At 61.9% G+C, this 55,039-nt stretch carries 58 protein-coding genes and 2 pseudogenes; 28 read left to right on the top strand and 32 right to left on the bottom strand.

Annotation, left to right across the window (positions count from 1 at the left end):
- Positions 1 to 370 precede the first annotated feature (370 nt).
- The 6 genes and pseudogenes from P0D80_RS38985 to P0D80_RS39010 form a co-directional block, all read left to right on the top strand.
- Positions 371 to 658, top strand: coding sequence for a DUF3303 domain-containing protein (locus P0D80_RS38985; protein WP_132378894.1), 288 nt, complete (start codon positions 371 to 373; stop codon positions 656 to 658).
- Between the two features lie 7 nt (positions 659 to 665).
- Positions 666 to 2,303, top strand: a complete 1,638-nt coding sequence (locus tag P0D80_RS38990) for an MFS transporter (RefSeq protein ID WP_408291727.1) — start codon at positions 666 to 668, stop codon at positions 2,301 to 2,303.
- 118 nt (positions 2,304 to 2,421) lie between these two features.
- Positions 2,422 to 3,036: a TetR/AcrR family transcriptional regulator gene (locus P0D80_RS38995; protein WP_408177289.1), complete on the top strand. Its 615-nt coding sequence runs from the start codon at positions 2,422 to 2,424 to the stop codon at positions 3,034 to 3,036.
- A gap of 93 nt (positions 3,037 to 3,129) precedes the next feature.
- Positions 3,130 to 4,356 carry a YbfB/YjiJ family MFS transporter gene (locus P0D80_RS39000; protein ID WP_408291729.1) on the top strand — a complete coding sequence of 409 codons (1,227 nt, stop codon included), beginning with the start codon at positions 3,130 to 3,132 and terminating at the stop codon, positions 4,354 to 4,356.
- Positions 4,357 to 4,510: 154 nt separating this feature from the next.
- On the top strand, positions 4,511 to 4,666 hold the full coding sequence (locus P0D80_RS39005; RefSeq protein WP_012429014.1) for a DUF3309 family protein: 156 nt from the start codon (positions 4,511 to 4,513) through the stop codon (positions 4,664 to 4,666).
- Between the two features lie 150 nt (positions 4,667 to 4,816).
- Positions 4,817 to 4,921 (top strand): annotated as a pseudogene (locus P0D80_RS39010) (sugar dehydrogenase); the annotation flags it as partial.
- Here the strand turns inward: P0D80_RS39010 and P0D80_RS39015 are convergent.
- The 5 genes from P0D80_RS39015 to P0D80_RS39035 form a co-directional block, all read right to left on the bottom strand.
- Positions 4,917 to 6,263, bottom strand: a complete 1,347-nt coding sequence (locus P0D80_RS39015; RefSeq protein ID WP_408291731.1) for a four-carbon acid sugar kinase family protein — start codon at positions 6,261 to 6,263, stop codon at positions 4,917 to 4,919. The pseudogene P0D80_RS39010 and the gene P0D80_RS39015 sit on opposite strands and share 5 nt — an antisense overlap.
- A 26-nt stretch (positions 6,264 to 6,289) precedes the next feature.
- Positions 6,290 to 7,588 carry a ribulose-bisphosphate carboxylase large subunit family protein gene (locus P0D80_RS39020; RefSeq protein WP_408177293.1) on the bottom strand — a complete coding sequence of 433 codons (1,299 nt, stop codon included), beginning with the start codon at positions 7,586 to 7,588 and terminating at the stop codon, positions 6,290 to 6,292.
- Positions 7,585 to 8,124, bottom strand: a complete 540-nt coding sequence (locus P0D80_RS39025; protein ID WP_408177294.1) for a VOC family protein — start codon at positions 8,122 to 8,124, stop codon at positions 7,585 to 7,587. The genes P0D80_RS39020 and P0D80_RS39025 overlap by 4 nt, the downstream gene beginning before the upstream one ends.
- 103 nt (positions 8,125 to 8,227) lie before the next feature.
- A complete protein-coding gene (locus P0D80_RS39030; protein WP_408177295.1) occupies positions 8,228 to 10,114 on the bottom strand; it encodes a TRAP transporter large permease in 1,887 nt (628 codons plus the stop codon).
- Positions 10,115 to 10,176: 62 nt separating this feature from the next.
- Positions 10,177 to 11,202 (bottom strand): TRAP transporter substrate-binding protein, encoded by a 1,026-nt coding sequence (locus P0D80_RS39035; RefSeq protein WP_408291734.1) that lies wholly within the window; start codon positions 11,200 to 11,202, stop codon positions 10,177 to 10,179.
- Between the two features lie 198 nt (positions 11,203 to 11,400).
- Between P0D80_RS39035 and P0D80_RS39040 the strand changes: the two genes are divergently transcribed.
- Positions 11,401 to 12,456 (top strand): LacI family DNA-binding transcriptional regulator, encoded by a 1,056-nt coding sequence (locus P0D80_RS39040; RefSeq protein ID WP_132378910.1) that lies wholly within the window; start codon positions 11,401 to 11,403, stop codon positions 12,454 to 12,456.
- Positions 12,457 to 12,956: 500 nt separating this feature from the next.
- Positions 12,957 to 13,325 carry a hypothetical protein gene (locus P0D80_RS39045; protein WP_408291737.1) on the top strand — a complete coding sequence of 123 codons (369 nt, stop codon included), beginning with the start codon at positions 12,957 to 12,959 and terminating at the stop codon, positions 13,323 to 13,325.
- Positions 13,326 to 13,402: 77 nt separating this feature from the next.
- Here the strand turns inward: P0D80_RS39045 and P0D80_RS39050 are convergent.
- Positions 13,403 to 14,022, bottom strand: a pseudogene (locus P0D80_RS39050) (LysE family translocator).
- A 393-nt stretch (positions 14,023 to 14,415) separates the two neighbouring features.
- Here P0D80_RS39050 and P0D80_RS39055 point away from each other — a divergent pair.
- Positions 14,416 to 14,889 (top strand): Lrp/AsnC family transcriptional regulator, encoded by a 474-nt coding sequence (locus P0D80_RS39055; protein WP_408177297.1) that lies wholly within the window; start codon positions 14,416 to 14,418, stop codon positions 14,887 to 14,889.
- Positions 14,890 to 14,929: 40 nt separating this feature from the next.
- On the opposite strand, the gene P0D80_RS39060 is transcribed toward P0D80_RS39055, so the two are convergent.
- The gene (locus P0D80_RS39060; RefSeq protein WP_408177298.1) at positions 14,930 to 16,159 is read right to left on the bottom strand and encodes a YbfB/YjiJ family MFS transporter; all 1,230 of its coding nucleotides are present in this window, start codon (positions 16,157 to 16,159) and stop codon (positions 14,930 to 14,932) included.
- A 272-nt stretch (positions 16,160 to 16,431) separates the two neighbouring features.
- Between P0D80_RS39060 and P0D80_RS39065 the strand changes: the two genes are divergently transcribed.
- The 3 genes from P0D80_RS39065 to P0D80_RS39075 all read left to right on the top strand — a co-directional run bounded on the left by P0D80_RS39065 (position 16,432) and on the right by P0D80_RS39075 (position 18,594).
- Entirely contained in the window at positions 16,432 to 17,097 is a 666-nt protein-coding gene (locus P0D80_RS39065; protein ID WP_408291739.1) for a nitroreductase family protein, read from the top strand.
- 153 nt (positions 17,098 to 17,250) lie between these two features.
- The gene (locus P0D80_RS39070) at positions 17,251 to 17,730 is read left to right on the top strand and encodes a hypothetical protein (RefSeq protein ID WP_132378920.1); all 480 of its coding nucleotides are present in this window, start codon (positions 17,251 to 17,253) and stop codon (positions 17,728 to 17,730) included.
- Positions 17,731 to 17,742: 12 nt separating this feature from the next.
- A complete protein-coding gene (locus tag P0D80_RS39075) occupies positions 17,743 to 18,594 on the top strand; it encodes a 4'-phosphopantetheinyl transferase family protein (RefSeq protein WP_408177300.1) in 852 nt (283 codons plus the stop codon).
- Between the two features lie 20 nt (positions 18,595 to 18,614).
- On the opposite strand, the gene P0D80_RS39080 is transcribed toward P0D80_RS39075, so the two are convergent.
- The 5 genes from P0D80_RS39080 to P0D80_RS39100 all read right to left on the bottom strand — a co-directional run bounded on the left by P0D80_RS39080 (position 18,615) and on the right by P0D80_RS39100 (position 23,250).
- Positions 18,615 to 19,310 carry a 4'-phosphopantetheinyl transferase family protein gene (locus P0D80_RS39080; RefSeq protein ID WP_408291742.1) on the bottom strand — a complete coding sequence of 232 codons (696 nt, stop codon included), beginning with the start codon at positions 19,308 to 19,310 and terminating at the stop codon, positions 18,615 to 18,617.
- Positions 19,311 to 19,401: 91 nt separating this feature from the next.
- On the bottom strand, positions 19,402 to 19,878 hold the full coding sequence (locus tag P0D80_RS39085; RefSeq protein ID WP_408177302.1) for a hypothetical protein: 477 nt from the start codon (positions 19,876 to 19,878) through the stop codon (positions 19,402 to 19,404).
- Between the two features lie 319 nt (positions 19,879 to 20,197).
- The gene (locus P0D80_RS39090; protein ID WP_408177303.1) at positions 20,198 to 20,434 is read right to left on the bottom strand and encodes a DUF2783 domain-containing protein; all 237 of its coding nucleotides are present in this window, start codon (positions 20,432 to 20,434) and stop codon (positions 20,198 to 20,200) included.
- Between the two features lie 92 nt (positions 20,435 to 20,526).
- Positions 20,527 to 22,236, bottom strand: coding sequence for an FAD-dependent oxidoreductase (locus tag P0D80_RS39095; protein WP_408291744.1), 1,710 nt, complete (start codon positions 22,234 to 22,236; stop codon positions 20,527 to 20,529).
- 54 nt (positions 22,237 to 22,290) lie between these two features.
- Entirely contained in the window at positions 22,291 to 23,250 is a 960-nt protein-coding gene (locus P0D80_RS39100) for an MBL fold metallo-hydrolase (RefSeq protein ID WP_007178302.1), read from the bottom strand.
- 238 nt (positions 23,251 to 23,488) lie between these two features.
- On the opposite strand from P0D80_RS39100, the gene P0D80_RS39105 reads away from it, so the two are divergent.
- Positions 23,489 to 24,376, top strand: coding sequence for an IclR family transcriptional regulator (locus P0D80_RS39105; RefSeq protein WP_408291746.1), 888 nt, complete (start codon positions 23,489 to 23,491; stop codon positions 24,374 to 24,376).
- Positions 24,373 to 25,251 carry an IclR family transcriptional regulator gene (locus P0D80_RS39110; protein WP_408291748.1) on the top strand — a complete coding sequence of 293 codons (879 nt, stop codon included), beginning with the start codon at positions 24,373 to 24,375 and terminating at the stop codon, positions 25,249 to 25,251. The genes P0D80_RS39105 and P0D80_RS39110 overlap by 4 nt, the downstream gene beginning before the upstream one ends.
- Positions 25,252 to 25,291: 40 nt before the next feature.
- Here P0D80_RS39110 and P0D80_RS39115 read toward each other — a convergent pair whose 3' ends face one another.
- From P0D80_RS39115 to P0D80_RS39125, 3 genes are all read right to left on the bottom strand, one after another.
- Positions 25,292 to 26,155, bottom strand: a complete 864-nt coding sequence (locus P0D80_RS39115; protein ID WP_408177307.1) for a MurR/RpiR family transcriptional regulator — start codon at positions 26,153 to 26,155, stop codon at positions 25,292 to 25,294.
- 170 nt (positions 26,156 to 26,325) lie between these two features.
- Complete coding sequence (locus tag P0D80_RS39120; protein WP_408177308.1) at positions 26,326 to 27,408, bottom strand: ABC transporter ATP-binding protein; 1,083 nt, start codon at positions 27,406 to 27,408, stop codon at positions 26,326 to 26,328.
- Between the two features lie 65 nt (positions 27,409 to 27,473).
- Positions 27,474 to 28,247: an SDR family oxidoreductase gene (locus P0D80_RS39125; RefSeq protein WP_408291750.1), complete on the bottom strand. Its 774-nt coding sequence runs from the start codon at positions 28,245 to 28,247 to the stop codon at positions 27,474 to 27,476.
- Positions 28,248 to 28,526: 279 nt separating this feature from the next.
- Between P0D80_RS39125 and P0D80_RS39130 the strand changes: the two genes are divergently transcribed.
- The 3 genes from P0D80_RS39130 to P0D80_RS39140 all read left to right on the top strand — a co-directional run bounded on the left by P0D80_RS39130 (position 28,527) and on the right by P0D80_RS39140 (position 31,655).
- Positions 28,527 to 29,759: an ABC transporter substrate-binding protein gene (locus P0D80_RS39130; protein WP_132378942.1), complete on the top strand. Its 1,233-nt coding sequence runs from the start codon at positions 28,527 to 28,529 to the stop codon at positions 29,757 to 29,759.
- A gap of 157 nt (positions 29,760 to 29,916) precedes the next feature.
- Positions 29,917 to 30,807, top strand: a complete 891-nt coding sequence (locus tag P0D80_RS39135; RefSeq protein WP_132378944.1) for a carbohydrate ABC transporter permease — start codon at positions 29,917 to 29,919, stop codon at positions 30,805 to 30,807.
- Positions 30,804 to 31,655 (top strand): carbohydrate ABC transporter permease, encoded by an 852-nt coding sequence (locus P0D80_RS39140; protein WP_408291753.1) that lies wholly within the window; start codon positions 30,804 to 30,806, stop codon positions 31,653 to 31,655. Before P0D80_RS39135 ends, P0D80_RS39140 begins: the two co-directional genes overlap by 4 nt.
- A 112-nt stretch (positions 31,656 to 31,767) precedes the next feature.
- Here P0D80_RS39140 and P0D80_RS39145 read toward each other — a convergent pair whose 3' ends face one another.
- The gene (locus P0D80_RS39145) at positions 31,768 to 32,061 is read right to left on the bottom strand and encodes a DUF1330 domain-containing protein (RefSeq protein WP_408177310.1); all 294 of its coding nucleotides are present in this window, start codon (positions 32,059 to 32,061) and stop codon (positions 31,768 to 31,770) included.
- 256 nt (positions 32,062 to 32,317) lie between these two features.
- Between P0D80_RS39145 and P0D80_RS39150 the strand changes: the two genes are divergently transcribed.
- Positions 32,318 to 32,989, top strand: a complete 672-nt coding sequence (locus P0D80_RS39150) for a DsbA family oxidoreductase (RefSeq protein WP_408177311.1) — start codon at positions 32,318 to 32,320, stop codon at positions 32,987 to 32,989.
- 149 nt (positions 32,990 to 33,138) lie between these two features.
- On the opposite strand, the gene P0D80_RS39155 is transcribed toward P0D80_RS39150, so the two are convergent.
- Positions 33,139 to 33,459, bottom strand: coding sequence for a hypothetical protein (locus P0D80_RS39155; protein ID WP_408177312.1), 321 nt, complete (start codon positions 33,457 to 33,459; stop codon positions 33,139 to 33,141).
- A 283-nt stretch (positions 33,460 to 33,742) separates the two neighbouring features.
- On the opposite strand from P0D80_RS39155, the gene P0D80_RS39160 reads away from it, so the two are divergent.
- The gene (locus P0D80_RS39160) at positions 33,743 to 34,150 is read left to right on the top strand and encodes an MOSC domain-containing protein (RefSeq protein WP_408177313.1); all 408 of its coding nucleotides are present in this window, start codon (positions 33,743 to 33,745) and stop codon (positions 34,148 to 34,150) included.
- 86 nt (positions 34,151 to 34,236) lie between these two features.
- Here P0D80_RS39160 and P0D80_RS39165 read toward each other — a convergent pair whose 3' ends face one another.
- A complete protein-coding gene (locus P0D80_RS39165) occupies positions 34,237 to 35,397 on the bottom strand; it encodes a porin (protein ID WP_408177314.1) in 1,161 nt (386 codons plus the stop codon).
- Between the two features lie 624 nt (positions 35,398 to 36,021).
- Here P0D80_RS39165 and P0D80_RS39170 point away from each other — a divergent pair.
- Entirely contained in the window at positions 36,022 to 36,465 is a 444-nt protein-coding gene (locus P0D80_RS39170; protein ID WP_408177315.1) for a Fur family transcriptional regulator, read from the top strand.
- Positions 36,466 to 36,489: 24 nt separating this feature from the next.
- On the opposite strand, the gene P0D80_RS39175 is transcribed toward P0D80_RS39170, so the two are convergent.
- The gene (locus P0D80_RS39175) at positions 36,490 to 36,969 is read right to left on the bottom strand and encodes a hypothetical protein (RefSeq protein WP_408291757.1); all 480 of its coding nucleotides are present in this window, start codon (positions 36,967 to 36,969) and stop codon (positions 36,490 to 36,492) included.
- Between the two features lie 351 nt (positions 36,970 to 37,320).
- On the opposite strand from P0D80_RS39175, the gene P0D80_RS39180 reads away from it, so the two are divergent.
- Complete coding sequence (locus P0D80_RS39180; RefSeq protein WP_408291759.1) at positions 37,321 to 37,647, top strand: hypothetical protein; 327 nt, start codon at positions 37,321 to 37,323, stop codon at positions 37,645 to 37,647.
- Complete coding sequence (locus P0D80_RS39185; RefSeq protein ID WP_408291761.1) at positions 37,644 to 39,716, top strand: tetratricopeptide repeat protein; 2,073 nt, start codon at positions 37,644 to 37,646, stop codon at positions 39,714 to 39,716. Before P0D80_RS39180 ends, P0D80_RS39185 begins: the two co-directional genes overlap by 4 nt.
- 26 nt (positions 39,717 to 39,742) lie before the next feature.
- Here the strand turns inward: P0D80_RS39185 and P0D80_RS39190 are convergent, their stop codons facing one another.
- The 4 genes from P0D80_RS39190 to P0D80_RS39205 form a co-directional block, all read right to left on the bottom strand.
- A complete protein-coding gene (locus P0D80_RS39190) occupies positions 39,743 to 40,327 on the bottom strand; it encodes a nucleoside 2-deoxyribosyltransferase (RefSeq protein ID WP_408291763.1) in 585 nt (194 codons plus the stop codon).
- Between the two features lie 197 nt (positions 40,328 to 40,524).
- Positions 40,525 to 40,965 carry a hypothetical protein gene (locus P0D80_RS39195; protein ID WP_408291765.1) on the bottom strand — a complete coding sequence of 147 codons (441 nt, stop codon included), beginning with the start codon at positions 40,963 to 40,965 and terminating at the stop codon, positions 40,525 to 40,527.
- 206 nt (positions 40,966 to 41,171) lie between these two features.
- On the bottom strand, positions 41,172 to 41,276 hold the full coding sequence (locus P0D80_RS39200) for a hypothetical protein (protein ID WP_408291784.1): 105 nt from the start codon (positions 41,274 to 41,276) through the stop codon (positions 41,172 to 41,174).
- Entirely contained in the window at positions 41,234 to 42,925 is a 1,692-nt protein-coding gene (locus P0D80_RS39205; RefSeq protein ID WP_408291767.1) for a purple acid phosphatase family protein, read from the bottom strand. Before P0D80_RS39205 ends, P0D80_RS39200 begins: the two co-directional genes overlap by 43 nt.
- Positions 42,926 to 43,450: 525 nt before the next feature.
- Here P0D80_RS39205 and P0D80_RS39210 point away from each other — a divergent pair.
- Positions 43,451 to 43,978 carry a hypothetical protein gene (locus tag P0D80_RS39210; RefSeq protein ID WP_408177322.1) on the top strand — a complete coding sequence of 176 codons (528 nt, stop codon included), beginning with the start codon at positions 43,451 to 43,453 and terminating at the stop codon, positions 43,976 to 43,978.
- Positions 43,979 to 44,065: 87 nt separating this feature from the next.
- Here P0D80_RS39210 and P0D80_RS39215 read toward each other — a convergent pair whose 3' ends face one another.
- From P0D80_RS39215 to P0D80_RS39230, 4 genes are all read right to left on the bottom strand, one after another.
- Complete coding sequence (locus P0D80_RS39215) at positions 44,066 to 44,290, bottom strand: hypothetical protein (RefSeq protein ID WP_132378974.1); 225 nt, start codon at positions 44,288 to 44,290, stop codon at positions 44,066 to 44,068.
- A 136-nt stretch (positions 44,291 to 44,426) separates the two neighbouring features.
- On the bottom strand, positions 44,427 to 44,846 hold the full coding sequence (locus P0D80_RS39220; RefSeq protein ID WP_408291786.1) for a hypothetical protein: 420 nt from the start codon (positions 44,844 to 44,846) through the stop codon (positions 44,427 to 44,429).
- 30 nt (positions 44,847 to 44,876) lie between these two features.
- Positions 44,877 to 46,811, bottom strand: a complete 1,935-nt coding sequence (locus tag P0D80_RS39225) for a putative bifunctional diguanylate cyclase/phosphodiesterase (protein ID WP_408291770.1) — start codon at positions 46,809 to 46,811, stop codon at positions 44,877 to 44,879.
- A 232-nt stretch (positions 46,812 to 47,043) separates the two neighbouring features.
- The gene (locus P0D80_RS39230; protein WP_408177326.1) at positions 47,044 to 47,982 is read right to left on the bottom strand and encodes a LysR family transcriptional regulator; all 939 of its coding nucleotides are present in this window, start codon (positions 47,980 to 47,982) and stop codon (positions 47,044 to 47,046) included.
- Positions 47,983 to 48,081: 99 nt separating this feature from the next.
- On the opposite strand from P0D80_RS39230, the gene P0D80_RS39235 reads away from it, so the two are divergent.
- From P0D80_RS39235 to P0D80_RS39250, 4 genes are all read left to right on the top strand, one after another.
- Positions 48,082 to 49,503 carry an aldehyde dehydrogenase family protein gene (locus tag P0D80_RS39235; RefSeq protein ID WP_408177327.1) on the top strand — a complete coding sequence of 474 codons (1,422 nt, stop codon included), beginning with the start codon at positions 48,082 to 48,084 and terminating at the stop codon, positions 49,501 to 49,503.
- A gap of 121 nt (positions 49,504 to 49,624) precedes the next feature.
- Entirely contained in the window at positions 49,625 to 49,963 is a 339-nt protein-coding gene (locus P0D80_RS39240; RefSeq protein WP_408177328.1) for a hypothetical protein, read from the top strand.
- A 297-nt stretch (positions 49,964 to 50,260) separates the two neighbouring features.
- A complete protein-coding gene (gene trpS / locus P0D80_RS39245) occupies positions 50,261 to 51,289 on the top strand; it encodes a tryptophan--tRNA ligase (protein ID WP_408291773.1) in 1,029 nt (342 codons plus the stop codon).
- A gap of 182 nt (positions 51,290 to 51,471) precedes the next feature.
- The gene (locus P0D80_RS39250; protein ID WP_408291775.1) at positions 51,472 to 51,852 is read left to right on the top strand and encodes a nuclear transport factor 2 family protein; all 381 of its coding nucleotides are present in this window, start codon (positions 51,472 to 51,474) and stop codon (positions 51,850 to 51,852) included.
- Positions 51,853 to 51,953: 101 nt separating this feature from the next.
- Here the strand turns inward: P0D80_RS39250 and P0D80_RS39255 are convergent, their stop codons facing one another.
- From P0D80_RS39255 to P0D80_RS39265, 3 genes are all read right to left on the bottom strand, one after another.
- The gene (locus P0D80_RS39255; RefSeq protein WP_132378986.1) at positions 51,954 to 52,265 is read right to left on the bottom strand and encodes a hypothetical protein; all 312 of its coding nucleotides are present in this window, start codon (positions 52,263 to 52,265) and stop codon (positions 51,954 to 51,956) included.
- A gap of 211 nt (positions 52,266 to 52,476) precedes the next feature.
- A complete protein-coding gene (locus P0D80_RS39260) occupies positions 52,477 to 52,914 on the bottom strand; it encodes a DUF1801 domain-containing protein (RefSeq protein WP_408177332.1) in 438 nt (145 codons plus the stop codon).
- 206 nt (positions 52,915 to 53,120) lie between these two features.
- The gene (locus P0D80_RS39265) at positions 53,121 to 53,582 is read right to left on the bottom strand and encodes a cupin domain-containing protein (protein ID WP_408291778.1); all 462 of its coding nucleotides are present in this window, start codon (positions 53,580 to 53,582) and stop codon (positions 53,121 to 53,123) included.
- A 177-nt stretch (positions 53,583 to 53,759) separates the two neighbouring features.
- Here P0D80_RS39265 and P0D80_RS39270 point away from each other — a divergent pair, with 177 nt between their 5' ends.
- Entirely contained in the window at positions 53,760 to 54,011 is a 252-nt protein-coding gene (locus P0D80_RS39270) for a hypothetical protein (protein WP_408291780.1), read from the top strand.
- 12 nt (positions 54,012 to 54,023) lie between these two features.
- Here the strand turns inward: P0D80_RS39270 and P0D80_RS39275 are convergent, their stop codons facing one another.
- Complete coding sequence (locus P0D80_RS39275) at positions 54,024 to 54,713, bottom strand: substrate-binding domain-containing protein (protein WP_408291782.1); 690 nt, start codon at positions 54,711 to 54,713, stop codon at positions 54,024 to 54,026.
- Between the two features lie 14 nt (positions 54,714 to 54,727).
- Positions 54,728 to 55,039 (bottom strand): RraA family protein (locus tag P0D80_RS39280; RefSeq protein ID WP_459252770.1); only part of this gene is annotated, 312 nt, incomplete at its 5' end.

The raw sequence follows: 55,039 nt of genomic DNA on the forward strand, positions 1-55,039 counted from the left end.
AGCAACGGCACGCGTCACCCACGCGTGCCGTTTGCTTTTGTTGCCGGCGCCCCGCAATAGTTAACGTGAACAACCCACGAGATATTCCCAGCTGGCAATAGCCCTCTTCGCTTTTTCGCCACGAAAGAGCGCTTGTTCAATTAGCCTGGTGAATGTCCGCACGCGGCGACGCCGCCCGCGCTACGCTCACCTATGATGCTTAGGACGCCACGTGGTTTTCTGATCGCTGTCCGCCAATAGCACGCACTATTCGGACAGCTTGCGGGCGCAGAGTGAACACGGCGCACCGCAACCGCGACGCGCCGTACCCATAAGCGACGATGGCAGCGCGCCACGAGCCGGCATCGCCAATTCGGATTGGAGACGCGCAATGAAATTTATCGTCCTATGGAATGGTCTGCCGACCGCCGAGAGTTCCGTCATCGAACGTTTCATGAAGACCGGCGGCCGGGTGCCGGAGGGAGTCAAATTGCTGGGACGCTGGCACGCTATCGGCGGCTTGCATGGCGTTGCGATCGTCGAGTCTGACGACACGGGCGCGATGGCGGCGCTGGCGCTCGAATGGGGCGACCTGCTCACGATGAACATCTCCCCGGCCTTGACCGACGAAGAACTGGGCGGCGCCCTCGGCAAATATGCCGCAGCGGGTAACAAGTAAGCACGCCATGAACGCCGGGCTCGCCGCGCCGCTTCCGAGCGGGCAACTGCTGCCGTTCCGCGAATCGCTGCTTGCGATGCTCGGCATCGCCTTCGTCGCGATGCTGGTGGCGCTGGATCAAACCATCGTCGGTACGGCGCTGCCGCGTATCGTCGCCGAACTGAAGGGCTTCGACCTGTACGCGTGGGTCGCGACGTCGTACATGCTGGCCTCGGTCATCACGATTCCCATCTTCGGACGGCTGGGCGATCTATTCGGCCGCAAGCGGTTTTTGATCGCCGCGATCCTGTTGTTCACCGGCGCCTCGGTATTGTGCGGGCTCGCCAACAGCATGTTGTTGCTGGTGATTTCGCGCGGCCTGCAAGGGATCGGTGGCGGCATTCTGATCGGCACGGTGTTCGCCACCGTCGCTGATCTGTTTCCCAATCCGAAACTGCGGCTGCGCTGGCTGGTGTTCGTCACCTCCGCCTTCGGCGTGTCGAACATGATCGGACCGACCCTCGGCGGAATGCTGACGCAGTACGGCGGCTGGCGGCTGGTGTTTTTCGTCAACGTGCCGGTCGGGATCTTATCGCTGCTGTTCGTGCAACGCTTTCTGCCGCCGCTGCTTCACCTGCGGCACAAGGGGCCCGTGCGACTCGACTGGCTCGGCGCGTTCGTGCTCGCGGTCACGTTCGGCTCGCTTCAAGTGCTGATCGAACTGTTTCCGAGACGCGGTTTCGACACCACGACAGTCGTGCTAACCATCGTAGCGGCGACTTGCGGGCTGATTCTCTGGCTATGGGAGCGGCGCATCGGCTATCCGATCGTGCCCGTTGACATGCTCATGGACCGCAAGCTCTCCGCGCTCTTCGCGATGTCGGTGCTCGGCGGCTTCGCGCTCTTTTCGCTGGTGTTCTACGTACCGCTGCTGTTTCAAGGCGGCTACGCGATGTCGGCGCATGACTCCGGCATGCTGATCACGCCGCTGCTGCTCGGCACGACCGTAGGCAGCGTGCTCAACAATCGTATCGTCACACGGATCCGCCGCGCGAACGGCATCATGTATGCCGGTTTTGCGCTGTCCGCGCTCGCCTGTCTCAGCGTGGTCGTACTACGGGGCACGGAACCGCATCTCGTGTGGGCGTCGTGCATGGGAATCAGCGGGCTCGGCCTCGGTCTGGTGGCAACCAGCCTGACAGTCTGTTCGCAGCAGATCGTCGCGCGAGATCATGTCGGCGCAGCCACCGCGCTGCTTCAATCACTGCGGACGTTCGGCGGCATGCTCGGCACGGTGATGACCGGCGCGTTGCTCGGGCATCTCTATTCGCGCGGCGTGCATCGCTCACTCGATTCCTATCAGGCGACGCAGTGGTTCAAATCCTTCGCCAGTCCTGAACTGTTGGTGGACCGCGCGGAACAGGCCGCGCTGATCAATCGTCTGGTGAGTGCCGGCCAGTCGGGCGACGCCATGATGAGGTCCGCGCGCGAAGCGCTGGTGCAATCCATTCACATCGGCATTCTGGTGGCCGGCGCCGCCGCGTTGATCGGCCTGTGTCTCGCGTGGTTCGTGCCCCCCGTGCGGATCAGCTATCCGGAAACCGAGCTCGCACCGGACGGGCAACCACCCGCCGACGCCCTACCCCCAAACCGCAGCGCACTGTAAGCGCGCCGCCGGACGTCCTCGAATCTTCTTCTTGCGTTCTGTATCACTCGATATATAATCGCCTTCTATATCGACTGATACAGAACTAGTCGTCAGTGACGCTGGAAGGGCATTCACCATGGCAAGACCCCGCGAATTCGATGAACACGAGGTGCTCGAAGCCGCCAGCGCGGCCTTCTGGACGAAGGGCTACGAGGCGACCTCCACGCGCGACCTGGTCAAATCGACCGGCCTGACACAGCCGAGCCTCTACAACGCCTTCGGCGACAAGCGCACGCTGTATCTGCGAGCGCTCGAGCATTATCTCGAGCACACCTTGCGCGAACGGATCCGGCGATTGGAACGCACCGTATCGCCGGCTCTAGGCATCACGATGTTTTTCCAGGAGATCCTTGAGCGAACGCTCGCCGATCCCGCCCAGCGCGGCTGCATGCTGGTGAACTCGGCGCTGGAAACCACATCGGAGGACGAAATATTCCGTGACATCGTCGCCACGGAATTCGCCGAAATCCGCGCGTTTTTTTACCGCTGCGTGGTTGCGGCCGGCGAGAGCGGCGAAATCACCACCGTCGTTTCCGCCGATGACGCCGCCACTCATCTGCTCGCCACATTGATCGGCGTTCGCGTTCTCGCGCGCGTCAATCCGCAACAGGCGCTGCTCATCGGCGCGATCGCGCCGGTGTTGCTGCTGCTCGGTTTGCCTGCCCTCCCGGCAACCGACAACGGCGTCTGAGCCCGGCGCCTGACAAGGCGCGTCCCTTCGCTTCGCTTTCCCCACCGACATCCGGCAGCGCCGCTACCAGCGCGCACCGGTAAAGGAACCGTCATGTCCGCTGCACCCATAGCGTCCGATAGTCCAGTCTCACTCGATGCCCGCGCGCTCTTCGCAACGCTCGCGGGGCTGTGCGGCAGTCTCGTCGCCATCGGCCTCGCCCGCTTCGCATACACGCCGTTGATTCCCTCGCTGATCCAGGCGCACTGGTTCACGTCGTCGCAAGCGGTGACGCTCGGCGCGGCGAATTTCGCCGGCTATCTGGTTGGCGCGTTGATCGGCCGTCCGCTCGCAGCGACGCTGTCGAACCGCAGCGCGTTGCGCATGCTGATGGCGGTGGTGACGGCCGCCTTCTTCGCTTGCGCGTATCCGCTTTCGGTGAGCTGGTTTTTCACGTGGCGTTTGTTGTCGGGCATTTCCGGCGGCGCGATCATGGTGCTGGTAGCGACATCGATTCTTCCGCACATTCCGGCGCCGCGCCGTGGCTTCGTGAGCGGCATGATCTTTCTTGGACTCGGCTTGGGTATCGCGGCATCCGGCACATTGATTCCGCAGTTGCTTCACTATGGTTTGCAAACCACGTGGATCGGTCTCGGCGCGGTGGCACTGGTGCTGACCGTAGTGAGCTGGTTCGGCTGGCCTTCGACGAATCCACCCGCACCGGTCGTGCCGTCCGGCGCGCATCACGCGGCGCGCCCTCACGGCTTGACGCTGCGCGTGCTGTACGCGCAATACGCGGCGAACGCCCTCGGTCTCGTGCCGGCGATGGTACTGCTCGTCGACTATGTCGCTCGCGGCCTGGGACGCGGCGCGGCAATCGGCGCGAACTACTGGGTGCTGTACGGCCTCGCTGCGATCGCCGGACCGGTGATCTGCGGCAACGTGGCCGATCGCATCGGCTTCGGCAAGGCGTATCGCGTCGGACTGCTTCTGCAAGCGGCCGCTGTCGCCATGCTCGCGTTTTCGGGCAGCTCGTTCGTGCTGGCCGCCTCGACCGTGATTCTCGGCATCTTCACGCCAGGCATCGTGCCGCTCGTGCTCGGCCGCATTCATGAACTGGTGCCGCACGATCACACCGAACAACGAGCTGCATGGAGTCGCGCGACGACAGCCTTCGCGCTCTTCCAGGCGCTCGGCGGCTATGGGTACTCGTACCTCTTCTCGCATACGCATAACGACTACGCGTTGATCTTCACCTGTGGAGCAGTGGCGCTAAGTATTGCCTTCGTCGCTGATCTCCTTGCGTCGCGTATCGGCGCCGCACGCCACACCGCGATGTAACTGGTTTCGAACGTGTCCCGCTCGACTTTTAGCCTTGGGCATGCGGCTTGCTCAATCATCGCACCGATACTGCCTTTCGCAGGAACGCCCGCAGGGCGTGCCTTGCGCGGCTGTCGTGAAGGCAGGTCCAATCAACCAGGCGGAGGTCATTTATATGTTGGGAACTATTCTTCTAGTCGTGCTGATTCTTCTGCTCATCGGTGCGCTCCCCACGTGGCCGCACAGTCGTGCGTGGGGTTACGGTCCCACGGGCGGTCTAGGCCTCGTTGTGATCGTGGTGATCGTATTGCTGGTCGTCGGCGTCATATAGCCGCAACTTGCTTAAGCATTTCGTAGTGCCCGTGTTCTTCGGAATCGGGTCGGCCGCCGGATATCGGTGCAGTTCGCTGCATGGATATCCGGCGGCCTTGCTATGTGGATGGTCGATGCACATTCCCACCTTGTCACGCCGGGAGCAGCGATGGAAAAGTTACTCGCGAATCAGGTCGCTCTGGTCACGGGAGTAAGTTCGGGCATTGATTCCGGCGTCGCCAAAGCGCTCGCGGATGCTGGCGCGGTCGTTAGCCGTTGCCTTCGAGAAGTTGCTCGAAAAGATCCGCGTCGCCCATTTGCCCGCCTTTGAGCATGATCTCCATGCCGTCGAGTTCCGCGCGATCGGCGTGGAGACGGCACACTGTGACGCCCGCCGATAACGGCGCGAGATACGAGAGTCCCCATGCGCCGAGCGCGCGTACGGCAAAACTCGACGTGTCGCCGCCCGCAATGCCGATGCGGTGCAAGCGCACGGCGCCCAGTACCTGTTGCAAGAGTGAGGCACAGGCATGCGCGAGTTGCGGCAGCGCGCCGCCTTCGCTCGACGCGCGGCGCGTCGTGAAAGCCAGCACGTTGCGTCCGTCGCGCAAGGGCCCGGCTATCGCGGCCAGGCGCTCCGCCAGATAGTTGGAGGCGGCGTCACCGGTCATTTTCAGCGGGTCCAGTTCCACACGCAGATAGGATTGCGCGGCGCCGATCTGCACTTCGGTCAATGGCGAGAGACTGCCCGCCAATACAAATACGGGGCCGCGCGCGGGAGTCAGCAGCGGCATGGTTCGGGTTTCCGCAGTGGCATCTTTAACGCGGTTGTCATGCGCCAACGCATAAGCCTGAGCGACGCTGCTCGCACCGACCGCGAGCAATGGCGCCGACGCCGCGGCATGACGCGCGATCACGCGGCCAATCGCTTGCAGATGCGAATCGCCGAGCACGTCGAACAGCACGGCGTCGGGTTTCGAATCGAGCCGGTGCTGCACTCGCGCTTGAAGTTCGGCGTCGCCGTGCGCATAGCAGCGCCAGTCGATCGATTGCACATTCTTCACACCTTGGCGCTGAAGATGCACACGCAAGTCCGCTTCGTTCATCGGCGTAACGGGATGGCGGCTCATCGTCGGATGACGGTCGATGCGGTAGATCGACTGCGCGCTATCATCCGCGCCGGCTGCCGCGAAGAGTTCACCGAACACGCAATAGCGCCGCAGATTCGGCTGACCGCCAACCACCACGACGAGTTCGTTCGCGCAGTACTCGCGCAACGTGCGGATCGCCACGCCGATGCTACCGGTTTCCGGCGCGCTATCGAACGTCGAGCACACCTTGTAGTGCATCACCCGCACGCCGAGCGCGGCGAAGGCGGCGCCGACACGCTCGAGTTCCTGCCGCTGCGTGGCGGGCGGCATGGTCCGCGCGGCGCCCGCTACGCCGAGTGCGTCGAGCCGGCCGAGCATCGAAAGACGCGCGGCATCCGGCGGTGCGAAGAACAGCATGGTGCGCAAACCGGCGCGGGCGAGATGGGCCAGCGTGTCGGTTGCGCCGGTGAAGTCGTCGCCGTAGAAGGCGTAGGCGGGACCGTTGCTATGTGCTTCGTCGCTCATCTTTTGTTCCGTGCCGCCGGTGATGTTCACGTGCGGCTGCCGAAAAACGCCAAGGCGCGCCGCAACTCCGGCATGTGCTCGGCGTACACCGGCAGCGGCGTGCCCGCCTGCACCGCAGCCCACGCCTGGCGCACGCTCGTGACGCCTGCCGCGGGGCCGTCCGGATGCGCGAGAATGCCGCCGCCTGACATGAACAGGAGGTCGGTGGAGCGCACGGCGTCATATGTCGCTTGCACGGTGCCGGCCCATTGCCCTGATGAAAACGCCGGCAGCACGGTATCGTCGCAACCGGCGGCGAGCGGCGTCGCGCAATCGCGTGCCGACTCGATCACTTCGGCGTCGCTCTGCGCGAATTTGCCGGCAAGGCCATGCACGTGCATATGATCGACGCCGCTCAGTCGCCACAACGTCTGATACGCCTGAAACGACATGCCCAACGCCGGATCACGCGACATCATGCCGTAGCCGTTGCGGTGCGCGTGAAGCACGAGCGGCGTCGCGCGGCGCAGCGTCTGGATCGCGGAAAAGCCGCACCAGTTGATGCTCGCCATCACGCAACTGCCGCCCTCGCGTTCGACCAGTTCCGCGTGACGGCGCATGGCGTCGAGGTCGTCGGTGATATTGAACGCGACCATCACAGGACGGCCGCTACGTTCACGGTAGCGGCGCACTTCGGCCATCACCGCCCGCACGCGCTCCGCCAGCGGCGCATGGGCGGGATTCGCGCATACTTCGTCGTCCTTGACGAAATCGACGCCCGCTTCGCACAGATCGCGCACCAGCGCCGCCGTTTCCGCCGCGCTCAGGCCGACGTTCGGCTTGATGATGGTGCCGATCATCGGCCTGTCTTTCACGTCCGTCAGCGCGCGCGTGCCGGCCACGCCATGACGCGGTAACTCGAACCGCGCACGGTACGAAGCCGGCAAGCGCAACGACAGCAGCCGCATGCCGGTCACTTCGCCCAGATCGTACAGATTGCCGGCGACGGTCGCGGCCAGCGTGGGCAGATTCGCGTCGATGTTGGCGAGCGGAAACGACAGCGTGATGCGCGCACGCCGCCACGGTCCCGGTGTGCTTTGACGCTCGAGCCATGCGTTCGGCAAGCTGGGTTGTGCCGCAGCCTCCAGTTCCTCGATGCGCAGCACGCTCGCGCGGCTGCGCGCGCGCAGCGCATCGGATTCATTGGCGACGCGCACGAACGTGCCGCTCGATTGCTCGCCGGCCATGACATCGGCGACACGCGCGGGATCGAGCGGCGTCTCGATCAGATAGTCGGCCTCGAGCGTATCGTCGTCGACGGCGCGCGGTTGCAGCGTCTCGCTCATAGCGTGCCCAGATCGGGAAAGCGGCGCACCGGCTCGCGGCCGTCCCAGTCGCACGACGCCGCGTAGATCATGTCGAAGAGCTTGCCTTTCGGCCCGGCGATCTCGGACAACTCGATTACCGTGCCGGGATGATTCTCCGTATCGAAGTAGACGAAGCGCCCGTTGCGCCCCACTTCGCCGCTCATCGCGACTTTGAAACCCTGCTCCTGCAGACGCGCGAGATCCGCGTCGAACGACGTGGTCCAGTACGCGTTGTGCTGCAAGCCGGTATGGCCCGCGGCGAGAAAGTCGCGATACATCGAGGGCGCGTCGTTGCGTGTCTGGATCAGTTCGACCTGCAACGGTCCCGAGTTCGCCAGCGCCACCGAGTTGTGCACCTCGTACGATTGCCCACGGTAGGTGTAGTTCTCGATCGGCACGCGTTCGTTGTAAAACCACGGACCTACGCCGAGCACGCGGCTCCAGTAGTCCATCGCGGCCTCGATGTCCCGCACCACATAACCTGCCTGCCGGATTTCGCCAAAGAAACGACTCATGAAACTCTCCCGATGCTGCGGGGTTGAAAGACGAGCGACGCCCCGGCGCGGCGAAAGCGCGGCGCCCGAAGGTCGAACCTGTTAATAAACTTGAGAGACCTGCTTAGAGAAAACCGATCGAAATCCAGGGAATCGCCGCGACCAGGATCAGGCCGAGGATCAACGCGCCCATATACCCGACAATCGGACGAATGCCCGCATCGGGATTGACCTTGCTGATCGCGCACGCCGAGTAGTAGCCGACACCGAACGGCGGTGAAAAAAGACCCACGCCCATCGAAAGAATCACGACGATCGCGTAATGCACTTCATGCACGCCCGCGAGCCGCGCGATGGGAAACAGCAGCGGCCCGAACAGCACAATGGCAGGAATCCCTTCGAGCACGCTGCCGAGCATCACGAACACGACAATCGACACCGCGAGAAAACCGTACGCGCCGCCGGGCATCGAGCCCATGAGTTGCGCGAGGTCCTGCGAAAAGCCGGATTGCGTGAGCGCCCAAGCCATTGCCGTGGCGCAGCCGATGATGAAAAGAATCGCGCCGGACAAAGTCGCCGCATCCACCAGCATGCGGCCAAGCCGCCGCCATTCGAAGCGGCGATACACCAGCAGGCCGATCAGCATCGAATAGGCGATGCCGATGGTCGACACCTCTGTCGCCGTCGCCACGCCTTCGACCACCGCCATGCGAATCACGAACGGCAACGCCAGCGCCGGCAGCGACACGATGAACAGACGCCCGATCTGCCGCTTGCTGAAACGCTGCGCGCCGCTCAGGTCTTCCTTGCGATAGCGCCACCACACCACCACGCAAAGAATCAGCGCGAGCACCGCGCCCGGCAGCATGCCCGCGGTGAAGAGCGCGGATATCGACAGCCCCGTCACTGAACCGATCGTGATCAACACGATGCTCGGCGGAATGGTTTCACTTTGCGCGCCGGTCGTGGCGAGCAGCGCAACCAGATCGCCTTCCGAAGCGCCGCGTTTTTTCATCTCCGGAAACAGCACCGGCGCGATGGCCGCCATGTCGGCCACTTTCGAACCGGAGATGCCCGACACCAGATACATCGCGCCGATCAATACGAACGACAACCCGCCATGCACGTGACCGACGAGACTTGCGAGAAACTCGATCATTGCGCGCGCCATGCCGGTCATTTCGATCAGCAAGCCGAGAAACACGAAGAGCGGCACAGCGAGCAGCACGAGATGCGACATGCCTTCGTCCATGCGGCCGACCACGACTTCGAGCGGTGTGAAGGTCGAGAGTCCCAGATAACCGAACGTGGCAAGCGCAAACGAGAAGCCGATGGGCACGCCAGAGAAAATCCCGATCGCCACCACGCCGACGAAAAAGATCACCAGATTGGTTTTGCCGAGCGTCTGAAACCACGGACCGGCGAACACGGCCACCGCGGCTAGCACAGCCGTAATTGCGAGCACGATCACGACGTCGCGCACACGGCTAACCTGGGCGAGACGGATCAGACCGACCAGCAGCATGAGCGCCGCGCCGATCGGCAAGGCGAGCGCGCGCCATGCGTTGCTGATCTGCAAGGCGGGCGTCACGATCGCTGCCTCGCCGGACGCATAGTCGTAGGCGGGAGCGATCAGCAGCGCAAGCAACGCGATCGATGCGGCGATCGCCAGCGTGTCGACGAACGCGCGCCGCTGCGGCGAGAGTCGGCTGACCAGCGCCGTCATCCGCATATGTTCGCCGCGCCGCAACGCCAGCACGGCGCCGAGCATGGCGAGCCACAGGAACAGAATCCCGGCCAGTTCATCCGACCACACGAGCGGCTGATGCAGTACGTAGCGGCACACCACGCCCGCGAGCATCACGACGATTTCCACGACGAGCAGCGCCGCCGCGCACACTTCGACGAGCGCGATCAAGCCGCGATCGAAGCTCCTCAGCCAGCGGCGCGGCATGCTCGCCGCGTGCAACGGCACGCCCGCGTCCGCCGGATTCAATGCGTGATTCGACATCCTGCTGTCTCCTCGCGGCGGCTCGCCGCGCTTCGTCTCAGGCTCACCCGTATGCAGCACGCTCAAGCCAGCTTGCCGACCGATTGTTCGAGCAGGTCCCACGCCTGATTGCCGAACTTGCTCTTCCACTCGGCGTAGAAACCCGCCTGGCGCAGCGCCGCGCGGAACGTGTCCGGCGCGGGACGGTTGATCGAGAGACCCTTGCTTTGCAGATCCGCGACCGCCGCGTCGTTCAGCTTGCGCACGTCTTCACGCTGCCTGAGCGCCGACTGGTTGAACGCGTCGCTGGCAATGCCCTGCAAATCCTTCGGCAAGCGCTGCCACGCGCGCGGGTTCAGCACGAACCAGTAGCCGTCCCACATGTGATTGGTAAGCGAACAGAACTTCTGCACTTCGTAGAGCTTCGCGACCTGCACGATCGGCAGCGGGTTTTCCTGCGCATCGACGATATGGGTTTGCAGCGACGAATAGACCTCGCTGAATTGCAGGCTGGTCGGCGCAGCGCCGAGTCCCTTGAACATGTCGATGCTGAGCGGACTCACCGGTACGCGAATCTTCAAACCGCGCATGTTCTGCGCGCTGGTGATGGCGCCGGTGCTGGTGGTCGTCTGACGAAAACCGTTGTCCCACATCTTTTCGAACGATTCGAGCCCGGCCTTCTGCATCGCGGCGCGCACGTAGGCGTCGAGCTTGCCGTCCATGGCGCTCCACACCTGGTTGTAGTCGCTGAACGCAAAGCCCACCGCGTTGATCGCAACCGATGGCGCGAGCGTCGATACCACCAGCGCGGACGGCGTGAACATTTCGATGCCGCCGCTGCGCACCTGCGCGAGCATGTCGGTATCGCCGCCCAACTGGTTGTTAGGGAATATCCGGATCTCCATGCGCCCTTTCGACGCCTCTTTGATCTGATTGGCCGCTTCCTGCGAGCGCACGTTCAGCGGATGCGTGAGCGGCAGGTTGTTGCCGTACTTGAACACGAACTCCGGGCCGGACGCCGCGCGCACGATGGCCGGGAAGCCCAGCGCGCTGGCTACCGGCACGGCGGCTGCGGCACACAGCAGGGTGCGTCTCGCGAGGTTGGTCATTTGAGCGTCTCCTTGCTTATAATTGATGTGACTGTCGAATCTATCAAAAACCATCATCGCCTGCTCGCTACGCCGTGATTTCCGGTCGCCGGTGTTGAGTCGTCGCGTGATAGCTGCAAGACTAGGCGTGCGCGGCAAGTGCTGTCAAACCGCGAACTTGATGTTTTTTGATGGAATTCCCTTCTGCGAAGGACCGCTATGTCCGAAACGGTTCACCTCACCGCCGCCGCGCGCGCCCGCATTCCCGACATTGCACGCGCCGCCGGTGTTTCGACCGCCACAGTGGATCGTGTGCTCAATGGCCGCGAAGGCGTGCGCGCCGTGACGGCGCAACGCGTGTTGCAAGCGGCCGCCCAACTCGGTTATCTGCTCACGCCAGAGGCGCCCGTCGTGCCCGCCTCGAAGCCGATGCGCATCGCGTTTCTGCTGCCCGCCGGCACCAACCGCTATTTGCACATGCTCGGCGACTACATCGACTTCGCACACGATCAGTGGAACGCGTTGGACATGAAGTGCCGCGTGCACTACGTCGAGAGTTTCAACCCGAAGGAACTGGCCGACCGTCTGTTGCACTACGGACAGCGTGCGGATGGCGTCGTGTTCATGGCGCTCGAACATCCGGTTGTGCGCGACGCCGTGAATGCATTGGCGGACCAGGGCGTGCCGGCCATCACGCTGATTTCGGATTTATCGAATGCGCGGCGGCTGGCTTACGTGGGCATCGACAATCGTGCGGCGGGACGTACCGCTGCGTTGCTGCTCGGGCGCTTCATGGGTCCTCGGCCGAGCGGGAAGATCGCCATGCTCGCGGGCAGCCTCAACTATCGCGGGCATGAGGAACGTGAGATCGGCTTTCTGCATTTGATCGAATCGACGTTTCCACAAGTGCGTGTGATCGGATTACGTGAGGGACACGACGATAGCGAACGCAACTATATGCAGACGCGCAAGCTGCTGGAGCAGCATCCCGATCTTGCCGGCATTTACAACAGCGGCGGCGGATCGGATGGCGTGGCGCGCGCGATTGTCGAGGCGCGCTCAGAGCAGAAGATTCTGTTTGTCGGTCATGGCTTGACGCCTGACACGCGAGCGTTGCTGATCGACGGCACCATGGATGCGTTGATCACGCAAACGCCGCAAGCGATGGTGGGAAATTGTCTGCGCATTTTTCGCAACGTGCGCGAGAAGCGTGACGCGATGAGCGACGTGAAGCCGGTGCAATTTAGCATCGTCCTGCGGGAGAATTTGCCTTGACGTTAGCGTGGCGGCGTCGATCCAAACTTGCATGCGGTGAGGTTCGGCGCCTACTCGGCAGCATCGAGCAGCCACCGCTGGCTTGAGATGACACGTCAGGCACGCCGGATGCTCAATCACCTTCGTATTCAAACCTCGATACGAAAGGAGATCACATCATGCCTTACCTTCTCGGCTGGTTGCTTGGCGTCCCGTTGATCGTACTGGTCATCCTGTACCTCATCTTCCACTAATCCATAGAACCTGCTCGTTTGCGCAGTTGATCCGAGGTTCGTTCCACTGCGCCGCAGCCCCACCCGGCTGCGGCGCGAAAGGCGGCGCCGGCGTCCGGGCGTCGCCTTTCGCGCGTCCGCGCGATGCATGCGCGCCGACGCATCGAGGCACCTATCTTTCCGCTTGCGCTGCGCGGAATGGCGCGTAAAACTAACCTTCCCTAGTCCGCGCAAAATGCCATATCTGCACACGTGCGCTCAGAATGTGTGCGAGGCAAGGAGGGACCGATGGCCAGCAACGAGTACACGCTGTCACACCAGGACGTGGTGAAAGCCGTCATTATTCATCAGGATATTCACGAGGGTTTCTGGACGCTGAACATCAATTTCGACGTCGCCGCCAGCCACGGTCCGCAACTACCCGACCCGTGCCTTGCCTTGACGATCAAAGGCATCGGCATCATGCGCGCGTCGCCTGCCGATCCGTTCGCAATCGACGCCGCACTCGTCAATCCGCCGGCTCAGCATGTCGAGGGAACGGTACGCATCGCGGCGGCTGTCAACGGCGCGCATCAAAGCGGCATGCAATTCTGCCGCGACGTCTATCGCAATGTCGCGGTACAGAGCGCGGTCAAAACGCCTACCAAACCAAGTTGATCGAGGAGGCACGCGTCGCTTTTAGTTCAAGGCGACGCGCGTGGTGCAGTGTCCGCCGCACGATCCAGTCGACGCGCTCAGCGCACCGCCGCCATCAGCGCGCCCATGCTGACCAGCACACTACCCATCAAACGATTCACGGCGCGCAGCCGCTTCGGCCGTTGTAAAACGGTGCGCAAGCGGTGCGAGAAAATTGCCGTCGACGCCACGCCCAACGCAAACACGCATGCAAATGTAGCGGCCAGCAAAAGATATTGCTGATTCGCGGACCAGTGCGCCTCATTCGAAGGAGCGCTAATGAACTGCGGAAAGAACGACGGAAAAAAAAGCAGCGTCTTCGGGTTGAGTCCCGAGGTGGCGAAGCCGCGCCAGAACAGGCTTCGTTGCTGAGCGTCGGCGGCCGGCGTCGCAAGACTTCCGCTGTGCCATTGCTTGCAACCGAGATACACCAGATAGATCGCGCCGGCCCAGCGAAGCGCGGTCAATGCGCGCTCGTCGATCAGCAGCAGCGAGTTCAGGCACAACGCGGTAAAGAGCAGTTGCAGAAGCACCGCGCAGGTGCCGCCCCACACGCACGGCAGCGCGGCGCGCCAACCGGCGCCGAGTGCCTGACTCATCGTCAGCACATTGACGGGACCGGGGAATAGACGAGGACTAGAGAAGCAAGAAAAAAGGAAACGTACAACTGGATCGACATCGGAAGGCGTGTGGCTGCGGCATGCCAGTGCATCCCGCCGCTATCCGCGCGGGTCGAGGAGCCCGGTCGTGCGGACGATCATGCTGGCCAGCATTCGGTTAGGAACATGCGTCCATGCCCGGCGAGCGCGTCTTACGGCGCTGGTAACGCCGCAATTCGCCCGCGTGCTGCCTCCTGTGAAAGACAGCGAGACACCGGATGGCAGCTTGTGGCCGCGCAAGGCCGCAGGCGCGAGGCCCGCAGCCCGGACGGTTGTCCCGGGCATGAATGCACCCTGAAAATATACCGGCACGCTGGCTGGATAGGCTTCTTAAAGCAATGAGCTTCCCACGCGATGTCGGGACAATCTTCCTTTAGAATGCGATTTTCCAGAACAAGCTTCCAGTACCGCCTATGACCACCCGAAATCGCCCGCTCGACAACCAGGATCGCAAGATCATGCGCGAGTTGCAAAAGAACGCGCGCCTCAGCAATGCCGAGCTGGCGGAACTGGTCGGCATGTCGACCACGGCGTGCTGGAATCGCACGCGTCAGTTGGAAACGGAGGGGTATATCCGCGGCTACGTCGCGCTGCTCGATCAGCAGAAGCTCGGCTTCGCGGACATCGTCCTGCTCGAAGTGACGCTGGACCGTCACGACGACGACGCCCTCGCCCGCTTCGGCGCCGAATTGGCGACGCTGACCGAAGTGCTGGAGGCGTATCTCGTGTCGGGCGACTACGACTATCTGGTGAAAGTGGCGGTCGACGGCACAGCAGGTTACGAGCGGTTCCTGCGCGAGAAGCTCTACAAGATCGCCGGCATCCGGCATAGCCGCTCGATGTTCGCCTTGCGTTGCATGAAGAGCATCCCGTCCGTGCAAGTGTGAAAAACGTGAAGCGCACTTGCCTGAAAGCGCGGACTCACGTTCAGCGCAACGCCTTCTGACACGCCGCCAGCACCGCGCCCGCCGCGAGCAACAGTGCGGAATACACGAGCCCGCGCGCGAGACCCGCGCCGTCCGAGACCCAGCCGATCACCATCGGTCCGACGATCTGCCCGAATGCAAACACGATCGTGAACGCGCTGATGCCTTTGGCCCAATGACTCGCGGGCAGATTGTGGCGCACGAAAGCCGTGGTCGACGCCACGGCGGAGAGAAACGTCGCGCCGAACAGCACGCCGGACACGAACGCCACCCACGGTTGCGTGAACAGCGCGGGCAGCAGCGTCGCGACCGCGAGCAAAGCGTTGAGCACCGCGAGCGCCTGGCCACCGCGCATGCGATCGAGCAACCCCGACCACACGCGCGCCGAGACCACCGTCGCCACGCCTAGCAGCAGATAAAAACCCGTAACGACAGCCGCGCTCATGCCCGCATTGCGCAGGAGTGCGACGATAAACGTCATGTAGCCGATATAGCCGACGCCGAACAAGCCGTAGCCCGCCAGCGCGAGACTGAATCGCGGCCAACGGGGTGCATCGGCGGCGGCGTGTGATTGCGTGGCCGACGACGCCGTCGCGTGCACGCTCTCGATTTTTCGCGCGGCGCCGATGGCCACTGCGGCGAGTACCGCACACGCGAGCGCGAGTGCGAACCACGCAAACTGCCAGCCGTGCGCGACGTTGAAGATAGTCAGCGGCACCAGCACCGACGACGCCACGATGCCCCATCCCGTGCCACCGTAATACAAGCCGAGGACGAGCCCTGCGTCGTGCGGCCTCGCCGATGCGAGCCGCGCCGCCAACACGCCGCCGCTGATAAAAACCGCCGCGCTGCTCACGCCGGTGATCACGCGCAACACGAGCAGCGAGTCCGTGTCGGCAAGCAGCCCGCTGACTGCCATCAGTAGCGCAGTCGCCACGCAACCGCCGCCGAACAATGCGCCGGCCGACCATCTGCGCGCAAGGCGCGGAAAAGCCAGGGCACCGAGCAGATAACCCAGCGCGTTGGCCGTATTCATCGCGCCGGCTTGCGCGAAGCTCCAGCCGAGGTCGAGTTTCATCGACGGCAACAGCAGTGCGTATGCGAAGCGTGCGAGCCCGAGCGCGATCGCGCTGCCCAGCGACAGCGCCGCGGCGAGCATCAGCGTGGGGAGGCGTTGCGCCGCTTCGGTGGCCTTGGAAGTCGATGCGGTCTCGAATGTTTTTGTCGGCATGGGCAAGCGAAAGTGGGCAAGGAGGCTGTAAGCCGCTTTTGCCAAAAAGGCTGAATTCGGCACTTCGCCATCATATCCGGGGGCGCCGGGCGCGGTTGACCGTTAGTTGCGTTGATGCCTTCCCTTCGCCTGCGCTAGCTGCCGGTGGTTCGCGCCGTGCGCCGAACAGGCGCCAAACCAATCCACGAACATGCCTTCTAAATGCGAATGATTTGCATTTACTAGCAAATTAGCTCATTATTCAGCCCATACCATTCGCCGAAGCCGAGATCATGACGACACTAGACATCAGCCGCCCCGAAACCGACAACCAGCGCCCGGCGGCGGCAAAGCCTGCCGCCGGCGCCGGGCCGAAAGCTTCGGCGGCGCTCGAAGTCCTGCTGTCGCGTCAATCGCAATGGCCGCTGACCGAGCCCGGTCCGGCGGACGCCGAGCTCGAACTGATCTTCGACGCCGCCTTGCGCGCACCGGATCACGGCAATCTGCGTCCCTGGCGCTTTGTGACGATTCGCGGCGACGCACGCGGACCGCTCGGCGACGTGCTGGTCGACCTCGCCTGCGCCCGCTCGCCGGACGAACCGCGTTCGGCGCATGCGCATCGCCGGCAGAAGGCATTCGCCGCGCCGCTGCTGATCGCACTCGGCGCGGCAATCTCGGCGCATCCCAAGGTGCCCGAGATCGAGCAATTGCTGGCCGCCGGCGCGGCGGCGATGAACATGCTCAACGCGATCCATGCGCTCGCTTATGGCGGCTTCTGGTCCACCGGTCCGGACAGTTATGAGCCGCGCTTGCATGACGCATTGGGCTTCGCGCCGAACGAGCGCCTGCTCGGCTTCCTGTTTGTCGGCACGCCGAAAACGCCGGGGCAAGCACCGGCACGTCCGGCGCGCAGCGCACACGTGCGCGAGTGGCAGCCGACGCAGCCGGCTCAAAGCTGAAGCAAGCGTCGGTAACGGCATCAAACGTGAGCATCTGACGCAGGCTCTGCGTCTTCGCCCATCCGTCGCACGCGACAAGCACTGGCCTGCGACGCGGCACCCGCCCCATCCGGCCGGCGCGATTCATTGGACCGTGTCCATTCAGGAGCATCGATGAACTTTCGCTCTCAACACAGCAGCCGCCCGGAACTGATCGACGATCATCCGACCGATACCGCCGACGCGCCCGACCGCACCGTCCTGAGCGCCGTTCGCACATGGCTGCGGCCCGCCTGCGAAACGGCGCGCGGCGGCGTGCACTGGCGCGACATTCTCAGCGGCATCGGTCTGCGACCGGACGGCATCGAACACTTCGATCTACTGATGCGTTCGCTGATGCACGTGTCGTATCGGCCACTCGATATGCGCTGCCGCTGTGCCAGCGATCTCGGCAAGGACGAAGCGGTGATCCTGCAGACCATCGCGCTGCTGCAAAAAACGCATAGCGGTGCAGCGTTGCGCATGTTGAACGAATGGCTGCCCGCGCCCGCGGTGAGTGGTGTCCTGAAGCTGATTCGCTGGTTCGCCATCGATCTGCTCGACGCCGGTGTGGAACTCGACGTGCAAGCCCGGCGCGTCACGTACATGCATTGAGGAAGCAGGCCTATGCCATTGGAACTGGATCTGGCTTGCCCGGCGGCTTCGCGCCCGCGCGATAGCGGCGAGTCACGCGAAGTCGCCGCTGAACGCAGTGCTGGCGAACATGCCGTGCAGCCCGCCCGCCTCGCACCCACTATTGCCGCCGCGGCCACACCCGCATTCCTGTCCCATCCGCTGACTCGCAACTATCCGTACAACGTCGCCGCGCCGAGCGCAGGCGAGTTGCATCTTTGGCGGTTCCGCTGCGAATGGCTGCCGGTGCCCGTGCAAGAAGGCGATAGCTGGCTGTCGAAGAGCGAACGCGAGCGTGCGCGGCTGCATCCGAACGCCGCGTTGCGCAAACGCTTTATCAGCGCGCGAGTGGTCGTGCGCTGGATCGTCGGAAATCTGTTCGACTGCGAACCGCAAGCCGTCGATTTACAGGATGACGGCAACGAGAAACTGCGTGCGCGTCATCCTCGCGACGGCCGCGGCATCACAATCGATATCGCTTACGGCGGCATCTGGATTGTGATCGGCGTTGCGTCGGCGACGCTAGGATTGAGCGTCGTCGTGCCCTCGCCAGCCGCGGCGCCCGACGAGACGCCGGAAGCCTCGCAACGCCGCGCTCGCTACGGCAGTCTTTGCAATGCGCTGCGCTATGCGCCCGTCGATATCGATGTCGAACTGCTGTTCAGCCACTCCGCAAACGGTGCGTTCGATCTCGCGGAACACGGCCGCTGGCATGTGCTGGATGTGCCGATGGCCGGCAAGATTCGCGCTGCGGTCGCGCTTGCGCAGCCGGCCATGCAGCGACTCACACAGGTCCACGCGTTCGGCTGGCCGAAGGCTTTGGCGTTCGGACAGGTCAACGCTTAGCGCGCTGTGTTTGTTTGTGATTACCGAAGCGCGGTCACTGACCACGCGACGCACGCAGCGTAGCTGTCCGGTGCCACAAGCCAGTGCGCGGCGACATCGCGCATATCGTCTGGAATCTGCTTGCGCAGCGTCACGCGCTTGCTCTCACGCGGCAGCACCGTCAGATGTTGCAATCCGCGCGTGATCCCCGCGCCCGTTGTCTTGACAAGCGCTTCCTTGGCGACCCACGCATCGTAAAACGCATCGCTCTGCTGACCTACGTCGAGGCGTTCGATCCACGCGACTTCTTCCGGATCGAGCGTCAAGGCCGCAATCGAATGCCAATCGAATTTGTCGCTGTGCTGCTCGATATCGACGCCCACGCGCCGAACCGGCGACATCGCGATCAGTCCATGCGCACCCGCATGCGATACATTGAAATCGAAGCGATTCGAATCCGCGAGATGGGGTCGGTGATTGGCGTCGAGCGCAAAACGCACGGCATGTGCCGCCATGTCGAGCCGCCGCGCGAGCTCTTCACGCAGCGCGGCGCGCACGGTCGCGAAGCGCAGCGCGTCTTCATGGCGGCGAAAGGTGCGGGCTCGCGTGCGTTCGTCCTCGCTGAGGGATGCAAAAGCCGGCGCGTCGAGCGACGCAGTGAAGTCGATGTCCATCCGCCACAACGCAATGTCGGACGGGCCATCGTGCGGCAGCGGAACGGGGTCGATCGAATACATGCAAAGGTTCGGACGTAATGGGCGCAATCGCGGACGCATAACCGCGACTCTACCCGATATGACGTACGAAGCCATCGATCTCGAGCGACGCTCAAACCTTCGGCGTGTCACCGATGTGGCACATCAACTGACAGAGGGTGGGATGACATCCGAGAGACTGCGGCACGTTCTTCGCACAGGCAGCGAACTGCCGCGACCAGATCGCATCGTCAGATGCTCCTGCCTGAGCGCCACGGGAAATTTTTTCACGGCACGCTGTCAGCGTCGCAGCCAACGCTTTCGCGCTCAAAGGATGCGCGTAATTCACCGTTGGATAGTCGCTAAACAACTGCCCCAACGGCAAATCTTCGACCGACGCCAATTCTCCGACGGCGAGTTGCGTGGCGATTTGCAACACTTCGCACTCGACTTCGAAAAAAAACGATTCAGGCGCTGCACGGCCAGGCGCGTAATGGTTAATCCAGAGCAACGCCGATTCGGCAAACTGCGCAGGAGAAAGCCACTTTCCGTCGACTTTCATCGACGCCAACTCTTGAACGACAAGGTCGCTTATCAAAAACAATTTCATCTCGTGTCTCTCTCTAGCCGAACGTGGGGAAATTCCCACCGGCAACGCACGAGGACATGGTGCGCCGGCACGAAGCAACCTGGCCCACCGGAACGTCACATCCTATGCGATCTGATCATCCTTCCCTCAACAAGCCGACTAGTATGAGGCAGCGCTTGTGCCGCTTTGCTAAGAAGAATCTGATAGTCAGAAAGAAAAAATTGAGATGAATCGCGGATTGTCTTCCGCGAATTTGAGAGGAAGCGCGCAACAAATCACTACTATTGACGTCTTCCGAAATCTGCGTTGCGCAAAGTCAATCTTTGCTCGCGCTATGCGGTTATGCAGCCAACGGACGCGCTTTACCATTTCGCGCCGACACGTCGGCCACGCCGTCGCGAGCATGCCGCATCGCTTCGAGCAGCGTGGCGTGATCGCCGATATGGTTGGCGAGCAGCAGGATCAGTTGCGCATTGGCCGACTGGCTCTGCGCATCGTCAAGATCGCGATGCATATCGATCAACGCCTCGTAGAAATCGTCGGGGCGGGCGAGATTCGATTGCGTGTTCAGTGTCATGTCTGTCTCCTGTCGACCAGAGTTGGCGCTTTAACGCTTACTCCGATCCCATGCAAATTGCTTGCGGCTATTGTTTTCCTGATGCCGCACGTTCAAGCCGTGCCTTCGACGCACAGTGCGCGTTTCAATGCATGCGCGACATCACCCGCATCGAGTTGCCGCCAGCGCGCGCAAACATGCTGGTCCGGACGAATCAAATAGAACGTGCCGGGTTTTGCGTCGTAGCGTGCGTGGGCCAGCCCTTCGATATCGTGCGCGACTTGCGCGTTCGCAGACACAAAGGCCTGCGGATCGCCATGCGTCACAACGACGAGCTTCAACGGAATCGGCCCAGCGCGCAACGTGTCCAACGCGGCCCGAGTCGCCTGATCGACACCTTGATCGCCGCACAACAGCACGCCGGTGAATTGCTGGCCGAGTTGCTGCAGCAGCCATGCCGGTTGTCCCGCCACCTGCACCGGTGCATCGACGCACGAGGCGCCCGGCACCATCGCCCCTTCAAACGGGTCACGGTCCGCTGTATTCAGCGGAGAATCACGCAACACCGCCGGCACTGACAGCCGGCCGCTATTGGCCAATTGCCGCGCAAACGGATGATGACGCGAGAGCTTCAGCACGGCATCGCGGAACACACGGCTCACGGGACTCTTCGGCGTGATGAAATCGGTGGAGCGCGTGGAGTTGCGGATGTTTTCGTCGGCGGCGAATTCGCGTTCGCTTGCATAGGTATCGAGCAAAGCATCGGAGGCCTTGCCTTCGAGCACCATCGCCAGTTTCCACGCGAGGTTTTCCGCGTCCTGCACACCGCTATTCGCACCGCGCGCGCCGAACGGCGACACGCCATGCGCGGAGTCGCCGGCGAACAACACGTTGCCGTGCCGGAAACGGTCCATGCGCAAACACGAGAACGTATAGACGCTGACCCATTCCAACTCGAACTTCGCGTCCGGCCCGAGCAGCGCACGCACGCGCGGAATGACGCGCTCCGGCGTCTTTTCCAGCACCGGGTCGGCGTCCCACCCTAGCTGGAAATCGATCCGCCACACATTATCCGGCTGACGATGCAGCAGCACCGATTGATTCGGATGAAACGGCGGATCGAACCAGAACCAGCGCTCAGTGGGAAACTCCGCTTCCATCTTGACGTCGGCGATCAGGAAACGATCCTTGAATGTCACGCCTTTACTGTCGAGTCCCATCAGATTGCGGATCGGACTGCGCGAGCCGTCGGCGGCGACCACATAGCGAGCGCGCAACGCGTACTGACCATTCGGCGTGTCGACGGTCAGCGTTACGCTGGCGTCGTGAGTGCCGGGCGTACCGCTTTGCTGCACGCCGACCACTTTGCTTTTCCAGCGGATCTCGAGATTCGGCATCTCCTGCGCGCGTTCGAGTAGAAAGCCTTCGACGTAGTACTGCTGGAGGTTGATGAACGCGGGCCGGTTGTGGCCCGCTTCAGGTTGCAGATTGAACGTGTACACCAACTCGTCTTTCAGAAACACCTTGCCGACATTCCAGCTAATACCCTTGTCCACCATTCGCTGGCCGCATCCCAAACGGTCGAAAATATCGAGCGAGCGTTTCGAAAAGCAGATCGCGCGCGATCCCGTGGACAATGAACAATCATCGTCGACCAGCACGACCGGCACGCCCTGCTGCGCGAGATCAATCGCGGTGGCGAGGCCCACCGGGCCCGCGCCGACCACGATCACGGGATAGGCCGCATGGTCCGCACCGCTCTGCGCGCTCTGTTCACGACACGGCTGGTATTCGAACGACAGCGTCTGGTAGTTGATGCTCATCTTGTGTCTCCGTCCTTCTCCGCTCTGCGGCGTCTTGCTGTGCGTCTGTTCTTATCAGGCTTGCAGCGCGTCCCACATTTCCTTGTCGCGCTGCGCGGTCCAGATACGCGGATGCGTGATGCCGCTCGCTTCGTCGAAAGCGCGCGAGACGTCGAACGGCAGACAGTGCTCGTAGATGAAGACATGGCCGAACTTCGGGTCCATCGCCTTGCGCGTGTGCGCCATCGCGGCCTTCAGATCGAGTTTCTGTTCGACGGCTTCACGGCCCTGTTGCAGCAACGTGGTGACGAAGTCTTTCGTGTAATCCAGACCCTTGTTGACGTCTTCCGGCGTGGTCAGCGCGGGGCCGCGGCCCGGCACGAGCTTGTCGGCCTTCAGCGCGCGCAATGCCTCGAGCGTGGCCGGCCATTGTTCGAGCTGCGCGTCGCCGCAATAACAGGCCGCGTCGTACTCGACCAGGTCGCCGGAGAACAGCACCTTCTGCGATGGCAGCCACACCACCGTATCGCCCTTCGTATGACCCGCGCCGAGATGCGCGATGCGTACTTCGAGCTTGCCGAGGAACAGCGTCATTTCCTTTTCGAATACGAGCGTCGGCCACGTCAGGCCCGGCACCGTTTCGACGCCGGCGAACAGGCGCGGGAAGCGTTCAATTTCCGACTTCATGTCCGCTTCGCCGCGCTCGACGATCATCTCGTACGTGCCGCGGCTCGCGATCACTTCCTGCGCGCCTTCTTCGAAATACGCCGATGCACCGAGCACGCGCACCGCGTGATAGTGCGACAGCACGACGTATTTGATCGGCTTGTCCGTGACGCTGCGAATCTTCGCGATGAGGTCTTGCGCCATGGCCGGCGTGGCGGTGGTGTCGACGATCAGCACGCCGTCGTCGCCGATGATCACGCCCGAGTTCGGATCGCCCTCGGCGGTGTACGCGTAGGCGTTCTCGGATAGCTTCGTCCACGTGACTTTCTTGACTTCCAGATCGGCCTGGGATGCGAATGCCTTTGCCATGCTTGTCTCCCTCAAAAGTTGGACGTGAGGCGAGACGGCAGGCTGCGCGAATGCCGCGCGGGCTGACAGTATTGGAGGATTGTCTCGCCCCGTTTTTGACTCTGTGACTGCGCCGGTGTGTCGGGGTGAATGCATCTTAGGACGGCGCCAGTTTATTTGTCAATAGCGAAATGTATCGCTATACACAAATCGCGAGAGGCCTAAGATGAGAATAGAAAGGCACAGGCCATCGGTTAACATGGACCCTTTTTTACGGACGAGCGCGGGTGTGAGCAAAGCAGCGAAATCGCCCACGGGCAAAGGCACAGGCGGCAGCGAGACGACGGACGGCGGCAAGACGCAGCGCGGCATTCAGAGCGTCGAAGTGGGCGGTCGCGTGTTGCTGGCGCTCGCGCAGGCGCGCACGCCGCTCGCCTTGTCCGACCTCGCCAGCGCCGCGCAGATCGCGCCCGGGCAGGCGCACGCCTATCTGGTGAGCTTGAGCCGGCTGGGTCTGATCAAGCGCGACGAGCTTTCTGGCCGCTACGAACCCGGCCCGCTGTCGTTGCGGCTCGGTTTGCTGCATCTGGAAAACCAGCCGGCGTTTCGCGCCGCCGTGCCGCGCGTGGCCGCGCTGGCCGAAGCGATCGGTTTCAGCGTCGCGATCTGTATTGCCGGGCCGCAAGGGCCGACCATCGTTCGCTATGAGCACGCGGGCTTTCCGTTGCACGTCAATTTGCACGTGGGCACGGTGATGTCGCTGCCGGCCACATCGACGGGACGCGTGTTTTGCGCGTTTCTGCCGCGCGCGGCGCTGGATGCCATGTGGGCGAATCAGTCCGGCGCGGCGAATCGCGCCATGACACCGCCTGACCAAGGCACCGCCTTCGAAGCCACGCTGGATGCGATCCGCGCGCGCGGCCTGGAGTGCAGCGTGGATGCGCCGAGTCCGGGCATCAGCAGTCTGAGCGCGCCCGTGCTGGATGCCGACGGCCGCTTGTCGCTCGCGCTGACGGTGATCGGCTCGACCGGCGCGATCGACGCCGCCGCTGACGGTCCGATCGCGCGCGCACTGCTTGCCGCGGCGCGCGACATCGGCGCCGAACTGGCAACCGCACCTTCCCTGCTGGCTTCTTCCGCATCGTGACCGATTCTCTCGACACATCTCCCCGCACTTCCGCCGAAGCCAAACCTCAGCGCGGCATCCAGTCGCTCGATAGCACGGGCGAGTTGTTGGCGGCGCTGGTCGCGGCGGCGCGCCCGCTGAATCTGCGCGATCTCGCGGCGGCCGCCGGCATGCCGCCGGCGAAAGCGTTTCCGCACCTGGTGAGCCTGCTCAAAATCGGCTTGCTCAATCGCGATGCGGCGGGCTGTTTCGAAGCCGGGCCGCTCGCGCTGGAACTGGGTTTGATCGGTTTGCAGCGCTTGTCGCCGACGCGTGAAGCGGAGCCCGAGGTGGTCGAACTGGCGGCGTCGACGGGCATGAGCGTCGCGATGGCGGTGCTCGGGCCGCTTGGGCCGACCGTCGTGCGTCTGGAGGAATCGGCGCGACCGCTGCACGTGAGCCTGCGGGTCGGCACGGTGATGTCGCTGGCGAATACGGCGATCGGCCGCGTGTTCGCCGCCTATGTCGCGGACGACGTGCGCGCGGGCTTGCTGGCGCAGGATCATCTGCGGTTGGCGGGCGCGGATGCGGCCGATGTTTTTGCGGGGAAGGCGAAGTCGGCAGCCGCCACGGACGCGGCGTCTGCTTTGCCGCCGCTGACGAAAGCCTATGCGCAGCGTCTTGCGCAAATCCGTGCGGACGGCATCGATACGGCACTCAGCCGCCCTGTGCCGGGTATCAATACGTTAGCCGCGCCGGTGCTGGATCATACGGGCAGCATCTGCCTGGTCCTGGCGTTGATGGGGCCGAGCGGCAGCTTCGACAGTGAATTGACGGGCGGCCCGGCGCAAACTTTGCGCGCCGCGACGTCACGCTTGTCGCGACGTTTTGGGTGGATGGCGGCGGCTGCCGAGTAATCAAAACTGCGCGGAAATCGACAAGCGACTTTCGCGCCGCTCAATCCCCCGCCGCCTCCGGCTCATGCGACGCCAACCTCGCCTTCGCATGCCGCATCTTCTCGAGCGTCTTCGGCCCGGCTTTGAGCGCGACGCCAATCGCCAGCGCGTCCATGATGCACAGATGCACGAGCCGCGACACGCCCGGCGTATTCGGATCGATCGGGCTCGGCACGCGCAGCAGCAGCGCAATATCCACCAGCCACGCCAGCCGCGAGCCGACATTCGTCAGCGCAATCGTGGTCGCGCCACGCTCCTTGGCAATCTGAATGCTTTCGTTGACTTCGACACTGCGACCCGAATGTGAAATCGCAAAGGCGACATCGCCCGGTTCCATGAGGCCCGCGTAAAGACGCTGAAGATGCCCATCCGTAAACGCAGTGGATGCAATATCGAGCCGCAGAAACCGCAGCGCCGCATCTTGCGCGACCAATCCCGAACCCGAACCGACGCCAAAGAAAAACACCCGCCGCGCGCTCGACAACGCAGCAATCGCACTCTCGACTACCGCCGGATCCAGCGCGCCACGCGCATGCGTGATGCCGTCGACAGCCGCCTCGCCCACCTTGTCCATGAGCGTCTGCACGTCGTCGTCGCGCGCCACCGCCGTGGATGCATACGGCAGCCCGCCCGCCACGCTCTGCGCCAACTGCATCTTGAAGTCGCGCAGACCATGCGCACCGATCGCGCGGCAAAAGCGCGTGACGGAAGGCTCGGACACGTCCGCGCGCTGCGCGAGTTCGGTGATGCTCGCGCGCATCGCGAAGTCGACGTCGCTCAACACCATGTCGGCGACCTTACGCTCGGCGGGCCGCAAACTGGCGAGTGCGCTGCGGATGTGGGGAATCAAGTTCGGTGCGGACACCCGGTGTTCCTTAAAAGCGCCCCCAGACCTGTCGCTTCGTGCGAGGCCCCCCGAGGGGATGAGAAAACTTGGGGCGGCCCGGCGTCTTCTCACGGGTTAAATGAATCCGCGTCGCAGCTTCAGCGAGCCCGAGGCAAGCTCGTATCGACCTCAAAACAGCAACACGCGGTTCAGACCAGCCTGCGTCCACTCTCCGTATCGAACAGATGAATATGTTCGGCCGGCAAACGCAGCGTCACGCGCTGGCCGGGCTCGATTTTCGAGCGCTGACGAGTCGTCACGCACCACGTGCTGCCGCCTATTTTCCCGTACAAGTGAGTCTCCGCACCAGTCGGCTCGACCACTTCGACTTCCATCGTCGCGTCGGGTGTCGGCGTCGTGGTTTCGATGTGTTCCGGCCGCACGCCGAGCGTGACCTTCGCGCCGACCACGGCCGACGCGGGCGCGCCTTCCAGCACGATCTCGCCACCGTCCGTCAGATTCAGCGCGAGGCCCTGACCTTGCGCGCGGCTCGCGATCACACCTTCAGCAAAGTTCATCGACGGCGAGCCGAGAAAGCTCGCCACGAACAGATTCGCCGGATGATCGTACAGTTCCAGCGGACGGCCGATCTGCTCGATCCGCCCCGCGTTCATGACGACGATGCGATCCGCCATCGTCATGGCTTCGATCTGATCGTGCGTGACGTAGATCACCGTATTCTTCAGCCGCTGATGCAGCGCCTTGATTTCGGTGCGCATCTGCACGCGCAGTTTGGCGTCGAGATTGGACAGCGGCTCGTCGAACAGGAACAGCGACGGCTCGCGCACCACCGCGCGGCCCATTGCCACGCGTTGCCGCTGGCCACCCGACAGCGCGCGCGGCAAACGGTCCAGATAGCCGCCGAGGTTCAGCATCTTCGCGGCGGCTTCGATCCGCGGCTTGAAACTCGCCGACGACTCCTTGCGAATCCGCGGCCCGAACGCGATGTTTTCGTAGACGGACAGATGCGGATATAGCGCGTAGCTCTGGAACACCATCGAGATATTGCGCTGCTGCGGCGCGAGACTGTTCGCGCGCGTGCCGCCGATCATCAGATCGCCGCCGCTGATTTCCTCGAGCCCCGCCACCATGCGCATCAACGTGCTCTTGCCGCAGCCCGACGGCCCGACCAGCACGACGAACTCGCCGTCGTCGATGTCGAGATCGATGCCGTGCACCACTTGCGTGTCGCCATAGCGTTTGAAGATGCCGCTCAGTTGCACTGCTGCCATGCTGTCCTCATCATCTTGCTTCGTTGACTCGATCTCGTGCTACTTGCAATGTTGCCGCGCGCGGTTCAGAGCGATTCGAGCGTCAGTTCTTCCGCCATCAGACGGTTGCCAGCCATCAGGCCCCCGTCGACCGGCAGCGCGACGCCGGTGATCACGCGCGCCATCGGTGAGGCGAGAAACAGCACGGCGTCGGCGATGTCGTCAGGTGTCGCGAAGTCGCGCAACGGGTACCACTTTTTCAGATCCTCGAAGACCTGCGGATTCTTGTCGACGCGCGCCTGCCACGCCTGCGTCTTCACCGTGCCGGGACACACGATGTTCGCGCGAATCCCGTAGCGGCCGAGTTCGAGCGCGAGCGCCTTCGTATAACTGATGAGCCCGGCCTTCGCCGCGCTGTACGCCGGATGACCGAGCGCGGCCATGCCGTTCACCGAACCGATCAGCACCAGCGCGCCCCGTTGCCGCTCGATCATCGACGCGCGCACGGCCTCGACCGTGTGAAACGTGCCGTTCAGATTCAGATGAATGTCACGCTGCCAGCTCGCGACATCCGTCGTGGCAAGTGTCAGCCCTTGTGCCGCGCCCGCGTTGGCGACCAGCACATCCACCGGAGCGCGCACCTTGACCGCGGCGGCCACGGCTTGCTGCACTGCGGCGGCGTCGCCGAGATCGACCGCGATCGGCGTGACGTGCGCCTCGCCGAGTTGCGCGGTCAAAGCCTTCAGCGCGGCGGCGTCGATGTCGAGCGCCAGCACCGTATCGCCCTGTTCCACGAAGCGCTTGCACAACACGCTGCCGATGCCGCCGCAAGCGCCCGTAACCAACACCACACGATTCATGTCCGCCTCGCTCTTCACCCGCGCCGCCAGCACCGGATTAGCGTGTAAATTTCTTACAAACCAAGGTTGGCGCAGTTGTCTAGTCATCCCGAAGATTGGGTATCCGTGACATCACCCTATGCAGAATACCCCTGCTTTACAGCATCTTATGCACAAAACTGGCCGGGAAGAAATATGGCAGACCCTACGTGACAAGCTATTTTGCGTCATGTAGGATTTTTTCAAACAATTCAACCCGAAGCGGCCGGCGACGGCAGCAAACCACCCCAGGAGAGAGAAATGTCGTTGCATGCCCGTGCTTCCCTCGCGCTAGGCAAAATTGCCGTGGCGCTCGCGTTTGCAGGTATCGCCGTCGCGGCTCACGCCGACACGGTCCGCGTGACCGTCGCCCACTACAGCGACGCGACCGCACCATACTTCGAAAAGATGGCCCGTAACTTCGAGAAGGCCAATCCCGGCACGACCATCAAGATCGAAGATGTGAACTGGGACACGCTGCAACAGAAACTGCAAACGGACATTTCAGGCAACGCCAACGCCGACCTCGCGATCGTCGGCACACGGTGGCTGCTCGACTTCGTGAAGGACGACGTCGCCGAGCCGCTCGACGGCTATATGGACGCCAGCTTCAAGAGCCGCTTCATCGGCCCGTTCCTCGCGCCGGGTGAAATCAACGGCAAGGTGTACGGCCTGCCGATCGCCGCTTCCGCACGCGCGCTGTACTACAACAAAGACCTGCTCGCGAAAGTCGGCTATCCCGACGGCCCGAAGACCTGGAACGACGTGATCGAAGCGTCGAAGAAACTGAAGGCGCAGGGCATTGCCGGCTTCGGTCTGCAAGGCAAGGAAATCGAAACGGACGTCTACTATTACTACGCCCTGTGGACCAATGGCGGCGACGTGGTCGGCAAGGACGGCAAGGCGGCGTTCAATTCGCCGGCCGGAATCAAGGCCGCCACGCTCTACAAGACGATGATCGACCAGGGCCTGACGCAACCGGGCGTGACCGGCTATAGCCGCGAAGACGTGCAGAATCTGTTCAAGCAAGGCCGCGTCGCGATGATGATCTCCGCGCCGTTCCTCGCCAAGCAGATCAAGAAAGAAGCGCCGAACCTGAAGTACGGCATCGATCCGATTCCGATGGGCACGGCACACGCCACCTACGCCGTCACGGACTCGATCGTGATGTTCAAGAACTCGAAGGTGAAGAAGTCGGCGTGGAAGTTCCTCGACTATCTGTTCACGAAGGAACCGCGCGTGGAGTTCACCACGACCGAAGGCTTCCTGCCGACCACCAAGGCTGAGGCAACCGACCCGGCATTCAATGATCCGGACACCAAGGCCTTCGTCGCGCTGCTGCCGACCGCCCACTTCGCACCGACCGTGACCGGCTGGGAAGACACCGCCAAGGCCGTGACCGATGCAATGCAGTCGATCTACCTGGGCAAGGCGAAGCCGGCTGACGCATTGAACGCGGCGGCCACGCAAGCGAACAAGTCGCTCGGTAAGTGATCACGCAGCACAGTCGTACTTATCTCGTAGTGATCTGCTGAACCCGGAACGCGCGCCGCCACTACGAAGGCGGTGCGCGTTTCGCTCGTAATGCACTATCCGGCCCATCCCGACGCGCCTGCTCATCAATGCGGACGCGCCTTACGATCGAGCACGCATGAGCCGTTCCGCTTCTTCGCGCCTGCAAGCGCCCTGGTTGCTGATTGCGCCGAGTCTGGTACTGGCGCTCTTCATCATCAGCTATCCGATTTTCAACATCGTGTGGCAATCGCTGCACGAGGTCTCGCGCTTCGGCGCGATTCGCGATTTCACCGGTCTGCGGAATTTCTACACGATCTTCAGCGACCCCGCGTTTCTTGCCGCCGCCAAGCGGACCATTGTCTGGACCGTGTGTGTAGTGGGCGGCACGGTGCTGATCTCGGTGCCCGTCGCCCTGGTGCTGAATCAGGATTTCTACGGACGCGGCGTGGCGCGCACGATCGTGATGCTGCCGTGGTCCGTCTCGCTGACCATGACCGCCGTGGTCTGGCGCTGGGCCTTCAACGACGACTACGGCATGGTCAACGTCACGTTGCAGCGGCTCGGCTTGATCAGCGGTCCGATTCATTGGCTGGCCACGCCGGAGCTCGCGTTTCCGGTCGAAATCGCAGTCGGCATTCTGGTGTCGATTCCGTTTACGGTGACGATTCTGCTGGGCGGTTTGTCCTCGGTGCCCGGCGATATTTACGAAGCCGCTCGCATGGACGGCGCGAGCGCCTGGCAGCAGTTCCGCAAACTCACCATGCCGCTGTTGCGGCCATTCATCAACATGACGATTCTGTTGAACGTGATCTACGTGTTCAACTCGTTTCCGATCATCTGGGTGATGACGCAGGGCGGCCCCGACAACAGCACGCACATTCTCGTCACGTATCTCTACGAGCTCGGCTTCCGGCTCGGGCGCCCCGGCGAAGCTGCAGCGGTGTCACTGATCATGCTCGTCATGCTGTTCGTTTTCTCGATCGCCTATCTGCGCCTGCAGCCCGCGAAAGAAGGAGATCCGTCATGAATCTCAGCGTCAAGATGAAGCGCTCGCTGTGGTGCTGGCTCGCGCTGTCGCCGCTAATCGTGGTGGTGCTGTTTCCGTTCGCCGTCATGCTATTTACGGCGTTGAAGCCGGCTTCCGAGATTTTTGTCTATCCGGCGCGCTGGTTGCCGGTGCATTGGCAGTGGAGCAATTTCTCCGACATGTGGGTCGCCGCCAATTTCGGCGTGGCGCTACGCAATAGCACGGTGATCAGTTTGCTGTCGACCGCGCTTGCGCTGGCGGTCAGCTTGCCGGCGGCGTATGCGTTGGCTAGGTTTCCCTTTCGAGGACGCGGGCTCTACCGTCAGTTTCTGCTCGTCACGCAGATGTTGTCGCCTATCCTGCTCGTAGTCGGCTTGTTCCGGCTGGCAGCGATGATTCCTTATGGCGACGGCAACCTGGTTGACTCCAAGATCGGCGTGATCGTCTCTTATGCGGCCTTCAACATCGCGTTTGCCGTGTGGATGCTGTCTTCGTACTTTCAGACGGTGCCGCGCGATCTGGAAGAGTCGGCGTGGCTCGAAGGATGCGGACGGACCAAGGCGGTCTTCAAAGTGTTCCTGCCGCTCGCGGTGCCGGCGATCGTCGTCACTGCGATCTTCACGTTCATCAACGCGTGGAACGAGTTTGCCGTCGTGTACACCTTGATCCGCTCACCGGAGAATAAAACGCTGACCGTGCAGGTGACCGACATGGTCGCCGGGAAATACGTGGTCGAGTGGCATCTGGTGATGGCCGCTACGCTTTGCGCCACGTTGCCGGTTTCGGTGGTGTTCGCGTGGTTGCAGCGGTATCTGGTGAAGGGGCTCGCGCTGGGCGCGGTGAAATAGATTCGGTGACAAGCGCGGCAGGCGGTGGCCTGCCGTTGCATTGCATCACGCTGGATTGCCGCCTTTGGGCGCGAACCTGCCTAAGCAGGTCGCGCTCTCCGCATCTCTTGCGTTACTCCGTGCCGCGCACAATCCGCAGATCGCGCTCGACGCCATCGCCCAATGCCGCCAGCGCCTTCTTGTAGAGTTCGCTTTCGTAGGCCGCGACGGCTGCTTCGTAGGTCGGAAACTCGATCACGACCGTCCGCTCCTTCAAGCCTTGCTCACGAGCCTCGTCCGCCACGCCACGTACGATGAACTTGCCGCCGGCAGCCGCCACGGCGGGCACGGCAAGCTGCGCATATGCGCCAAGCTTGGCCGCGTCTTTCGTCGCGCGATATGACGTCACCCAATATCCCTTGCTCATTTGAAGCTCCTATCAACGTTGGAAAAGCAGTCGTTGTCGTGCACGACGGCGAAGAGGGATTATGACGCCTGCCGGCATCCCTGTTGCTCGCATGGTCAACGGCTCCAACTGCGGTTGGTGAATTGTAAGGCGCCGGCTCGCGTTCCGTCACGAGGGCGGTCCTGCAAATACTCGCAATTCAGGTTACGCTGTTTGCGGCCCTCGCTCTGGCACCAAGCCGGCCACGCAACAGATTCTTCCCATTAGGACCACCGCAATGACACAACCGCTCACAATCGATTTTGTCTCCGACATCGCCTGCCCATGGTGCGCAATCGGCCTCTCCTCGCTGCAACGCGCGCTCTCGCGCCTTGGCGACACGGTCGACGCGCAAATCGTCCTGCATCCGTTCGAGTTGAATCCGGACATGGGACCGGACGGCGAGACCATTGTCGACTATCTCGGCAAGAAATATGGGCGCACGGCGGAGCAAATCGCTGAAACGCAGGCGGCGATTCGCGAGCGTGGTGCGAGCGTTGGTTTTGCCTTCGGCCCGCGCACGCACGTGTACAACACGTTCGACGCGCATCGCCTGCTGCATTGGGCCGGCATCAAGGGTGCGCAGTTGCCGCTCAACCTGGCCCTGTTGCGGGCCTATCACGGCGAAGGCAAGGACACCAGCAACCACGAAGTGTTGATCGAAGCGGCGCAATCCGTTGGGCTCGACGCCGCGGAGGCACGTGACGTACTGCAAAAAGGAACCTATGCCGCGGAGGTTCGTGCGGAGGAGCGGAATAACGAGGCAATGGGGATTCAATCGGTGCCGGCCACTATCCTCAACCGTCGCTATCTGGTGAGCGGCGGACAGCCTGTCGAAACTTTCGAGCAAGTCATCCAGCAGATTCTGGCTGAAGCGAAGGACGAAGGTTCACAAGCCGCGTCGCGCTGAACGTTCTCCATGCACCGGCAACATCATGCGTGCCGGAAATCGGCGGCATGTGGCGAGGGCGTCACTTTGGCGTGGAGTGCAGTACGTGCCGAGACGCTCAACCCGCACGTGCTACCGTGACCACCGCGTTTCGGTGACCTGAGTCCGGCTTACGGCGACACCATCCCGTTGAGTCGCGTCTGATCCTGCTCGTTGTTATAGAGCTGGTTGTTGTACCGGCGGTTTTCATACTGCCGGTTTTCATACTGCCGGTTCTCGTATTGCCGATTGAAATACTGACGATTGTTGTACTGACGGTCCTCGTACGCACGATTATTCGCCGCGCGATCTGAATACGAGTCGACTCGCAACATGAATAGCGCCTGCGCCGCAGGAGTTTGAGCGTGCACCTGCTCGTTCATATGGACACACGCAACAAGCGCCACGATCACAGATAGCGAACGACGCGTAGTCGCTTTCGGCAAGTTCATCAATCCTCCTGGTGATCGATTCCCGGACTCCGCCCATGCTAGCCGGATCCTGCGATGTCCCAACTGGCGCATCGCGAAGGCCCGTCACGTCTTCCGAAGATCGGACGGCAAAAGGCCGGTCCGCCGTCGACGGGTGGCCTTGCATCAAACACGTCATAATCGAAGCGCGCGCCCACCACAGAACCTTTTCAGAAAGATGCCGCTCAACCCCGAATCTCCGCTCGCGCGCCTCATGCTCGCGCCCGTTCGCCCAGGTAGCGTCGTCTGGCTCGGCGTACGATCAATGCGCCGCGAACCGATGCGAGTCGTCGAAACCGTGGAGGCGCGCGTTGGCCACGGACTTGCCGATGATCACTACAGCCGCGCCGGTGGCAACAGGCAGGTCACTCTGATCGAGACAGAAAGCCTGGCTGCTATTGCGAGTCATTTGGGGCAAAGCGCGGTGTCGCCCCTGAATCTGCGACGCAACGTCGTAACGTCAGGTATCAATCTCTATGCGCTGAAGGCACGCCGCTTCCGGATCGGCGACGCGATTCTCGAAGCCACGGGCGAATGCCACCCTTGTTCCCGCATGGAGGAAGTGCTTGGAACAGGCGGATATAACGCGGTCAGAGGATTCGGCGGGATCACTGCGCGCGTGGTGGAAGATGGGACGATCGCGCTTTTGAGCCAGATCGTTCCGATCGACTGAAGACCGCGAGCATAGCGCTCGCACAATGACGCATGCCCGGCAGCAGCCAGGCATGCATCTTCACAGACTACTCGTCACGAACCTGCTTAGAACGCGTGACGCATCCCCACGGTGACTGCCACTTGCGTGTTGGTCGAAGACGGCGACAACGTGTTGATCATGGCATGCGAGAGTACGGAGTCCGCCGGCGCACCGTGCACATTCTGATAGACGCCTTCGAGATAGAAGTCCGTACGCTTGCTGATCGAGTAATCGGTCTGCAGCATGGCCGTGTTCCATCCCGGCGACGAACCGTTATAGGCGCCATGCGTGTACGTGTACTCGCCGGATACGCTCAACGCCGGCGTAAGCGCGTACTTTGCGTTCACCTCGTAGTTGTCGAGACGCAGTGAACCGGCCAGCGATCCGGCAGACGGGTCGCCCGAACCGAGGTAGCTGCCCGTGCCGAACGAGAACACGCCCGACGCGTTGTCGATCTGCGTGTGGCTCCAGACCAGCCCGACAGTGGCCGGCCCGAACGTGTAGTTACCGCCCAGCGACCAGATACGCTGGCGTTGTGCGAGGAAGTTCGCGCTTGCATCGCTCGAAGTCACCGCGCCGCTGCCGTTGCCCGCGTTGTTCAATTGCAGATAGCCGGCGGCAAGATTCACCGGACCTTGCGCATACGAAACGCCGAAACCGTATGACCGGTTATTCCCGAAGTCGCCGGCCTTGTTGCTGAACGAATACATCGTTTCGAACGTAACGCCGCGGTAGGTCGGGCTCGCGTACTTGACCGAGTTGTTGATCACGACCGAATTCGCAGCAAGGTTGTCGTTCTCGAACGGATGCGCGGCCATGCTGCCGCCCCACGTGTTGAACTCCGCCGTGAGCGGTCCGACGAGGTCGTTCATCACGTCGAACTGGCGGCCGAACGTCAAGGTGCCGTACGGATCGCTTTGCAGGCCGACCCACGCCTGTGAGCCGAAACCATCACCGGAGAATGCCTGGGCGCCGTTGTTCAGCAGGAAACCTTGCTCGAGTTTGAAGACCGCGTGCAAGCCGCCACCCAAATCCTCCGAGCCCTTGAGACCGAAGACCGTGTTCTGGGTCGAACTGCTCACTTCCTGCCAATTGCTGTGCCCAAACTGATTGTTCGTGTAAACCAATCCGGTATCGATGAGGCCATAGAGCGTCACGCTACTTTGCGCATGCGCCGACATCGTAAATGCGCCGAAGAGCGCGGCCGCGAGTAAAGATTTTTTCATACTTTGTCGGCTCCGAGATCAAGCGGTAATTGAGGGTATCAATTGCTCTTTCCACCAGCGCCATGCACACGCATGCAATACATTTGCAACCGTTGTTGCGCAAACCGCGAGAAGCATAAGTAGTTATTGGATGTTTATTGCGCGACACATCATTTCAATGGCTTTGCCATGGTGCGCGCTTATCTATTGCATGGTTTTCATATCGGCTCAGTGGACGCGTACTAGCCAGCGCGGCGGTAAACGAGCCCCCCAATCATAGGGCGATGAAAATAAATGAGGTGTCAAAAAAAATAAGCCGCGTGGCGTCAAAGGAACAATGAGGGGGCGAAGCTTAACGCGTTGCGGGATCCGCCGGGAGTCAGTGTGGCGCGATTTTGACGGCAACGCCGAGCGAAAGGAATACGTAATTTAGCCAAAAACAGGCCGTTTGAGTTCATCGGTTTGCGACTGTCCAATGCTTCCCGAAACTGGCGCTTAAGGTTCTCTTAAGGAGCCGGCTTACATAGTTCGGCCACTCGCGGTTCGTCTTGCCGAAATAGCGCGACGTCATTCCCACCGACTTCTTCATCGCGGCGACCTTGAATCCAACAGGTCGGTCGCCGCTTCTCGAATGCCACGACGCCCATGAAAATTCATAGAATTCTGGAGCAAGCCCGTCTGCGGCCCACGTTCCCACGAGTCCTGGTGCTGGAGTTTTTTCATGAGCACGCTCGTGACCACTTCAGCGCTGAACAGGTCTATAAGCTTCTCAATGAAGACATGCGCAACATGAGCCTCGCCACGGTCTATCGTGTGCTCGGTCAACTCGTGGATGCGGATTTATTGTCGGGCGTGGCCTTTGGCGAAAGCCGCATGGTCTACGAACTGAATGACGGAACCCGGCACGATCATCTCGTCTGCACGGTCTGCGGTCGAATCTATGAGTTCTTCGATGCGGAAATCGAGGCGCGACAGCAGTCTGTCGCGAACAGCCTCGACTTCGCGGTGACGGCACGTCAGTTGGTTCTGTTCGGCATTTGCGCCGGGTGTAGAAAGAGCGGCGCGCAGACGCGATTGATGATGAGATAGAGACGCGCGACGCCGCTCATCGATTCATGCTTGAGTCGCTGCCGCTGCCGCCGCAAGTGCGCGGAAGTTTGCGGGCGTGGCAAAGGCGAGATACTGCTTCTGCATCTCTTCCGTCAACACTTCGATCAGCAGAACGTTTTCGATCCACAATTCGATCACATCGAAAAAGTTGCGCCCGCGCGTGCAGCGCACCGCGCGCCAGCCTTCTCGCTCGCCGATTGCGAAGACTTCCTCGGGGGACAGTTTGCTCGCAATGGCAATGTGAAATGCGCTGTATCGCGGAGCAGTGCTCGAGCCTGGCACAGACGAAACCTGTTCGCCGTCGGGGCTGAGCACGCGATCGTTGGGATAGGTCTCGATGATCGAGCCACGGTCGTCGCCAGCTATCGCCATCCACGAATCGGGAAAGGAAGGGAATGGTGCGTGAAATCCGCCCCACAGTTCGGCGATGACACGTGCGACGTTTTCCGGATTGCGAGCCGGGATGGAAGCATGAAACAGCATGAGTGACCTCCGTCGAAAATCTACATTGAGGTTCGGTCCTTGTATTGCGTTCTAAAGGCGGCCTTTGCGCCATTCTCTTTTGTTGTCGTATGCGTCGGCGCGTGTCGTGCATAGCACGCGCACTCGTGGCGTTCAGCAGCTGCGTTGCCACGCACGGGGCATTCCGCGAATCAGCAATACAAGCGCATCGGGCGGCGATACTCCCACTTGGCGGATGCACCGTCAAGTGGGGGTATCACCGCCACTTTCGTGTGATGAATTGCACTGCGATTCGCGACCTTTTTTCTTTCTGGCGGTCGCGGATCGTCTTAACTAAAGCGGAGGAATCGGCATCGACACAAGGAGGCCGCCATGGGCGTGCGCGTTCGGCCAAAAGCGCGGGAAAGTGCGGCGGACAAGGCGCCGGCGCGATACGGCTTGTGGGGCTGGCTCAAACAAAAGGACAACCGCACGGTGCTGCAGTTCGTCGGTGCCGGCATTGTCGCGCTGATCGGCGTGCTCACGACGTTGGGTATCCTTCATCAACCGGCCCCCCTAGAAGCTCACCCCGTTCCGTCCGCCACCGCGGCGCCGCCGGCGCCACCCCCGCCGCAACCGGTCAATCAGAGCGCGACCGCGAATGGTGACGCCGCTACCAACGTGTCGGGCTCGAGCAATGTGGTGGTGATCAGAAAATGAACCGGTCGAGCCACCTGTCTGTGCTGATCGCCACGATCGTGCTTGCCGTCGCGGCCGCCGCTACAGAATCAGCATCGGCACAAACAGCAACGCGCACGTCGAATGAGCGCCAGTCGGCTTCAGCCTCTGGCGGCGGCATCGCGACCAATGTCATTGGCAACGGCAACACGATCAACGTCAGTTCGGCCGACGCCGCCGTGCTGTCGGAGTTGAAGTCGCGAATGCGCGAAGAAGCGCGGCTGCTCAACGAATTGAAGAAAGCCGTGGCGTCCATCCAGGCGATGACGCAAGCACCCACCACCGCGCCGGCGGCCAACCACGCACTGGCGGCCTTGCAAGCAGGCGATTCGGCTCCGTCGGTTGCGCTATTGCATGATCAGGAAGCCAACGTCGCCAGACAGGCGGAGCAAAACGCAAATTCGGCCGCGGCCGACAAGCATAAGGCCGCGGAACTGGCCCGGCAGCAAGGCGCATTGGCGTTCTTTACCGACACCGAGGGCGCGCTCAAGGCTTACCAGCGCGCCGCCGGATACGAACCGGACGATCCGGACACGCTGATTTTCATCGGCGACCTGCAGGACCGGCTCGGCCAGACACAACAGGCGCTGACGACATTCGATCAGGCGCGTGCGTTGCTCGAACGAAAGCGGGCAGCGTCGCCCGACAACGCTGCTCTGCTAAGCGACCTTGCGGTAGCGCATGACCGGATGGGCGTCGAGATCCAGAAGCAAGGCGACCTCGATAGCGCGCTTGCGCACTTCAGACAGGCGCTTGCCATATTGCAGAAGCTGGTTCAACAGGATCCGCGCAACCAGGAGTGGCAACGCGATCTTGCCGTCACGCATGACTCGATTGGCGCTGTTCTTCAATCGGCGGGAAAGATCGCGGACTCTCTGGCGGAGTTTCGGCAAAGCATGGCGATCATCGAAACGCTTGCTCGTAACAAGCCCGACGATGTCGATCTCCAGCTCGATTTCGCACTGGCGCGCTCGCGCATCGGCGACAGCCTTCTCGAACAAGGTGACTTGACCGGTGCATTGGTTTCGTATCGCCAGGCAGTGACGGTGGCCGACGCACTCGATCGACGCGGTCTGGCTGATCCGGCTAAACCGCACAATTCTTCGCCCAGAATCATGACCGTAGCCGAGGCGCGATTTTCCGCTCATCAAAGGCTGGGCATCGCGTTGGAATCGAAGGGAGACTATGAGGGCGCGCTGGCGGAGTATCAGACGGCGCTGAATATCGCCCAAGCGCAGTCGCAGAAGGACCCGAACAACGTCGATGGGCAGAAAGAGATTCTGTCCGCGCATTTGCGTCATGCGGACGCGCTCATTGCGCGCGGTGACAACGACGCGGCGTTAGCTGAGCTGCGCCAGGCGCTGACGCTCGGCGAGTCGCTCTCCCGCCGTGAACCTGACCACCGCTATTTGCAGGAAAGCGTGGCCCTCGCGCACGTGAGCATTGCCATGCAATTACTCGCGCAAAAAGACGCAGCACAGGCGGCAAACGAGGCGCGGCGCGGTATTGAATTGCTCACCCCGCTCGCGCAAAGCGCGCCTGGCAACAAGTCGTGGCAGTCCGATCTCGCCACGGGTCACTCGTTGCTGAGCGCGGCGCTCCTAGTCCAGAATGACCTGCCTGGCGCTTTGGCCGAGTCGCAGAAGAGCATCGACATTGTCGACGTGCTCGCTCGCGACGATCCGTCGAACGCGAGTTTGCGGCAAACTCTCGCGGAGTTCCACATCATCCGTGCAAGCACGCTCATGGCGCAGAAAAACGCCGCCGACGGCGCTTCTGAAGCGCGCAAGGCCACGGATGCCATCGAGCCTATCGCGAAGCGTGATCCAGACAATGCGATGACCCAGTCGACATTGGCGGAGGCGTATTTTCTGCTGAGTAAATTGAGCGCCACACCGGACGAGCAGCGCGATTTCCGCAACAGGACGATCGAAATTCTCACGAAGCTGAAAGACCAAGGGAAGCTCATGGGCGCTTTTACCCCCATGCTGCAAACGGTACGAGCCGATGCAAGCGCGGACTCCGCCGCACTTTCGCAATCTTCCAAATAGAGCGCCTGCCCCGCAGGCATCATGCCTTATGGCTTCTTGAAAGTGCTGTACAGCGTCTTCGCAAGCGCAGTCAACTCGCCACCACCCTCGCGAAGCGACGCGATCTCCGCACCGCTCTCCAACGTCTGCTCCACGCCGTGACTCCGATCGCGCGCGACGGCTTTCTGAATGGCCTGCGGCAACGCCGACAGTTGATCGACCACGTCGAAATCGCCTAAGCCCGTGAGCATCGGATTGTCGGAGCCACTGAGCATGGAGCGTGCGTCAGCCTTGAAGAGAACAAGCGGCTTGCCCGCATGCCACGCAAGCGACGCCTCGACAACCGTGCCTTCATCGGCAACGCGGCCGTTGAGATTGGCGACCACCGCATCGCAACGCCTGAGCAGTTGATAGGTATCCAGGCGGAAGATCGCGCGGTCGAGCATGTGCGCGGCTTCTTCAACCGACGCGCCGAGCTTCTCGAGTTCCGGTTTGAGCTTCGCGAACTCGAGACCGTCGCGATGCGGAAGAAATGTCGTCAAACCCGCAGCCTCCAGCGTGGCTGCAATTGACTCCATTTCGGCCCGTTCGGCCGCGTTGAAGAGCGGTCCTGCGCAATACACTCGTGGCATCTTTCTTCGTCTCCTGAGGATGGAGGAAATCGTAAAGTACCCTCGCAGCGCGTGTTGGCATGCGACTGCGAGGACCGTTTACGATAACCATCGACGAGGCAAAGTCAATGCAGCGTGTCGGTCACGTATTGCCCGGCGCAATTGGCGCGTGGGCAAGTACCTGTGCTATGAACCAGGTCGCCCTCTCGCTCTTCCGCTCAGTCGTAATGCCGATGCTTGTGATGACGCTTGCCCGACCGGTTGCCGCGGGAATAGTCGTCGGCGTACGAGTTGGAGCGCGAGATGTTGCCGCCGAGCGCCGAGCCCGCGCCGCCGCCCAATGCAGCGCCGACGAGACCGCCGCCACGACCGCCCATCGCATTGCCAGCCGCCGTGCCCGCGCCGCCGCCTAGCGCGCCGCCGATAATGGCGCCCGTGCGTTCCTTGCGATTCGACGTGACCGCGCCGCCGGCGCCGCCGCCCACTGCCCCGCCGAGTACGGCGCCCGTGCTGCCGCCGACCGCGCCGCCCAGCGCAGCGCCGGCGACACCGCCGAGCGCGCCGCCAAGCGCGTTGTTCATATCGCCAGCCATTGCCGACAAGGACGCCGAAGCCGTGAGCGCTGCAACGGCAACAATCTTGAGGATTCTCTTCGACATAACAAGCTCTTTCATTGTTGTTGACGGCGCCGAGTATAACCGCGCTTTTGAAAGGCCTTTGTAACCACGTCACTTCACATCGGTAAGACGTGTAACAAAATGATCGAAGGGTTGAGAGCAGAGGTTTTTACAGCCTCAAGCCAAACAGGACGAGAATACGGCCGGTTGCTTTTGCATATCCTACGGATAGCTAATCATATTGACGATCATACCGACACTACTGGCGAGCCGCCGTAGACCGGCAGCCCGCCAACCGCTAATTCGAACCTTATCCGCGACGCTTCTTTTTCAACTCGATGGTCTCGAACAATTCGTAGTTCTGCGTCGGCGTTTGATCCGCGCCGGGCGCGTGATAGTAGTTCATCGTGACCGTGGTCTCGCCGCCCGGATGCCCCGGATCATGATCGAACACCGCGATGCCATAACCGGTGCCGGTATCGCGTTGCGCCGACCAGATCGCATCTTCCACCGCGTCCGCGTTCGCGCGCACGAAAGTCCCGGCTGTCGTGCCGGCCACCGGCCGATTAGGGCGCGTGAAAATACGCGCCTGCGGCAGTCCCGTGCCGGCATCCAAGCCATAGACATCCAGCGGCGCGCTCGTGCCGCCGCCGCCGAGAATCAGGTGAATCGTGCCGTGGCTCGTATCGAACGTGGATGCGCCCGACGACACCGCCGACATCACCGGTTTCGGCTGCAATGTATCCACCGGCCGGCCCGTCGCGATGTCGGTGCCCTTGTTGTGGTTGCAGCCGCGCACGGGATAACTGCGCTCGTAGTCGTGATCGTGGCCGCACAGCACCAGGTCCACGCCGTAGCGATCGAACAGCGGCAACCAGGCCTCGCGGATGCCTTTATCGGAACCGTTGCCCGTCTTCGACGAACTCAGCGCGTCCTGATGCATCTGAACGATGATCCAGTCGACCTCGTCGTCTTCGGAGGCACGGTGCAATGTCTTCTCCAGCCAACGCGTCTGCTCGCCGGCGCTGTAGCCGCGCACATAGAGCGACGTACCGGGTTGTATAGGCGGATTGCCGGTGCTGGCCACCGGCACCAGCGGATCCGGGCCGGCAACGAACGCGGCCGCGTCCTGATACACGACGTCGTCCGCATCGAGCGAAATGAACAGCACGGAACTCACGCGAAAGCTGTACCAGCGGCCCTGAAAGCGCGTGTGATTATCCGGCAGCGTATAGCGCGCGAGATACGAGGCGAGGCCTTGTTCGCCGTTATGGAACTCGAGCTCGTGATTGCCAGGACACGGCATCCACGGCCGGTTCGACGCGGACGTCTGGCAGTTGTTGCCGAAGTCGCGCCACACATCAGGCTGGTGCGTCGGATTCAGATTGGCGTAACACAGGTCGCCATTGAGCAGGTGGAACAGCGGCTGAAAGCGCTCGACCGCCTGCACCGCGAAGCGGCTTTGCGGCGACGACAGAACCCAGCCGGTATTCGGCGTCGCGAGATCGCCATAACTTGTCCAGCGAAACGGCGCGCGTCCACGCGGCGCAGTACGGAAGTTCGCGGTGAAGGGCTGAGCCGCGTTGCTGTCGTTCTCGGCGGTCACCTCGTATTCGTAACTCGTATCGGGTTTCAGATCTCGCAGACGCGCGTGATACGTGAACACGACCTCGCCGTTGAGGCCGTCCGTATAGGTGCTTTGAACGCCATGCACCGTATGTTTCCCCTCGCGCGCGCCGCTGACGCGCACCTGCGGGTTCACTGCCGGCGCAAGCGACGCCCACGACACCGTGACCTCGTGGGTCGGATCGTTGCCCCAAGTCAGGTGGACTTGCTCCGGTGTACCGTCGGGTGCGCTGTTCGCCGCGCGCGCCGCCGATGAAAGCGTGCCCGCCGCCGTAGCGAGACTGGACGCACCGGCAAACTTCAGGAACCCACGACGCGAGACGATGGAAGCGCCTTGATCGGTCGGCGAAGCCTTAGCGATTTTTCTGTTCGACATGTCTGGTGTTGTTGTACGGGGGTGGAAGGACGCCGACGCATAGGACGGACGCACCGCGTTCTGCGTGAACCGCGAGTGCGCTGAAGACCGGCGCGCAACGGGGACGACCAGCCATCGTAGTCGCCAGGCTATGACACTCGGATGAAACCGCCCGGTGCGGACAGTTTCGTGCTCCCACATCTGCATTGCAAATCAGATGATTGACAGCTTGGTAGACCGATATATATCATTTGAAAAAGACCAAACGCATCTCATAAAATCAGTCATTCAGAAGTCATTTTTTAATATGCATTTCGATATGCGGCGCAGCTAGAAATAAATACCGAAAGGCGTGTGCGGTGAACTTCGCGCACGTTCAAATAGTTGATTTTTATAACTTTTGGCGACCAAAAACCAAACTAAGGGCAGATTCCAGGCTTTCCGCCTTTAAACACACTTCAATTTCACAACCAGACCGCCGGCATTAACAGCAGGCGGCGGGGATTCGCGCGCCCCTAGCTGCGCTTCGGACTGAGTCATATTGCCATGAATACGAAAAAGAAATACACGGCGGCAACGTTATTGATCACGGCACTGCTGGGCGGTTGCACGTCAATGGACGGCGCGATGTCCTCGACCTCGGATTTCCTCGACACCACTGGCGACGTCCTGAGCGGCGATTTCCGCGGATTGACGGCCGCACAGCGGACCACGATGACCGAGATGGCCGTCGACTGGAAGCAGAATGAAAATAACGCGAAGAAGAAATGGGACGAGCGCCGGCTGGTCGTGACCGGTATCGTCACGCGCGTCACGCATTCCGACGGGTTTGTCGGAAAGCCGGGCAAGTATGTGATCGTGTTCAAGGAGCCGTCCAATCCGAAGTGCATCGGCGTGGCGACGACCCGCGATGATCTGATGGTGAACGACAAGCGGACCTCGGTGTACAAAACCGGGGACCGCATCGACGTAACCGGCGTGCTGCAGACACGCGCGGACGTCGACTCCGATGGCGCCGCTTGCCATTTCGCATTTGAACATGCGAGTTTCGCGTTGAATACCGCCCCGCGCTGAGGCAATCACCAGCGACGGCAAGCGCGCCGAAGCGTTGCCGGCGCATGTATTCCATCATGGATCATGCGACCGGCGGCGAACCACCACTCACGTCTGCGGATTCGTGTCGTCCGTGGGCTGGGTGTTGTCGGCGACGTCCTGCTTGTCGTCGTCTTTCTTTTCCATCATTGATTCCAGCTTGCCGGCGCCTTCAAAACCGGCGATAGCGGCGATGCCTTTCGTCAGCAAGCCCGCTTCCGGATCCACTTTTTCTGCCGCTTCAACGGCGGCGATCGCCCCCGCAATCTTTCCTGCTTCGTCCAAGAGTCCCATGTCGCTCTCCTCGAGAAAAAGTGAGTTTGCATCGTCTCACGATCTCGACGCCTTGTCGTCAAATGTAAAACCGAAATGACGATTAGCTGACGCCGCGCAGAGACGCGACGAACTTTACGTTTAGTAAGCGTGACGGCTATCGTTTGGGCGGTTGCGGATTATTCGCCGGATTGGTATCGAATCTGGAGACGCGTTGTATTCCGTCTTCACGGACCAACTGCAATAGTTCGTTCTCCATGTTATCGGCGACATCTTTGCCGTAGACCTCGTCGCCATTCACATAGACAGTAAACGATTGCAGGTACTTCGCCTTCTTCTCCGGGTTCTCGATCGTCTCGCGGGTCCATTGATAGAGCGGATAGTTTTCCGTACCCCGCTGCTCTGCTTCGCTCACGTAGTCGGCGAAGGCATCGAACTGGCATTTCAACGTTGCGTCGTGCCTGCGCAGAACATCGCGAAGCACGCTATGCGAAGCACACGTCGGGTCAGCACGTAACATGTCGGCAAATTCGGGCGAGACGGTGATCCGTAGCTGGAATTGCAACGCGGGTTCCATACTCGCCTCGGTGTCGGCATTCATGAACGCTCAGTCCTTATCCGCGGAATGCGCGGCAACCTTTTCTTCGATCCGCGCAATCTCGTGCCCCTGCACTGGCTTGCCGAGCAGAAAGCCTTGAGCATGCGTGCATCCGCATACGCGCACGAAATCCAGTTGCTCTTGCGTCTCGATGCCTTCCGCCGTAGTCGGCATGCCGATTTCCCGCGCCAACGCCACGATGCCACGCACCACTGCCGCCGATTCCCGACGATGCACGGACTCCTTGACGAACGAGCTATCGATCTTGAGCTTGTCGAACGAAAAGCGCACGAGCGTCGACATCGTCGAGAAGCCGGTGCCGAAATCGTCGAGCGCGAGACCGATGCCCAACGCGCGCAGCCTCCCGACGTTGCGCCGGGTCACGACATCGTCGTTCAGCAGCACCGTTTCGGTGACCTCGATATTCAGGCGCTGCGGCGGAAGCTTCGTCTTGCGAAGAATTCCCGCAACGACCGACGCAAACGACTCCTCCCGCAATTGCACCGGCGACACATTCACGGCGACGGTTACCCTGTCGCGCCAGGTCACCGCCTCCTGGCACGATTGCAGTAAAGCCCATTCGCCCAACAACAGAATGAGGCCCGTACGTTCGGCGGTAGGAATGAAGGCGGAAGGGGAAAGCTCGCCGCGCGTGGGATGGGTCCAGCGCATCAGCGCCTCGCGGCCGGACACCGCACCGCTGCTGAGATCGATGATGGGCTGGTACTCCATGCGCAAACCGCTGAACGAGTGCAGCGCGCCTTCGAGGTCGCTGCGCAGAAGGCTCAGGCTTTCATCCGACGCGTGTTTCGCAGCATCGAAAATAGCGTATGCGCTTTTGCCGCTGCGTTTCACGGCATACAAGGCGCGATCGGCACAAATCAGCAGTTGCGGGCCGGTCCTCGCGTGTTCGGGATAGAGCGAGACGCCCACGCTCGCGCCGATATGCACCAGCGCCTCGCGTAGCGCGAACGGGCGCGCCAGCGTCTTTACGATGCGGTCCGCCAGATTGCGGACGTCGCGCGCCTGCCCCGTACCATCGGAAAGCGCCACGAACTCGTCGCCGGCCAGACGTCCGACGAGATCGCCGCTCGGCAACACCTCACGCAAGCGGATTGCCGCTTCCTGAAGAATCTGATCTCCGGCGGCATGGCCCAGGCTGTCATTGATGGCCTTGAAACCGTCCAGGTCGATCAGTAGAACAGCGAACGATTTATCGTTGCGTAGCGCGCCCATCTCCGTGCGCTCGAGCAGCAGTTCACTGATTCGCGCGCGATTGGGCAAACCGGTGAGGCTGTCGTGATGCGCGAGCCGGTGGCTGTTTTCCCGCGCCAGAAGCAACGCGACTGTGTCGCGATTGCTGCGCAGCGCAACCGTAAAGAAGCCGGCAGCGCAGAACGGCGCCTGAAAAAGCAACACGAGTTTGCCGGAGCCGGGAGACAGTGCCGCGCCGAGAGCCAACAGCCCAAGAATGAAGGTGATTTGCAGCAGTACGAGCCGCGGCGTGCCCGCATTACGTCCGGCCAGTCCGCCGATAACGCCCACTGCGCAGACGTTGCCGAGCAGGAAAAGTGTTTGGTCTCCGCTAATGTTGCACAGCAAGGTGCCGTACCCGAACAGCGCGCTCCAGAGCAGGCTCGCGAACAGAAACGCGGAGGTCGGTGTCGGCTGACCGTTGGCGCTGCGCGAGCAGCACAACCAGATTAACGCGAGCCGCGCGATCAGCAATGCAATAACGGCGCAGCCCCAACTCGCGTAAAGGGCCTTGGGATAAAGGTAATAAGCGGTGGCGCAGACGCTGATTTCGCAAATCGACGCGAATACGATCGACGCGGTCCGCGTGAACAGATTGGCAAGCAATATCTGCCGATTGTCCGCGCTCAGATCCTGAGAGGAAGAGACGACCCACTTAAAAAATGGAGACCCTGGTTCGCTGAAAGCCATGACCTACGCATTTTTGATGGTTGATGAATCGAAACCCGCGCGTATGGCGATTATTACGTAAACATTGAGGATCGGGTTAATTCGACTGAGGAAACACGCCGTCTCCGTCCATGAGGAAAAAATTACGTATGGCGTGGTCATCTGTGCGCGCGTTTAACGGCGCATGTGCCAAGGTCAGGCACTTTTCGACGTATTCACGCAGAACGGCAATGGCGGCCGAACTCGATGAGATTTACCGTGCGCCACGCGGCCTGCGCTTGGTCCGCGCCTCTTCGCGCTGAACATCGGCGTGCTCGCGGATCATATCGATCAGCGCCCGTAACCCGGCAGGCACGTGACGACGGCCGGGATAGTACAAACACAGGCCGTCCAGCGGCGGAGTCCAGTCTTCCAGCACGCGCACCAGCGTGCCCGCCTGCAGATCCGCGGCGACATTCCATTCGGTCAGATAAGTCACGCCGAGGCCGGCGCGCGCCGCTTCCAGCATCAGACCCGGTTCGTCGAGCGTCAGCGCGCCTTTTCCGTCGATACGCACCGTCTCGCCGCGGCGCTCGAATTCCCAATGGTAGATCGCGCCGCTCGGCATGCGCGTGCGGATGCAGCGGTGCGCGAGCAGATCGGCGGGCACGCGCGGCGCTTTGTGCTGCGCGAAATAAACGGGACTGCCAACGACGGCGAAGCGTTGCTTAGCGCCGAACGGCACCGCGATCATGTCCTGCGGGACCGTTTCGGCCAGACGGATACCCGCATCGAAACCTTCGACGACGATGTCGATCAGCCTGCCCTCGGTCACGAGATCGAGTTTCATGTCGGGATAGCGCGCCAGAAACGCGATGAACAGCGGCATGGCTTGCCTCGCCGCGCCGACCGACGCATTGATGCGCAGCGTGCCCGACAACGTGTCGCGAAAGCTGCCGGCCTGCTCGATCGCGACGCGGATCGTCGAGAGCGCGGGCGCCACGCTGTCGACGAATTGAGCGCCCGCTTCCGACAGCGACACGCTGCGCGTCGTGCGATTGAAGAGCCGTACGCCGATGCGCGCTTCGAGCGCCGCAACCGAGTGACTGAGCGCGGAGGTCGACACACCGAGCTCGGTCGCCGCCGCCCGAAAGCTGCGATGGCGCGCGACGGCCAGAATGGCCTCCAGCTCACCCAAACCCGAAGTTTTCATTGTCCCAAGTCGCTCAACGTGACGTGCTTGATTGTACGGCTAGTCAACGCAATGCCGGCGGTCTATCGTGATTCGTTCGAAGCCTTCTTTGGAGCAAGCATGCAAATCATCGACAAGATTTATATCGACGGCGCGTTCGTCACGCCGCATGGCAGCGAAATGTTCGATCTCTTCAATCCGGCGACGGAGCAGGTGATCGGCCAGGTGCGCCTCGCCGACGCGCAAGACGCACGCGACGCCATCGCCGCCGCGAAACGCGCGTTTCCCGCCTTCTCGCGCACCAGCCCGCGTGAACGCATCGACATGCTAAAGCGCATGCATGAAGCCGTCGTGGCAAAAGAAGACGAGCTTTACGAAGCGATCACCGAAGAATATGGCGCGCCGGTGTCGCGTGGCCGCTGGATGGCGCAGCATGCGAGCAGCGTCCTGCTCGAAGCGGCGAAGGTCTTGCAGGACTACGCATTCACGCGCCGCGCGGGCAGCGCGGAGGTCGTGATGCAACCGTTGGGCGTCGCGGGTCTGATCACGCCGTGGAATAGCGATGCGGGCTTCATCTGCGGCAAGCTCGCCGCCGCTCTCGCTGCGGGCTGCACGGCTGTTATCAAGCCGAGCGAGATGAGCGCGATCCAGACGCGCATCGTGACCGAGGCGCTGCACGAAGCGGGCCTGCCTGCGGGCGTGTTCAATATCGTGACGGGGCGCGGCGACATCGTAGGCGCGGAGATCAGTTCGCACCCCGATGTCGCGAAGCTGTCGTTCACCGGTTCCACGGCGGTCGGCAAAACGATTCTGCGCACGGCATCCGACACGCTCAAGCGCGTGACGCTCGAACTCGGCGGCAAGTCGCCCGTGATCGTGCTCGACGACGCGGACTTCGACGAAGCGGTGCCGCTCGCCATTCAGGCCGGCTTCATGAATAGCGGTCAGGCGTGCATCGCGGGCACTCGCATTCTGGTGCCGCGACAACGGCTCGCGGAGTTCGAAACGCGCGTGCAGGAAGAGGTCGCGCGCAGCCAGTCAGGCGACCCGCGCGATCCGCAAACGACGGTCGGCCCGATGGTCAGCCAGAAGCAGTGGGAACGCGTGCAGCGTTATATCGGCATCGGCATAGAGGAAGGCGCGCGCCTGATCGCGGGCGGCCAGGGACGGCCGGATGGCGTGAACGCAGGTTGGTTCGTGCGCCCGACCGTTTTCAGCGATGTCACGAACGACATGACGATTGCGCGTGAGGAGATTTTCGGCCCGGTGCTGTCGATCATCGGCTATCGCGACACCGAAGAGGCAATCGCGATCGCTAACGATACCAGCTACGGCTTGCAGGCCTATGTGTTGTCGCGGGACAGGCAACGCGCGCATGAGGTCGCGTCGCGGATCGATGCGGGACGCGTCCTTGTCAACACACTGGCGCATGAGCCGGCTGCGCCGTTCGGCGGCTTCAAGCAATCCGGGATTGGGCGTGAATACGGTACGTTCGGTCTGGAAGCGTTTCTGGAGCCGAAGTCGGTGCTGGGTGTTCTCTGATTGGCCACCGCCGCCCCCCGGGAGCCTCGCGAGTCGAGGATCGATGTACGATGCCGTATAGTGGATGCACCGCTGATCTCCAGCGGCCTACCCGCAGATCGGCGCGATGGGGGACTCCAGAATGACAGTCGCAAATACATCGATGAACGGCTCTCACGGGCCCGTGCCAGAGTCGCTGCAGACATTGGTCGAGTATCTCGAACTCTCGCTCGACAAGGCGTCGAGCGTGGTCATGACGCGCCACACGACCGACGTTTGCACCGTCTACCTGGGCGACCCGGCCGGTCTGATCGAGGAAATGAAGAAGCTCGGCACGATTGCCATCCCGCTCGCCAATGAGATGCTGGAACTGACCCGCTCGGGCGTCAACGAGATGGAGATCGGCGGCCAGGCCTATCGCTTTGTACGCACTTTCACGCAGGTCGAGGACGCCGCAGCGGTCGTTTTTTCGGCGGCGTAGGCGGCGGTGTGTCATGGTTGCATGGCGGTTTGCACGGCGCGTCGGCGTGACTGGTCCGCAACAACGGAAGCGGCCGTCGCGGCGCACTTTCCGGCCCGCCGTTGACGCCATGGCGATCCGCCGCGTTATACTCTGCTAATGGATACGAAGCCGATCACGCTGATTTGTTGGTGGCGCGCCTGACTTAGGCGGCCCGTTTCCACTCGACCATCGAAACGTGATGCCGCCAGTCCTGGCGGCATTTTTGTTTGTGTGCGCTGACGGCTGGTGGTATCGACAAACGCACAACCCCAGACCATGACAGACGCAAAACCGCTCACGACCCAGCCTATTATCCTCACCGGCGACCGCACGACCGGCCCGCTGCACCTTGGCCACTACATCGGCTCGTTGCGCTCGCGCGTGCAGCTTCAGCACGAAGCGCAGCAGTTTCTCCTGCTTGCCGACGCGCAGGCCATGACCGACAACGTCGGCCGGCACCAGAAAGTCACGGAAAACGTCATCGAGGTGGCGCTCGACTATCTCGCGGTCGGCATCGACCCGGCGAAGTCGACCATCGTCATTCAGTCGCAGGTGCCCGAGCTGGCGGAACTGTCCCAGTACCTGCTTAATCTCGTGACGGTCGCGCGCCTCGAGCGCAATCCGACCATCAAGGCGGAAATCGTGCTGCGCGGTTTCGAGCGGGATATCCCCGCCGGCTTTCTGACGTACCCGGTCAGCCAAGCCGCCGACATCACCGCGTTCAAGGCGACGCGCGTACCTGTCGGTGACGACCAGTTGCCGATGATCGAACAAACCAACGAACTGGTGCGCCGTTTCAACAACACGGTCGATCAACAGGTGCTGGTCGAATGCGAAGCCGTGCTCTCGCACGTTGCGCGGCTGCCAGGCATCGACGGCAAAGCCAAGATGAGCAAGTCGCTGGGGAACGCAATCACACTGGGCGCGACGCCGGACGAAATCACCAAGGCCGTGAACAACATGTACACCGACCCTAACCATCTGCGCGTCAATGATCCGGGCCAGGTGGAAGGCAATGTTGTGTTCGCGTTCCTCGACGCGTTCGAGCCGGACGTCCCGATGGTCGACGAACTCAAAGCGCACTACCGCCGCGGCGGCCTTGGCGACAGCGTGGTCAAGCGTGTGCTCAACGAACGACTGCAGTCGATGATCGCCCCCATCCGGGAGCGCCGCCGCGAGTTCGAAGCCGATCGCGCGGAGGTGCTGAACGTCCTGCGCCGCGGGACGATGCGCGCGCGGGAAGTGGCGGGTGCGACGGTATCCGAGGTGAAAGCTGCGCTTGGCCTGAATTACTTTCAGAACTGAGCGACTGGCGGCGGAGCGGCGTTTTGTCTCCGCGCGCCGGCCGAACGAACCGCGCTGCAGCGTGTATTTCGACCGAACGGGTTCTATGATAGGACGCAGTTACTGTCGATAGCGGAGCGACGCGTCCGTCCGTGTCTGCGTGCTTCTCTACGTTCACGCTGGCTGTCGCCCGGGAGATTGACATGAGCAACGCGATGCAGGTCGTCAAAGACGCATACGCCGCCTTTGGCCGGGGCGATATTGACGCGCTGCTGGCGCTGATTCCCGGTGACATTGACTGGCGAGTGGTGGGGCCCGCCAGTCTCCCGTATGCCACCCAATGTCGCACGCGCGCGGACGTGCAGCAATATTTCGATGACCTCTTTTCGGCTGAGGAAATTACCCGCCTCGAGCCTCGTGAATTCATCGATGCGGGCGAGCACATTATCGTACTCGGCTTTGTCGCGTCGACCATCAAGGCGACAGGCAAATCGTTCGAATCAGAATGGGTGCATATCTTCACAGTCAAAGACGGTCTGGTGACCCGTTGGCTGGAGTTCTTTGATACAGCCGCGCGCCCTTAGCCTTGAACGTCCCGGCTCGGGTCGATCAGCCTTCACGCTAGCGAACCACGCTTGTTTGATGACGTGGTTCGCCCTGTGGTTAGGAGCCTTCCTTGCCCGGCCTATGATTTGCCCTTGAGCGTGAATGGCGCCAGCAGAGACTGCACATCGATCTGCTGCCCCTGAAGCAGAAGCAGCCTGGCGTGAAGCACCGTGTTTTCGAGAACCAGCTTGGCGGTGCTCAGGAGGTACAGCGCATGGATGTCCGACACCGACATGTTGCCGGCCTCGACCTGGTGGTGGCGCTCGACCAGAGAAGTCATCACCAGACGCCTGAGTTCCTGCTCTCCGAAAGGAAGATCGGCGTAGTCGATCGGGTCGTCGGCTTCGACCTCTCGCAGCATGTCAACAAGCGCTTCTGTGCTCACTTCCATGTTTCGGCTCCCACGTTATCGGTTAGGAACAGCATCGCCAGACTGCGTCGTGCAATGTTCTTAGACTAACGGGTCTATTTGGGGGAGTCCAGTGTGAAGGGGCCACTTTATGCGATCTATGCAACGCTGAATGCTGAAGGTGGCCACCGCAGTCACGCCCGCACAGACCTGCGCTATGTCTTTCCACTCCAGGTAACCGACGGCCTTACCGTCACGTCGCTTTACTCCTGGTTACTTTCGCCCGCGTACTCGCGGGTGCTTTGTTCTTCTTCAAATGAGTCTGGTTATACTCAATAGCGGCGCGGACGAGATTTTTTAGCGCGCGCGCATTGACCTTATCGCCTTCCAAAAAATCGATCGCTCGTCGCGCGTTGCCTTCGAGACCCGCATTGAAGAGCTTGTCAGGATCCGCGATGCTCGCCCCGTGCGCAAAGGTAACCTTCACCTTCCCTTTGTGCGCATTGGCGACCGCGATCATGCCGTCGCGAGACCACACCGGGCTTCCCATCCACTTCCATTCCTCGATTATCTCCGGGTCGGACTCAAGGATGACCTTGCGGACACTCGCGAACGTTTTGCCACGCCAGTCCGTTAGTCCGGCGATCAGCTCGTCAATACGTTCCGATGCGTCTATTGGATCTTTATTCATCGATTCTGGTCCCCTTTTATACGGCCACAATGGGAGGTAGCGACTGCATCGCTTAATGAGCGCTCAGAAAAGCACGCCGCGACCGTACGGCATTGGCATTCGATCACCTACGGCAATCGTCTGGAATATAAGCACTGAGATCGTGTGTGAGTCAAGCGGGACCAACGATCCGCCGTAACGAACGCGGACAACACGTGGTTCGCCCTCTATGACTCGAGATACGGCGTGCCGTCCTTATGCACGAACCGGCCATCGGCGTTGGCGCTCATCATGTCGATATCGGAGCAGGTGGTGAGGTCATCCGGATTACGCGAGCCCACCTCCAGATAAACCGCCATCGCGGAGGAATGGTTGATCAGATGATGGCCGTTGCCGGTCTCTCGCGCAAACGTCGCACAATCGCCCGCGCGCAGTAGCGTCTCGCCGTCGTCTTCGATAAGCGTCACTTCGCCCTCAAGCACATAAACGAACTCGTCCTCGTGGCTGTGCCAGTGACGCTGGCTGGACCAACCGCCGGGCGGCAAGGTCATGAGATTGACGCCGAAATCGCGAAGCCCACCCGCCTCGCCCAGACGCTTGCGCGTACGTGCAGCACAAGGCGCGTCGAATGGCGGCGGATAACCCGAGCCATTCAGTGCGGGCACAGTGGCGAGATCGACCTTGGGCATGCTGGCTCCTTGTGTCGTTTGAAGACGCGTGGAAGGAAAGTCGCAAGTGCGCCAATCCGCAGCGGGATATGCCAACCGATTCTCTACGATTTCCCGCGACATGTCGAATGAGGGAAATCAGCGCGTGTGTCTCGCCGACAATTGGTATCCTGTCAGACTGAACCAACGGACCATGCGATGAAAAAACCAACGAAACTGGCGCTTCTTGCGCTGGCATTCACGATGTTCGGTCTGTACAAGTTATTTGTCGTGTTCCAGTATGCTCAATCCGGCTGTATCCAGTTTCGAACTCATCGAACATGCAGCTACGAAAACGCGGAGAATTTCCAAAGCCTGTTCGACCTCGAACTGATGTTCGCATGCGGTTGGGCTGCGGGTGCAGTGGTCTGCTGGATGGTCGCTGCGCAGGCGCAAAAGAAGGAGCGGTGAGTTCTTCAGGTTTTAAGCAGGCTCCATTCCCTGACTCAGCTTGGCTCGATCGCATTGTGACGAAGCCAGAAAAGAAAGGAACGCCTTCGCGACATGTTTCTTCGCGGATGCCGTACATATGCCGGCTGAAAAGACGGTCACGATCTGAGCTTCCGCAGGCATAGGGCCGATGACATCGATTCCCGGCAAGTGCATTAATTCGCTCAACTGCTGAAAACCCAACTCGACTTCCCCGCGTGCAACCAGTGCGCCGACCGGAACACCGGGCGGTGCCTGTACGATCCGCGATGCGAGCGCGTCGGCAATGCCCCAGCGCTCGAACAAACGGCTCAGGTGCGAACCGCTGGGTCCCGTCGAATACCCGATACTGCGCGCGGCGAGAACGGCGTCGCGAAGCGCCGCCTCAGTGCCGACATCGGGTCGCGGCGCCCCGGCTGCCATCGCGATTGCCACCCCGGAACGAGCCACGTCGACCCGGCTGCCCGAAACGACATGGCCGGCGGCCTCCAGCCGATCAATCACATCGGCAGCCAGTACGACAAAGTCGAACCCGTCGCCGTTCTCGACGCGACGGGCGGCATCGACACCGCCAACAGACCTGACGACCACAGGCTGCCCCGTTAGTCGCTCATAGTCCTGGACCGCCTCGGCGAGCACCTGGCGCGTGGCCATCGACGAGATGCCAGTGAGCTGCTCACTCATGGTTTCTCTGCCTCTCAATCGATGTAACGCAGCCCGGCCTGTTTTAGCGGCTCGCGCATGCTGTACATATCGAGGCCGAGCACACCCGAAGCCAGCTTCGCACGCTTCCCGCCTTCGTTGGCTTCGCGCGCCGCGGCCTTGTCGAGCACCTTCCGCGCCGACGCAGCGGGGACCACCACCACGCCGTCTTCATTCGCGACGACGACATCGCCCGGATTCACCAGCGCCCCGGCGCATACCACCGGAATGTTCACCGAACCGAGCGTCGCCTTGACCGTCCCTTTGGCCGAGATCGCCTTGCTCCACACGGGGAATTTCATCTCCGC

This window comes from Paraburkholderia sp. RL17-373-BIF-A (genome assembly GCF_046030175.1).
GTDB lineage: Bacteria > Pseudomonadota > Gammaproteobacteria > Burkholderiales > Burkholderiaceae > Paraburkholderia.

Coding starts and splice junctions, on each gene's coding strand:
- P0D80_RS38985 (WP_132378894.1), top strand. CDS start 371: ATGAAATTTATCGTCCTATGGAATGGTCTGCCGACCGCCGAGAGTTCC.
- P0D80_RS38990 (WP_408291727.1), top strand. CDS start 666: ATGAACGCCGGGCTCGCCGCGCCGCTTCCGAGCGGGCAACTGCTGCCG.
- P0D80_RS38995 (WP_408177289.1), top strand. CDS start 2,422: ATGGCAAGACCCCGCGAATTCGATGAACACGAGGTGCTCGAAGCCGCC.
- P0D80_RS39000 (WP_408291729.1), top strand. CDS start 3,130: ATGTCCGCTGCACCCATAGCGTCCGATAGTCCAGTCTCACTCGATGCC.
- P0D80_RS39005 (WP_012429014.1), top strand. CDS start 4,511: ATGTTGGGAACTATTCTTCTAGTCGTGCTGATTCTTCTGCTCATCGGT.
- P0D80_RS39015 (WP_408291731.1), bottom strand. CDS start 6,263: ATGAGCGACGAAGCACATAGCAACGGTCCCGCCTACGCCTTCTACGGC.
- P0D80_RS39020 (WP_408177293.1), bottom strand. CDS start 7,588: ATGAGCGAGACGCTGCAACCGCGCGCCGTCGACGACGATACGCTCGAG.
- P0D80_RS39025 (WP_408177294.1), bottom strand. CDS start 8,124: ATGAGTCGTTTCTTTGGCGAAATCCGGCAGGCAGGTTATGTGGTGCGG.
- P0D80_RS39030 (WP_408177295.1), bottom strand. CDS start 10,114: ATGTCGAATCACGCATTGAATCCGGCGGACGCGGGCGTGCCGTTGCAC.
- P0D80_RS39035 (WP_408291734.1), bottom strand. CDS start 11,202: ATGACCAACCTCGCGAGACGCACCCTGCTGTGTGCCGCAGCCGCCGTG.
- P0D80_RS39040 (WP_132378910.1), top strand. CDS start 11,401: ATGTCCGAAACGGTTCACCTCACCGCCGCCGCGCGCGCCCGCATTCCC.
- P0D80_RS39045 (WP_408291737.1), top strand. CDS start 12,957: ATGGCCAGCAACGAGTACACGCTGTCACACCAGGACGTGGTGAAAGCC.
- P0D80_RS39055 (WP_408177297.1), top strand. CDS start 14,416: ATGACCACCCGAAATCGCCCGCTCGACAACCAGGATCGCAAGATCATG.
- P0D80_RS39060 (WP_408177298.1), bottom strand. CDS start 16,159: ATGCCGACAAAAACATTCGAGACCGCATCGACTTCCAAGGCCACCGAA.
- P0D80_RS39065 (WP_408291739.1), top strand. CDS start 16,432: ATGACGACACTAGACATCAGCCGCCCCGAAACCGACAACCAGCGCCCG.
- P0D80_RS39070 (WP_132378920.1), top strand. CDS start 17,251: ATGAACTTTCGCTCTCAACACAGCAGCCGCCCGGAACTGATCGACGAT.
- P0D80_RS39075 (WP_408177300.1), top strand. CDS start 17,743: ATGCCATTGGAACTGGATCTGGCTTGCCCGGCGGCTTCGCGCCCGCGC.
- P0D80_RS39080 (WP_408291742.1), bottom strand. CDS start 19,310: ATGTATTCGATCGACCCCGTTCCGCTGCCGCACGATGGCCCGTCCGAC.
- P0D80_RS39085 (WP_408177302.1), bottom strand. CDS start 19,878: ATGAAATTGTTTTTGATAAGCGACCTTGTCGTTCAAGAGTTGGCGTCG.
- P0D80_RS39090 (WP_408177303.1), bottom strand. CDS start 20,434: ATGACACTGAACACGCAATCGAATCTCGCCCGCCCCGACGATTTCTAC.
- P0D80_RS39095 (WP_408291744.1), bottom strand. CDS start 22,236: ATGAGCATCAACTACCAGACGCTGTCGTTCGAATACCAGCCGTGTCGT.
- P0D80_RS39100 (WP_007178302.1), bottom strand. CDS start 23,250: ATGGCAAAGGCATTCGCATCCCAGGCCGATCTGGAAGTCAAGAAAGTC.
- P0D80_RS39105 (WP_408291746.1), top strand. CDS start 23,489: ATGGACCCTTTTTTACGGACGAGCGCGGGTGTGAGCAAAGCAGCGAAA.
- P0D80_RS39120 (WP_408177308.1), bottom strand. CDS start 27,408: ATGGCAGCAGTGCAACTGAGCGGCATCTTCAAACGCTATGGCGACACG.
- P0D80_RS39125 (WP_408291750.1), bottom strand. CDS start 28,247: ATGAATCGTGTGGTGTTGGTTACGGGCGCTTGCGGCGGCATCGGCAGC.
- P0D80_RS39130 (WP_132378942.1), top strand. CDS start 28,527: ATGTCGTTGCATGCCCGTGCTTCCCTCGCGCTAGGCAAAATTGCCGTG.
- P0D80_RS39135 (WP_132378944.1), top strand. CDS start 29,917: ATGAGCCGTTCCGCTTCTTCGCGCCTGCAAGCGCCCTGGTTGCTGATT.
- P0D80_RS39140 (WP_408291753.1), top strand. CDS start 30,804: ATGAATCTCAGCGTCAAGATGAAGCGCTCGCTGTGGTGCTGGCTCGCG.
- P0D80_RS39145 (WP_408177310.1), bottom strand. CDS start 32,061: ATGAGCAAGGGATATTGGGTGACGTCATATCGCGCGACGAAAGACGCG.
- P0D80_RS39150 (WP_408177311.1), top strand. CDS start 32,318: ATGACACAACCGCTCACAATCGATTTTGTCTCCGACATCGCCTGCCCA.
- P0D80_RS39155 (WP_408177312.1), bottom strand. CDS start 33,459: ATGAACTTGCCGAAAGCGACTACGCGTCGTTCGCTATCTGTGATCGTG.
- P0D80_RS39160 (WP_408177313.1), top strand. CDS start 33,743: ATGCGCCGCGAACCGATGCGAGTCGTCGAAACCGTGGAGGCGCGCGTT.
- P0D80_RS39165 (WP_408177314.1), bottom strand. CDS start 35,397: ATGAAAAAATCTTTACTCGCGGCCGCGCTCTTCGGCGCATTTACGATG.
- P0D80_RS39170 (WP_408177315.1), top strand. CDS start 36,022: ATGAAAATTCATAGAATTCTGGAGCAAGCCCGTCTGCGGCCCACGTTC.
- P0D80_RS39175 (WP_408291757.1), bottom strand. CDS start 36,969: ATGCTGTTTCATGCTTCCATCCCGGCTCGCAATCCGGAAAACGTCGCA.
- P0D80_RS39180 (WP_408291759.1), top strand. CDS start 37,321: ATGGGCGTGCGCGTTCGGCCAAAAGCGCGGGAAAGTGCGGCGGACAAG.
- P0D80_RS39185 (WP_408291761.1), top strand. CDS start 37,644: ATGAACCGGTCGAGCCACCTGTCTGTGCTGATCGCCACGATCGTGCTT.
- P0D80_RS39190 (WP_408291763.1), bottom strand. CDS start 40,327: ATGCCACGAGTGTATTGCGCAGGACCGCTCTTCAACGCGGCCGAACGG.
- P0D80_RS39195 (WP_408291765.1), bottom strand. CDS start 40,965: ATGTCGAAGAGAATCCTCAAGATTGTTGCCGTTGCAGCGCTCACGGCT.
- P0D80_RS39205 (WP_408291767.1), bottom strand. CDS start 42,925: ATGTCGAACAGAAAAATCGCTAAGGCTTCGCCGACCGATCAAGGCGCT.
- P0D80_RS39210 (WP_408177322.1), top strand. CDS start 43,451: ATGAATACGAAAAAGAAATACACGGCGGCAACGTTATTGATCACGGCA.
- P0D80_RS39215 (WP_132378974.1), bottom strand. CDS start 44,290: ATGGGACTCTTGGACGAAGCAGGAAAGATTGCGGGGGCGATCGCCGCC.
- P0D80_RS39220 (WP_408291786.1), bottom strand. CDS start 44,846: ATGGAACCCGCGTTGCAATTCCAGCTACGGATCACCGTCTCGCCCGAA.
- P0D80_RS39225 (WP_408291770.1), bottom strand. CDS start 46,811: ATGGCTTTCAGCGAACCAGGGTCTCCATTTTTTAAGTGGGTCGTCTCT.
- P0D80_RS39230 (WP_408177326.1), bottom strand. CDS start 47,982: ATGAAAACTTCGGGTTTGGGTGAGCTGGAGGCCATTCTGGCCGTCGCG.
- P0D80_RS39235 (WP_408177327.1), top strand. CDS start 48,082: ATGCAAATCATCGACAAGATTTATATCGACGGCGCGTTCGTCACGCCG.
- P0D80_RS39240 (WP_408177328.1), top strand. CDS start 49,625: ATGACAGTCGCAAATACATCGATGAACGGCTCTCACGGGCCCGTGCCA.
- trpS (WP_408291773.1), top strand. CDS start 50,261: ATGACAGACGCAAAACCGCTCACGACCCAGCCTATTATCCTCACCGGC.
- P0D80_RS39250 (WP_408291775.1), top strand. CDS start 51,472: ATGAGCAACGCGATGCAGGTCGTCAAAGACGCATACGCCGCCTTTGGC.
- P0D80_RS39255 (WP_132378986.1), bottom strand. CDS start 52,265: ATGGAAGTGAGCACAGAAGCGCTTGTTGACATGCTGCGAGAGGTCGAA.
- P0D80_RS39260 (WP_408177332.1), bottom strand. CDS start 52,914: ATGAATAAAGATCCAATAGACGCATCGGAACGTATTGACGAGCTGATC.
- P0D80_RS39265 (WP_408291778.1), bottom strand. CDS start 53,582: ATGCCCAAGGTCGATCTCGCCACTGTGCCCGCACTGAATGGCTCGGGT.
- P0D80_RS39270 (WP_408291780.1), top strand. CDS start 53,760: ATGAAAAAACCAACGAAACTGGCGCTTCTTGCGCTGGCATTCACGATG.
- P0D80_RS39275 (WP_408291782.1), bottom strand. CDS start 54,713: ATGAGTGAGCAGCTCACTGGCATCTCGTCGATGGCCACGCGCCAGGTG.